The 57,671-nt window shown below is 33.4% G+C and carries 52 protein-coding genes, 1 other RNA gene and 1 other annotated feature (1 of these 54 running past the window's edge); of the genes, 10 read left to right on the plus strand and 43 right to left on the minus strand.

What is annotated here, in order from left to right; all coding sequences use genetic code 11:
* Positions 1–198: 198 nt before the first annotated feature.
* From K357_RS10020 to K357_RS08480, 4 genes are all read left to right on the plus strand, one after another.
* Complete coding sequence (locus K357_RS10020; RefSeq protein WP_280451319.1) at positions 199–321, plus strand: hypothetical protein; 123 nt, start codon at positions 199–201, stop codon at positions 319–321.
* Between the two features lie 784 nt (positions 322–1,105).
* Positions 1,106–1,477 (plus strand): hypothetical protein, encoded by a 372-nt coding sequence (locus K357_RS0100930; protein ID WP_028257034.1) that lies wholly within the window; start codon positions 1,106–1,108, stop codon positions 1,475–1,477.
* Position 1,478: 1 nt separating this feature from the next.
* Complete coding sequence (locus tag K357_RS08475; protein ID WP_051211942.1) at positions 1,479–1,748, plus strand: hypothetical protein; 270 nt, start codon at positions 1,479–1,481, stop codon at positions 1,746–1,748.
* A gap of 826 nt (positions 1,749–2,574) precedes the next feature.
* Positions 2,575–2,886: a LysM peptidoglycan-binding domain-containing protein gene (locus K357_RS08480; RefSeq protein ID WP_051211944.1), complete on the plus strand. Its 312-nt coding sequence runs from the start codon at positions 2,575–2,577 to the stop codon at positions 2,884–2,886.
* 337 nt (positions 2,887–3,223) lie between these two features.
* Here the strand turns inward: K357_RS08480 and K357_RS0100945 are convergent, their stop codons facing one another.
* The 3 genes from K357_RS0100945 to pepD all read right to left on the minus strand — a co-directional run bounded on the left by K357_RS0100945 (position 3,224) and on the right by pepD (position 7,043).
* The gene (locus tag K357_RS0100945; protein ID WP_028257035.1) at positions 3,224–4,234 is read right to left on the minus strand and encodes a site-specific integrase; all 1,011 of its coding nucleotides are present in this window, start codon (positions 4,232–4,234) and stop codon (positions 3,224–3,226) included.
* Positions 4,235–4,641: 407 nt separating this feature from the next.
* Positions 4,642–5,571, minus strand: a complete 930-nt coding sequence (locus tag K357_RS0100950) for a DUF1848 domain-containing protein (protein ID WP_028257036.1) — start codon at positions 5,569–5,571, stop codon at positions 4,642–4,644.
* On the minus strand, positions 5,568–7,043 hold the full coding sequence (gene pepD / locus K357_RS0100955) for a beta-Ala-His dipeptidase (protein WP_051211946.1): 1,476 nt from the start codon (positions 7,041–7,043) through the stop codon (positions 5,568–5,570). The genes K357_RS0100950 and pepD overlap by 4 nt, the downstream gene beginning before the upstream one ends.
* 127 nt (positions 7,044–7,170) lie before the next feature.
* On the opposite strand from pepD, the gene K357_RS0100960 reads away from it, so the two are divergent.
* On the plus strand, positions 7,171–7,917 hold the full coding sequence (locus tag K357_RS0100960) for a class I SAM-dependent methyltransferase (RefSeq protein ID WP_244869361.1): 747 nt from the start codon (positions 7,171–7,173) through the stop codon (positions 7,915–7,917).
* A 43-nt stretch (positions 7,918–7,960) separates the two neighbouring features.
* Here K357_RS0100960 and K357_RS0100965 read toward each other — a convergent pair whose 3' ends face one another.
* From K357_RS0100965 to K357_RS0101000, 8 genes are all read right to left on the minus strand, one after another.
* Positions 7,961–9,214: a chloride channel protein gene (locus K357_RS0100965; protein WP_028257039.1), complete on the minus strand. Its 1,254-nt coding sequence runs from the start codon at positions 9,212–9,214 to the stop codon at positions 7,961–7,963.
* Positions 9,211–9,918 carry a DNA repair protein RecO gene (recO, locus tag K357_RS0100970; RefSeq protein ID WP_028257040.1) on the minus strand — a complete coding sequence of 236 codons (708 nt, stop codon included), beginning with the start codon at positions 9,916–9,918 and terminating at the stop codon, positions 9,211–9,213. Before recO ends, K357_RS0100965 begins: the two co-directional genes overlap by 4 nt.
* A 155-nt stretch (positions 9,919–10,073) precedes the next feature.
* On the minus strand, positions 10,074–11,399 hold the full coding sequence (locus K357_RS0100975; RefSeq protein ID WP_028257041.1) for a CNNM domain-containing protein: 1,326 nt from the start codon (positions 11,397–11,399) through the stop codon (positions 10,074–10,076).
* A 59-nt stretch (positions 11,400–11,458) separates the two neighbouring features.
* The gene (gene era, locus K357_RS0100980) at positions 11,459–12,349 is read right to left on the minus strand and encodes a GTPase Era (protein ID WP_028257042.1); all 891 of its coding nucleotides are present in this window, start codon (positions 12,347–12,349) and stop codon (positions 11,459–11,461) included.
* A complete protein-coding gene (gene ybeY / locus K357_RS0100985) occupies positions 12,342–12,815 on the minus strand; it encodes an rRNA maturation RNase YbeY (RefSeq protein ID WP_028257043.1) in 474 nt (157 codons plus the stop codon). Before ybeY ends, era begins: the two co-directional genes overlap by 8 nt.
* Complete coding sequence (locus K357_RS08485; RefSeq protein WP_038113337.1) at positions 12,816–13,793, minus strand: PhoH family protein; 978 nt, start codon at positions 13,791–13,793, stop codon at positions 12,816–12,818.
* Positions 13,794–13,996: 203 nt separating this feature from the next.
* Positions 13,997–14,989 carry a tRNA modification radical SAM protein MnmL/YtqA gene (mnmL, locus tag K357_RS0100995; protein ID WP_028257044.1) on the minus strand — a complete coding sequence of 331 codons (993 nt, stop codon included), beginning with the start codon at positions 14,987–14,989 and terminating at the stop codon, positions 13,997–13,999.
* Positions 14,979–16,763 carry a B12-binding domain-containing radical SAM protein gene (locus tag K357_RS0101000; protein WP_028257045.1) on the minus strand — a complete coding sequence of 595 codons (1,785 nt, stop codon included), beginning with the start codon at positions 16,761–16,763 and terminating at the stop codon, positions 14,979–14,981. Before K357_RS0101000 ends, mnmL begins: the two co-directional genes overlap by 11 nt.
* A 375-nt stretch (positions 16,764–17,138) precedes the next feature.
* On the opposite strand from K357_RS0101000, the gene rarD reads away from it, so the two are divergent.
* Positions 17,139–18,041, plus strand: a complete 903-nt coding sequence (rarD, locus tag K357_RS0101005; RefSeq protein ID WP_028257046.1) for an EamA family transporter RarD — start codon at positions 17,139–17,141, stop codon at positions 18,039–18,041.
* Between the two features lie 132 nt (positions 18,042–18,173).
* On the opposite strand, the gene glpT is transcribed toward rarD, so the two are convergent.
* From glpT to K357_RS08490, 12 genes are all read right to left on the minus strand, one after another.
* On the minus strand, positions 18,174–19,502 hold the full coding sequence (gene glpT / locus K357_RS0101010) for a glycerol-3-phosphate transporter (RefSeq protein ID WP_028257047.1): 1,329 nt from the start codon (positions 19,500–19,502) through the stop codon (positions 18,174–18,176).
* Between the two features lie 360 nt (positions 19,503–19,862).
* Positions 19,863–20,036: a helix-turn-helix domain-containing protein gene (locus K357_RS09835; protein WP_169712399.1), complete on the minus strand. Its 174-nt coding sequence runs from the start codon at positions 20,034–20,036 to the stop codon at positions 19,863–19,865.
* A 96-nt stretch (positions 20,037–20,132) separates the two neighbouring features.
* Positions 20,133–20,474, minus strand: coding sequence for a hypothetical protein (locus K357_RS0101020; protein ID WP_028257048.1), 342 nt, complete (start codon positions 20,472–20,474; stop codon positions 20,133–20,135).
* Between the two features lie 214 nt (positions 20,475–20,688).
* Complete coding sequence (gatB, locus tag K357_RS0101025) at positions 20,689–22,131, minus strand: Asp-tRNA(Asn)/Glu-tRNA(Gln) amidotransferase subunit GatB (protein ID WP_028257049.1); 1,443 nt, start codon at positions 22,129–22,131, stop codon at positions 20,689–20,691.
* Positions 22,128–23,630 carry an Asp-tRNA(Asn)/Glu-tRNA(Gln) amidotransferase subunit GatA gene (gene gatA / locus K357_RS0101030; protein WP_051211947.1) on the minus strand — a complete coding sequence of 501 codons (1,503 nt, stop codon included), beginning with the start codon at positions 23,628–23,630 and terminating at the stop codon, positions 22,128–22,130. Before gatA ends, gatB begins: the two co-directional genes overlap by 4 nt.
* Positions 23,597–23,887 carry an Asp-tRNA(Asn)/Glu-tRNA(Gln) amidotransferase subunit GatC gene (gatC, locus tag K357_RS0101035; protein ID WP_028257051.1) on the minus strand — a complete coding sequence of 97 codons (291 nt, stop codon included), beginning with the start codon at positions 23,885–23,887 and terminating at the stop codon, positions 23,597–23,599. Before gatC ends, gatA begins: the two co-directional genes overlap by 34 nt.
* 261 nt (positions 23,888–24,148) lie before the next feature.
* Positions 24,149–26,146: an NAD-dependent DNA ligase LigA gene (gene ligA, locus K357_RS0101040; RefSeq protein WP_156004859.1), complete on the minus strand. Its 1,998-nt coding sequence runs from the start codon at positions 26,144–26,146 to the stop codon at positions 24,149–24,151.
* A gap of 11 nt (positions 26,147–26,157) precedes the next feature.
* A complete protein-coding gene (gene pcrA / locus K357_RS0101045) occupies positions 26,158–28,347 on the minus strand; it encodes a DNA helicase PcrA (RefSeq protein WP_028257053.1) in 2,190 nt (729 codons plus the stop codon).
* Positions 28,348–28,422: 75 nt separating this feature from the next.
* Positions 28,423–29,703, minus strand: coding sequence for a manganese-dependent inorganic pyrophosphatase (locus K357_RS0101050; protein ID WP_028257054.1), 1,281 nt, complete (start codon positions 29,701–29,703; stop codon positions 28,423–28,425).
* A 210-nt stretch (positions 29,704–29,913) separates the two neighbouring features.
* Entirely contained in the window at positions 29,914–33,027 is a 3,114-nt protein-coding gene (locus K357_RS0101055) for an efflux RND transporter permease subunit (protein WP_028257055.1), read from the minus strand.
* Positions 33,028–33,038: 11 nt separating this feature from the next.
* Positions 33,039–34,178, minus strand: a complete 1,140-nt coding sequence (locus K357_RS0101060; RefSeq protein ID WP_028257056.1) for an efflux RND transporter periplasmic adaptor subunit — start codon at positions 34,176–34,178, stop codon at positions 33,039–33,041.
* 18 nt (positions 34,179–34,196) lie between these two features.
* On the minus strand, positions 34,197–34,742 hold the full coding sequence (locus K357_RS08490) for a TetR/AcrR family transcriptional regulator (RefSeq protein ID WP_051211949.1): 546 nt from the start codon (positions 34,740–34,742) through the stop codon (positions 34,197–34,199).
* Between the two features lie 318 nt (positions 34,743–35,060).
* Here K357_RS08490 and ssrA point away from each other — a divergent pair.
* Positions 35,061–35,404, plus strand: a transfer-messenger RNA (tmRNA) gene (ssrA, locus tag K357_RS09440).
* 306 nt (positions 35,405–35,710) lie between these two features.
* Here the strand turns inward: ssrA and bioF are convergent.
* The 16 genes from bioF to K357_RS0101145 all read right to left on the minus strand — a co-directional run bounded on the left by bioF (position 35,711) and on the right by K357_RS0101145 (position 52,458).
* Positions 35,711–36,871 carry an 8-amino-7-oxononanoate synthase gene (gene bioF / locus K357_RS0101070; protein WP_028257057.1) on the minus strand — a complete coding sequence of 387 codons (1,161 nt, stop codon included), beginning with the start codon at positions 36,869–36,871 and terminating at the stop codon, positions 35,711–35,713.
* Between the two features lie 190 nt (positions 36,872–37,061).
* A complete protein-coding gene (locus tag K357_RS0101075) occupies positions 37,062–37,808 on the minus strand; it encodes a 6-carboxyhexanoate--CoA ligase (protein WP_028257058.1) in 747 nt (248 codons plus the stop codon).
* 110 nt (positions 37,809–37,918) lie between these two features.
* Positions 37,919–38,413, minus strand: a complete 495-nt coding sequence (locus K357_RS0101080; protein ID WP_028257059.1) for a hypothetical protein — start codon at positions 38,411–38,413, stop codon at positions 37,919–37,921.
* Positions 38,414–38,698: 285 nt separating this feature from the next.
* Positions 38,699–39,169, minus strand: a complete 471-nt coding sequence (smpB, locus tag K357_RS0101085; RefSeq protein ID WP_028257060.1) for an SsrA-binding protein SmpB — start codon at positions 39,167–39,169, stop codon at positions 38,699–38,701.
* A 15-nt stretch (positions 39,170–39,184) separates the two neighbouring features.
* Positions 39,185–41,620: a ribonuclease R gene (rnr, locus tag K357_RS08495; RefSeq protein ID WP_081658369.1), complete on the minus strand. Its 2,436-nt coding sequence runs from the start codon at positions 41,618–41,620 to the stop codon at positions 39,185–39,187.
* Positions 41,621–41,691: 71 nt separating this feature from the next.
* Entirely contained in the window at positions 41,692–41,928 is a 237-nt protein-coding gene (gene secG, locus K357_RS0101095) for a preprotein translocase subunit SecG (protein ID WP_156004851.1), read from the minus strand.
* Positions 41,929–41,949: 21 nt separating this feature from the next.
* Positions 41,950–42,606 carry an RNA polymerase sporulation sigma factor SigH gene (gene sigH, locus K357_RS0101100; protein WP_028257062.1) on the minus strand — a complete coding sequence of 219 codons (657 nt, stop codon included), beginning with the start codon at positions 42,604–42,606 and terminating at the stop codon, positions 41,950–41,952.
* A 220-nt stretch (positions 42,607–42,826) separates the two neighbouring features.
* Positions 42,827–43,363, minus strand: a complete 537-nt coding sequence (locus K357_RS0101105) for an NYN domain-containing protein (protein ID WP_028257063.1) — start codon at positions 43,361–43,363, stop codon at positions 42,827–42,829.
* Positions 43,360–44,091 (minus strand): 23S rRNA (guanosine(2251)-2'-O)-methyltransferase RlmB, encoded by a 732-nt coding sequence (gene rlmB / locus K357_RS0101110; RefSeq protein ID WP_028257064.1) that lies wholly within the window; start codon positions 44,089–44,091, stop codon positions 43,360–43,362. Before rlmB ends, K357_RS0101105 begins: the two co-directional genes overlap by 4 nt.
* Before the next feature lie 17 nt (positions 44,092–44,108).
* The gene (locus K357_RS0101115) at positions 44,109–44,588 is read right to left on the minus strand and encodes a Mini-ribonuclease 3 (RefSeq protein ID WP_028257065.1); all 480 of its coding nucleotides are present in this window, start codon (positions 44,586–44,588) and stop codon (positions 44,109–44,111) included.
* Positions 44,578–46,032, minus strand: coding sequence for a cysteine--tRNA ligase (gene cysS, locus K357_RS0101120; protein WP_028257066.1), 1,455 nt, complete (start codon positions 46,030–46,032; stop codon positions 44,578–44,580). Before cysS ends, K357_RS0101115 begins: the two co-directional genes overlap by 11 nt.
* Before the next feature lie 60 nt (positions 46,033–46,092).
* Positions 46,093–46,293: a binding site (T-box leader), on the minus strand.
* A 368-nt stretch (positions 46,294–46,661) separates the two neighbouring features.
* Positions 46,662–48,131: a glutamate--tRNA ligase gene (gltX, locus tag K357_RS0101125; RefSeq protein ID WP_028257067.1), complete on the minus strand. Its 1,470-nt coding sequence runs from the start codon at positions 48,129–48,131 to the stop codon at positions 46,662–46,664.
* Between the two features lie 18 nt (positions 48,132–48,149).
* Entirely contained in the window at positions 48,150–49,355 is a 1,206-nt protein-coding gene (gene ispD / locus K357_RS0101130; RefSeq protein ID WP_028257068.1) for a 2-C-methyl-D-erythritol 4-phosphate cytidylyltransferase, read from the minus strand.
* Positions 49,356–49,371: 16 nt separating this feature from the next.
* Complete coding sequence (locus K357_RS0101135) at positions 49,372–50,529, minus strand: PIN/TRAM domain-containing protein (protein WP_028257069.1); 1,158 nt, start codon at positions 50,527–50,529, stop codon at positions 49,372–49,374.
* A gap of 42 nt (positions 50,530–50,571) precedes the next feature.
* Positions 50,572–51,954 (minus strand): DNA repair protein RadA, encoded by a 1,383-nt coding sequence (gene radA, locus K357_RS0101140; protein ID WP_028257070.1) that lies wholly within the window; start codon positions 51,952–51,954, stop codon positions 50,572–50,574.
* A 6-nt stretch (positions 51,955–51,960) separates the two neighbouring features.
* The gene (locus K357_RS0101145; protein ID WP_028257071.1) at positions 51,961–52,458 is read right to left on the minus strand and encodes a CtsR family transcriptional regulator; all 498 of its coding nucleotides are present in this window, start codon (positions 52,456–52,458) and stop codon (positions 51,961–51,963) included.
* Between the two features lie 241 nt (positions 52,459–52,699).
* Here K357_RS0101145 and K357_RS0101150 point away from each other — a divergent pair, with 241 nt between their 5' ends.
* A complete protein-coding gene (locus K357_RS0101150; RefSeq protein ID WP_028257072.1) occupies positions 52,700–53,206 on the plus strand; it encodes an S-adenosylmethionine decarboxylase family protein in 507 nt (168 codons plus the stop codon).
* Positions 53,207–53,234: 28 nt separating this feature from the next.
* Here the strand turns inward: K357_RS0101150 and K357_RS0101155 are convergent, their stop codons facing one another.
* Both K357_RS0101155 and msrB read right to left on the minus strand, forming a co-directional pair.
* Positions 53,235–53,906: an HAD hydrolase-like protein gene (locus tag K357_RS0101155; protein WP_028257073.1), complete on the minus strand. Its 672-nt coding sequence runs from the start codon at positions 53,904–53,906 to the stop codon at positions 53,235–53,237.
* 4 nt (positions 53,907–53,910) lie between these two features.
* Positions 53,911–54,897, minus strand: a complete 987-nt coding sequence (gene msrB, locus K357_RS08500; protein ID WP_071838021.1) for a peptide-methionine (R)-S-oxide reductase MsrB — start codon at positions 54,895–54,897, stop codon at positions 53,911–53,913.
* 131 nt (positions 54,898–55,028) lie between these two features.
* Here msrB and K357_RS08505 point away from each other — a divergent pair, with 131 nt between their 5' ends.
* A complete protein-coding gene (locus tag K357_RS08505; protein WP_051211951.1) occupies positions 55,029–55,298 on the plus strand; it encodes a (2Fe-2S)-binding protein in 270 nt (89 codons plus the stop codon).
* Positions 55,299–55,518: 220 nt separating this feature from the next.
* Positions 55,519–55,743 carry a (2Fe-2S)-binding protein gene (locus K357_RS0101170; protein ID WP_028257074.1) on the plus strand — a complete coding sequence of 75 codons (225 nt, stop codon included), beginning with the start codon at positions 55,519–55,521 and terminating at the stop codon, positions 55,741–55,743.
* Between the two features lie 379 nt (positions 55,744–56,122).
* On the opposite strand, the gene sufU is transcribed toward K357_RS0101170, so the two are convergent.
* On the minus strand, positions 56,123–56,548 hold the full coding sequence (gene sufU / locus K357_RS0101175; protein WP_028257075.1) for a Fe-S cluster assembly sulfur transfer protein SufU: 426 nt from the start codon (positions 56,546–56,548) through the stop codon (positions 56,123–56,125).
* Positions 56,549–56,560: 12 nt separating this feature from the next.
* A protein-coding gene (locus K357_RS0101180; protein WP_028257076.1) for a SufS family cysteine desulfurase crosses the window boundary here: on the minus strand, positions 56,561–57,671 show its 3' portion. Its footprint extends 119 nt past the window's final position; 1,111 of the gene's 1,230 nt are visible here — the last part of the coding sequence; its start codon lies beyond the right edge, outside the window; the stop codon is at positions 56,561–56,563.

A 57,671-nucleotide genomic window follows, 5' to 3' on the forward strand; every position in this document is an offset into this window, starting at 1 on the left:
AATCATCATATTTATACTTATTGTGTGTTTGATTCTATATATTTTGTGTGGTAAATAATTTAATAACAAAGCCTTGTACCCAGTGCAGGCTTTTTATATTACATTTTTAGTATTGCAGGCGAAAAGAACAAGACTCTAACGTGAGGTGTGGCTCACGAAAAGTAAGGGTAATGAGAAGTTAATTATAAGGAGGTAACTATGACTAAAGAGAAACTATTAGCATTAGGACTAACTGAGGAGCAAGCTGCTAAAGTTGTCGATGATTATGGTAAAAATTATGTAGCCAAAATACAATTTAATGTAAAATTTAAAGGTGCCTGATTTTAAGAGCGGTAGTAAAACATATAAACTAAAAACGCCTAAAGGTAACGGTAAAAATACAATTTATGACGCAATAAATAAAAATAAAAAGTAATCCAATAGATTTGTTATTTCTCTTGACGAAACAGAAATAGATATTCAATCAGCTGAATTGTAAATTAAAAAGGTATTTAATACAATATATAAAAAATGTAAGAAAAGTTATTTTGATACAAAACAAGAAAGTAATAAAATCATATAAAAAAAAGGCGATTAGTCTCTCTACCAGATATACAAATATATCAACGGGGCAAAGAAACAATCACCTTTTATTACTTAGATTATATCTAACTTTCTTTATTTTTTCAATGGGACTAAGTCTATGAAACTATTATTTCTACAAGTATTATTTTTAATCATTAACAGGATATTTGAGTTGCAGCTGCCATTGTGGTTTTTATGGTTGCCAATGATTATAGTGGGGATAATTATATTTATAATTATTGCGTGTTTGATTCTATATATTGTGTGTGATAAATAATTTAATAACAAAGCTTTGTACCTAGTGCAGGGCTTTTTATATTGTTTTTTAGTATTGCAGGCGAAAAAGAATAAGACTGTAACGTGAGGTGTGGCTCACGAAAATTAAGCGTAACGAGAATTTTAATTATAAGGAGGTAAATAAAAAAAAGAAGTACCTAAAGAACGAATTGAAGAAGGCGGTCTAGAATATTTAAATGGCACTACTAATCATAAGCGTGAACGATTACTTGGCGTACATAGGGATAAAGCTGTAGAGGAAGGGATGTTGTGGACACAAAAGGCTAGAGGATATAGCGGAAAAGTATTAGAAAGTCGCTTGCCTAAGATAGATGTAAATGTTATTCTGAACTCAGAAGTGGCGACAAATAAACGCTTAGCTATTAGTCAATTTAAATTTATTCCTCTAGGTACAATAGTGGAACCAAAACGAATTATTGCAGGGGTGGGTAGTGATAAGGATTTACGAGCCTCTGTTCGATTGGTCGAAAAGTATAATACTAATGCTATTGGATGGAGTAAGTTGATGGGGATAATTCCATCAAATAAATATATTTTTGATATTCATTGGTATTATCATAAAGATACAGGCCCTATAGAGTTTAAAATTAAGTCCGAAAAAGAAAGGAGAAAATAGCATGAAAGTTAGATATAAAGGCGAATCATTTGGAGTTGATGGTTTAACCAATAACAAGATTTATGAGTGCGTTGCTATTGAGCATCCTTTCTTGCGAATTATTGATGATTCAGAAGAGGATTATTTATATGATATTCTTACTCCGAGGGATTTAAACAGTGAGGCACAAGGCGTATGGGAAATCATTGAGGATGACGAGAATAATAGCCTAAAGAAGGCAATTGAAGATTACACTCATGTTGATTTTGGAACGTGGATTACAAAAAAATAACATTCAAACCGCTTACTTAGTAGGTTGTTTTTTAGTAAAAGGTGTGAAAAAGACACCAACGCCTCACCCTAACACATTACGTGTTATCAAGGGGTAAGGATTGATGTCTTTTATTAATTAAATTATAGCGTATTTTCTTTATTTTTTAAAGATGATTAAGTACTATGAAATTACTATTGCTACAAGTATTATTTTTAATTATTAACAGGATATTTGAGTTGCAGCTGCCATTGTGGTTTTTATGGTTGCCAATAATTATAGCGGAAATCATCATATTTATACTTATTGTGTGTTTGATTCTATATATTTTGTGTGGTAAATAATTTAATAACAAAGCCTTGTACCCAGTGCAGGGCTTTTTATATTGCCTTTTTAGTATTGCAGGCGAAAAGAACAAGACTGTAACGTGAGGTGTGGATTACGAAAAGTAAGCGTAACGAGAAGTTTAATTATAAGGAGGTAATACATGGTGTAAATCAAATAAAATATTAATGCATACCTTTGAATCATTGTATGTAATCAAGGATAAGAAGAATGGTATTTTCAGTGATTTAATTGTTCTGAATAGTATGTAGATGTTTTTTCTCTACGATAAGATATATTTTAATCATAGGGAGGGAAAAAGACATAAAGAAAGATAGGGCAGAAAAGATAATCATATATATTTTAGAAAGTAAATATGAAAATTCATTACTAAATTCATTGCATACGTTTTTACCATTGACCGAACATATATTCGCATGGTATAATTTCCATGTAAACAAACAAATGTTCGTAGATTTTATGTTCTATATTATGGTTATAAAATGTATAAGGTGGAGATACAATGAAACGACAAATATATATGATGGTGACATTATGCTTGATGATAATGATTGGTTATCATGTAATGGGAGAAACTGTTGTATTAGATACAAACAATGTACAGCTAGTTACGGTATCTCATGGAGATACTATTTGGAGTATTGCAGAAAAAAATTCGTCAAATGATGTAGACATAAGAGATGTAGTGTATTCGATTAAAGATTTAAATCATATTGAAAAGTCTGGAGAGTTAGTGCCTGGCAGTAAGTTAAAAATACCAACTATTAAAGTAGTTAAACCATTATTTGATACTAGTTATATAGCTAGAAACTAAAATAATGTGTCCAGTGTATAAGTTAACATGACATATAATAGCTCCTAATAGAAACTTTTACAGTATCAGTAGAATTTCTATTAGGAGCTATTTTGTCGATGATAATTTATATAAATTGATATATCACTATTATTTTTATAGCGTACGTTAAGTGTGGTATTTTTAATTTAAGAAATATACTTTCTAATATATAGAACGGTATCTTTTTGTAATTCTCTAATACATAGTAAGCTTATGTGTTTAACATAAAACTTTTACACATGGCAATGCTCATTTAGACCATATAAAATTATGTAAAGAATGTAAATTCTAGATAATAGTATATTTTTTGCGGCTACTATTTTCTTTTGTTAAAGATAGAAGAGATAGGATTATCTACAAATTTATTAGCTTCATTAATATAGCGTCTAACCATGTTAACACTATGATGACGTGTTTGCCGCATGATATTTCTTTCTTCTACACCATATGAGGCAGCAGTTGTAGCAAAACCATGTCGAAGACTATGTGCACCATACATATCAGGTTCTAATCCAATGAGTGATACATATTTTTTTACAATATTGGCAACACTTTTGTCACTTAATGCTGTTTTTCTAAGGGAACCATTTTTTGTAAATCCTCTGAATAATGGACCAGATTTAATATGAGATAAGGCCAACCATTTTTTTACATGTGTTACAGCGCATAATTCTTTCGTGTCGATATATGGTATAGCGACGATTGCTCCTTGACCTTCTTGATCGGCTTTAGAGGAGGCAATAAAAATTTCCATGCCATTAGGAGAAAATGTAATATCTTCTACTGTAATGGCACTTATTTCACTGCGTCGAAATGCACCCATAAATCCTAATAGTAAAATTGCCTTATCTCGTGTGGCAACAATGTCAATGTCAATTGTTGTTTCGTTAATATAGTTGATAATATCCTTGATATCTTCCAATAGTAAGGGGGTTTTCCCTTGTTGGAAAGTACCTTTAAATCTTCTAATGCCTCGGAGCGCACTTTTTACTAGTGGTGAGGTACATGGGTTGCTAGATAATCCAGAAGCATTTAAATTTTCAGAAATAGCACTGATACGTCTTGATATAGTATTAGCTTTTGCATAATCAGCCAAATCATTAATATAATTAACAATTGTTTCTGGTGTGGGTGGAAATGGTTCTACGTGATTATAGTGACACCAATCAACAAAGTCAGACCAATCCGATTCATAGGCATCAATAGTATGTTCAGCTTTAGATAGTAAAATACTTTTCTTGGCTTTTGCTGATAATTTAGTGCTATTTAGCAACTGATCATTATGACGCAAGAAAAAGTGTTGCGTATTAGATTTTATAGTCATCATATCTCCAATTTAATATTTGTATAACAGTATCATATAGTAGTGTACAATTGCATGATACATTATATATAGAATTATAGATATATATGTGTATTATATCATGCATATATTATTATACCACATTACTTCCGATAACGATATATTATCGGAAGTAATGTGGTTGAGTGTAGATACTGCCTAGGTTCTATTATTTGGAGTTGTACCATGAGTTGTACCGTCAGTATACCCGTATTTGTTCTAATACACTCTTACGAGTTCCTATGGATTTACGTGTACTGCATATGCAAGAAATAGATTATCTTAAACTAATTGTATTAGAGAAATTTTTTAATTAATACTAGTATGTAATACATGTGATATATATTGATTATAGACATTGATACATCTTTAATATACTCAATTATCAATGGTTAAAATTCTAATCTCATTTGATTGTCAACCCAACTTGATTCACTAGCATCATATATGATATCTAAAGGTGTAGATGTACCTATTAAAAATGGTGATTTAGGGTTATGTTGCTTCATGTTGTATCTTACTGTGGCTATATCGGTATTGGCATAGCAATACCGACAGAAATGACCACAGGAATTATATATCCCGATATCATCATGGATAAAACAATTACATTGCTTTCTGGCTGGTGGTTTATTAGGCAATATAAGATTTGTTTGAAAAGCACGTTCAAAGGTATTTTTAGTAAAACACCCAGATGTGTCAGCCCCTAGTGATGTATAATCAATCAATTCCCCACAAGTCTTAAGTTTCATTCCATAAGAATTGGCAATAGTTACTAACGCTTCTATAACTTTATAAGTTTCTATTTTTGTTGGTCGACAAAGAGTTGAAAAATTACGACGCACTTTTGGATATAAATCAATAAAACTTACAATAACTGTATCTGTATAATCTTTTAGCTGTTTTGCAATATAGTTAAATGTACGTAGATGATACTCTAACGTATATGTAGACGTGAAAAAAATAGGATCATATCTCCACACTAATTGATAAGGCGATACATAGTTTGATAGTTGTTTGAAAGTCTTAATAACGTTGTCAATTGATGGAACATTGGGCTCTATATCTTTGCCATATCCAGTTATTGTTACATGCCAATACTGTCTGTAAGATGCTAATAATTTCATATATGTCAGCATTGGCTTAGGATTTTTACTACAAAATATAATACCATCAATTATAGTGGGATGGAGTATATATCGCTTTACGGATAACTTATGATAAGGATTACGCACTAACACATATCCATCTTGTATTCGATTAGCAAACCACTCTGCATAAAAAGCAGGTATATCTGTACGTTGTCCTGTTTGTAATATCATTTCATGGCCAACACTTCTATTAATATATGCCACATAGTTACAAAGGATGTAAGCTCCATTCGTTCTTGTGGTGTATGTAAATCATAAATTGTAGGACCTATAGATATGCAATCAATATCTTGCATATATTGGGAAAAATAGCTACATTCTAGACCTGCATGTACCATTTCTAGTTCAGCACGCGTACCTAATAGGTGCATTCTCGCCTTTTGAAATTTATCTCGTAATGAGGATTCCTTTTTAAAAGCCCATCCAGGATATGTCATTAGGCAATGACTTGTTATGGTTGTCATTGAATTTGTGATAGCTTCAATATTTTGAAAAATAAAGCTAGCTTCTTGGGTGTCTACACTTCTAATTTCGCCGTATATGGTTATACTATTTTCTACAGTTTTAATACGTCCGATACTATTGGAGGTATGAATGAAGTCTTGTATAGTATCATCTTTTTTTATAATACCTACCGGAACGCTTAGTAATAGAGAAAGTAATTCATTTTTGCAGATGTGACTCATAGGAAGCTGACTTGTTATCCGTGGAGCTATAGATAATGAAATATGTGGATCACTATGCTGATAGCGTTCTTTTAATTTTTTTTGTTCGAAAGAAAGCCATACATTTATTTTTGATAGTTCATTGTGTGGAATGGCAATAATTGCTTGCGCATTTCGTGGTATTGCATTAGAGGCTGCCCCACCATTTATTGCTATAAGTTCTATTTTATCAGTAGATATATATGTTTTTAAGTTGATAAGACTAGTAGCTAGTTCAATGATAGCATTTGCTCTTTGGCGGTGAATATCTTCTCCGGAATGACCGCCAATGCCACCATCTATTTCTACAGACAATGTTGTATACTCTTGACTGATAGGCATACGGTTAAGAGTTTGAGTAAGCATAAAACTAGCTCCTCCAGCACTACTGACGGTAAGTCGTTGGTCACTAGAACTATCAATATTAATTAGCTCTTTTCCTTTCAATAGCGAATAATCTAAGTTTGCCACACCTGTAAAGTCTGTCTCTTCCGATACAGTAAACACTACTTCCAAGGCCGGATGAGATAATGTGGTATCTGCTAATATGGCTAATCCATAGGCTAATGAGATACCATCATCAGCTCCTAATGTAGTGCCATTCGCCATAAGAAAGTCTTCTTTAATGATTAATTCTAATGGATCCGTGGAAAAATTATGAGTACTTGTGGGAACCTTTTCACATACCATATCCATATGTCCTTGTAATATAACAGGAGCTAGGTTCTCATATCCTGGTGCAGCAGGTTTGTAAATAATAACATTCCCTACTTTATCTTGTATGTATGATAAGCTTTGTTCTTTTGCAAAATCAACTAAAAAGTTACTAATTTTTTCTTCGTGACCTGATTGTCTTGGGACTTGTGAAATTTTCCAAAAATAATAGGCAATATTATTCGGATTGTACTTTTCTGTTAGTAAATCAAGTGTAGTAGGCATAGGCTATATACTCCTTCATGTTTGAAAACAAAGAAAAAACTATATACTAGTATTTTACTTTGTTTTGATATTCATTATATAATATATGTTCATTATAATAAATTATTCAGTAAAATAGGAGAAAACATTGTTACATACATTAAAAGACCTTACTAGTATTGATAAGACAAGAAAAGAATATATTATTTCTTATTGGAATGAACGAGCAGAAGGTTTTACCACTCTTAGAAGTCATGAGCTGCATAGTGAAAAATATTATTTATGGAAAGATGAAATCATTAAGCATATACCGGATCATCCGGTACGGATTTTAGATGTTGGTTGTGGAGCTGGATTTTTTTCGATGTTACTCGCCTCTATGGGACATACTGTCGTCGGTATTGATATGTCCTCTAATATGATAAAGGCGGCTCATAAGCTCGCTAATTCTGAAGGATATAAAATTGATTTTCAACTTATGGATGCAGAAAGATTGCTATTTGACAATAATTTCTTTGATGTTGTTATTGCAAGAAATGTTACATGGAATTTACCTCACCCTTGTCATGCTTATCAAGAGTGGCTTCATGTATTAAAACGCAATGGTATTTTGTTAAATTATGACGCAAATTATGCAAAAAATCATGTTACACAATTATCAGTAAAGAGTCATGCTCATAAGGATATATCCCCTACTCTGTTGGCTAAATGCCAATCCATTTATGAAATGTTACCAATTAGTCATTATACTAGACCAGATTGGGATAAAGAGATACTAGAACAATATCATCCGCAACAATGTATCGTTGATACAACTGTGGGGTCTCGTATATATGAAATAGAGGATGAATTTTATATTACGGCACCCATGTTTTGTATAAAGGCTATCAAGTAATATTACTTGATAGCCTGAGTACTTTCTGTAGTTCTAGATATAACTATAGGGATTTCTTGTTACATAGTTCAACAATAATCATGGAAGTGCCCATGCATATGCAGATGGGAAAAAAATAAGAGGGAGAAAATCTTGATAATTCTAATAAAAATATAATAGCCGTTAAGTGCATTTTTTGAGCACATCCTAGAAACGTAGCAGCGCCGACTACAGTGCATACTTCTAATGGTAATGTGTATAGAGGTAATACACTATTCCAGATAGCTCCACCTATAAAGGCCAATAGGCTACCTAGCATCATGGATGGTGAAATACGACCACCATAAGCGCCTGCTATCGTTGCTAATAGTAAAGCCCCCCATTTTGTAGCAAATAAGCCAACAGCATAGGACCAATCTAGACTAGTAGTGAATGCTAAGTATACACCAGGTTTACCATTTCCTAGAATTTCTGGAAAGTATATACTCATAATTCCGATTATTCCAAATGATACTATGGATACAGGAATCATATACCAACTAGTACGAGGTAGTATAGATAGTTTAGAAAAGGATTTATTGAAATAATGAACACTGATACCAATACATAGGCCCATAAGAGCGGCCCATATGATTAAGTAATCTGTAAAGGATACAGATGATAGTGGATATTGTAAAGTATCCCCTAGTCCCATACGTACTACAAACGTGGCAATAGAACAGGATAATAAGGCAGCGATTATATGATGCATTGACCAAGATAGTAATAGAGTTTCTAAAATAAAAATTGTTGATGATAATGGTGCGTTGTATACTGCAGCGAGGCCAGCACCGGCAGCGCAAGCGAGTAGGACTCTTTTGGTATTGTTATCTAGTGTCGTATCCCAATTGGTCCATTTTAACCACCCTGTTGTTAAGGCTACACTCATTTCACGCGGTGCTACTTCTCTGCCTAATGGAGAACCTAAAGCGACAGTAATAATTTGTAATATAGGATGCAATATCATTGTTCCTATAGGCATTGATATTGCATTATTTTGTATCACTTTTTTTATATCCGTAATGCCAGAACCATATCGATGTAATAATACCCAGCCAAGCCCCGTCAATACACCACATAGTAAGAGTACTAATAGTCTATGTAGTGGAGTGGATGTTTCAACTAAGATTTTAAAGGATGTATGTGTTGTTGAATTTCCTGATCCAAAGGCTAATTGTTGGACTACATGTAATAATTCTGTTAATACAATACCAATCATTCCAGCTAACAATCCAATAACAATAATGGTTATTAATACTCGTATATTTGTGACTTTCATAAGACTATATCCTTTAGAAATTGTACTGATTGTAATTGATCATTGAGTTGATAGGCAGCATAGGCATACAATAGAAACTCTATTTTTTGCCATACTGATTTATTCAAATTAATCGTTTCTTTATGGTTCCATTGATATGTTAAGACTTGCAACAAACCGCTTTGGACTTCACTTGTTATGGGAGATGGTGTTATATGTGCTAATTCTTTCCAAAATTCAGAAAGACCATTATTGCTAAGGATAGCTTCTCTATCTGGTGTGAATCCAGCTAACATTAATAATTGCCACCCCATAATCAATGAGGCCAGTTTAATCGATTTTGTATGTATCATTTGAGAGAATTGATTGACTAACTCATACAATGATGTATCCATATCTTCTTTGGCGGTTAGTTTAAGAATTAATTCACTGATAATTGATGTATAGGCAATGCTTTCCAAATTTCCTTCAATAGTAGAAAAAATGGTAATACCATCAATTTGCTCTATATGGTAATGATCACGAGTAGGATTGATAGTAATATATATCTTACTAAATGGGGTTAAATAACTGGCATTTTTTAATCTCTGTAAGCGTTTATGATCCATGGTGCATGTAATTAAACCGCAGTGATAACTAATTAGAGTAAATTTAGAATAATTTTTAAGTTTTTTTCGCCAAATTACGATAGCTTCTGTTGTTAGGGTGTTTTTAAAATTAATCATACGTTTAACTCTCATATCATAGCCTGTAAAAGTGTACATTATTCATTTACTATATAACTATAATTTTTAGGATATATAGTGGTGAAAATAGATAAAACGCTAGCTAATAGGCACGCTGAATTCTATTACTTGCTTATTAGTTATGGAACATACAGTTACATCTTATTGGATTCTATATCTATAGATTCGTTTAAGGGCTCTGCTTTCAATCGTGTGATGCGGTATCCTTGCAATCCTAGTACTTTAAATAGATACCCGCTTGCTTCAACAGTATCACCAATACAAGGCGTTCGCTCTAATAAACCAAAAATATAGCCACCAATTGTATCTTCTTCCACATTACTAAATTCTACATTCATCAATGACTCTACGTCATCAACTAGCACTTTACCATCAAATTCAAAGGAACCATTATCATATTGGACGGTAGGAGGCACATTTGATTCGTGTTCATCTTGTATATCGCCAACTAATTCTTCAATAATATCTTCTAAACCAACAAGACCTACCATACCTCCGTATTCATCAACCACGATAGCTTGATAAATACGACGCGTGCGCATGTACTGTAATAAAGTTGATAATTTCATAACTTCTGGAATGGTTAAAATATCTCTGCGAATTGTTTTTAAACTGGATTTTGCCTCTGCCTGATGTTCCATTAAATCTTTAATGTGAATTAAACCAATTACATGGTCTTTGTCTTCTACACATAGGGGATATCGAGTATGAACAGTAGAGCGAATTGTATTCATAGTTTCTTCAAAGCTATCTTCTAGAAATACACAATCTACATCTTGACGTGGTATCATAACTTCTTTAGCCATGCGATCTACAAAGTCAAATACATTATCGATTAATTCACTTTCCACATGGTCTAATTCACCTTCCATATGGCTCCGATTAATCATCATTCGTATTTCATCTTCAGTGTGGACGAGATCGAGTTCTGTTCGATAAGGTGTTTCAAAAGGTGTTAATAATAAGTTGCCTATTCGGTTTCCAAACCAAACAAATGGTTTAATTAATTTTCCAATTAATACAACAATTGTAGCACTAGTACTGATGTACTTTTCAGGAAATGATAAGCCGAGTGCTTTAGGAATGATTTCTCCAAAAATAAGAATAATCATGCTAATGATGAGTAGAATAATAGCATCTAATAATAATCCTACCCAAGAATGCATAATATTTAATTTAACTTGACATATATCTATAATACTTCCTATAAAATTACTAGTTAGGACGGCTAATAAAATAATGAAAAAAAGTATTAAAAATTGTGTTGTATTAATGAATTGTTCAGGTTGTTTATATAAGTTTTTTAAAAAATTTTTTTTATCTTCACTTAGTGTTTTCATATCATCTACATGTTCTTCTCGTAGACGTGCAAATGAAAACTTGGCAATTACTAAAAAATTTATAATTAGTAAACAAATAATTGCAATTAACAGTGGTACTACCCCATCTATTATATCCATTATGAAAATAAATTCCTTTCCATGATCCTATTATTATAATAATATTCTATCATTATGTATTATTTATACCCTAGCTCTGACAATATAGCTGATTTATTACGCCAATCCTTTTTTACTTTTACCCATAAATCAAGAAAGACTTTAGTAGCTAATAAACGTTCTATATCTTTTCTTGCACTAGCACCTATTTCTTTAAGTAGAGTGCCGTGCTTTCCTATGATGATACCTTTTTGGGAGTCACGTTCACAGTAAATCGTAGCTCGTACATACATAGTTCCATCAGATCGAGTTTTTATTTCATCAATATCAACGGCAATAGCATGTGGAATTTCATCACGAGTAATCAATAAAATTTTTTCCCGTATAATATCTGAAATAATAAGACGTTCTGGTTGATCAGTTATCATATCGTCTGGAAAATATTGTGGACCTTCTGGTAAATTTTTGGCCAACTCCTCTAATATGACAGGAAGATTACTTTTTTCTTTAGCAGAAATAGGAATAATATCTGCAAAAGGATAGGCAGATTGATAAGTAATAATATTTTTTACTATTTCCTCTTTTGTTAATGTATCAATTTTATTAATTAATAAAAAAACGGGAACAGTCACTTTTTTTAGTTGTTCTATAATAAAATTATCACCAGGTCCACGTTTTTCGTTGCCAGCTACAACAAATAATACAGCTTCTATTTCTTTTAATGATTCCACTGCTGCATTAACCATAAATTCACCTAATTTGTGTTTTGGTTTATGAATACCAGGTGTATCCATAAAGACAATCTGTTTTTCATCATCTGTATACACACAGATGATACGATTGCGTGTCGTTTGTGCTTTGTCGGAAACGATAACGATTTTATCATCTATTAATGCATTAATTAATGTAGATTTTCCTACATTAGGTCTACCTACAACAGCCACAAATCCCGATTTAAATGGTTTATTCATTATATGGAGCATCCTCTCTTACATAGTTTAAATTACTTAGTATAAATTCTTCTTCTTTTCGCATAATAGCTTTGTCTTCATCTGTCATATGGTCATACCCTAAAATATGTAGGCATCCATGGGTAGTTAAATAGGCTAATTCTCGTTCAAAACTATGGCCATAGGTATTGGCTTGTTCAGCAGTTCGCTCTAAAGAAATAATTAAATCACCTAATAAATGCGATTCTTCCTCCCCTTGCCACTCATTTCCCTCATTTAGCGCAAATGATAACACATCAGTAGGTCGATCAATGTGACGATATGTATAATTTAATTTATGAATCGTTTCATTATCGCATAAAAGAACACTCATTTCATCATTTTCTAAGCCATATACACGGGAGACTTCATTGCAGACTAGTTTAATTACTCGTTCTACTTCTTGATTCACAGAGGTCCCGTCGGCATAACTAATGGTAATTTCCATTTACGTATCCAATTCCTTTCTTTCATTATGTAATGCATATACATCATAGGCTTTAATAATCTTACCTACTAAATCATGTCTTACCACATCTTCATCGCTAAAATATATCATACTAATACCTGATATACGGCGTAATACTTTTTCAGCTTCGCTTAATCCAGATATCGTTCTATGAGGTAAATCAATTTGTGTTTTATCACCATTAATCACCATTTTAGATTGATTACCAAGTCGTGTTAAAAACATTTTCATTTGCTCAGGTGTTGTGTTTTGTGCTTCATCTAAAATAATAAAAGCATTTTCTAGTGTTCTACCGCGCATATAAGCAAGTGGTGCTACTTCTATAATACCACGTTCCATATAACGTGTGACTTGTTCTATGCCAAACATATCGTGTAATGCATCATAGAGTGGCCGTAAATAGGGATCTACTTTTTCTTGTAAATCACCTGGCAAATACCCTAATCGCTCACCTGCTTCAACAGCAGGACGGGTTAAAATTATTTTTTCTACATCTCTATTTTTTAAATAAAATGCTGCTAACGCAACGGCTAAAAAGGTCTTTCCTGTACCAGCAGGGCCAATGCCAAACGTAATAGTGTGATTTCTAATACTATCTACGTAAGACTTTTGTCCTTCTGTTTTTGGGGTAATGCTTTTACCACGAATAGATACATTTAAAGTATCTTCAAACATAGTATGCAATAGATGGACTTTATTTTCTTTAACTAATTTAGCTGCAATTTTTGTTTGTTGTTCATTAATTGTACTACCTTGTTGATATAAAAATACTAACTCTTTTAATACAATTATAAATTGATTGACGATTGTGTCATCACCGTTTAGGATAACCATATCGCCACGACTTGTTACGTGACAAGGTAGCTGTGATTCAATAATACTTAAATGTTTATTTTGATGACCTAAGATTTGTGCAGCTAATTCATAGTTAGGAAATGTAAACATTTGTTGACTCATAATAATTTTTAGTATAGTAATAGAGGATATTCCTTAATTTTAATAAATCTCTAACTACTATATTCTCCTTTCTAACCGGATGAAATAAAACGATAGCTATAACAGTGTATTATTTGTAATAAAGCTACTAGTAGAAGAACAAAAGTTTATGGCTATATGAATTACAAAGTAATTAAGATAATCATTAATTAGTAGATGGTATCTTAATGGTTTGAACTGCCTGTATTAGTAGTGTTTATAAATTTCCTTATAGCAGAACCGTTTAGATAGTTACATAAATCGCCTTGATAGGCATTTTTTTCTTCTAATGCATGATCGATTAAGTCTTGAATGCGCCACCATCCCATAGACCAATTCGTAAATAAAGTATTATCTTCAGGGGCCCTGCCCACTAATCGTTGAAGGACAATAGTAGGAGATAGATAGCGAATAAATGTGACAACTCGTTCAACATACTCCTCTACACTAATGAGATTTAATTCACCAGCTTCATACCAGTTAGCCATTAGCGTATTTTTAACAATATATAATGCATGAAGTTTTACTTGATCAACATCTAATGCGGATAGAATCTTAGCACCTTCTATGACGTCTTCCATAGTATCCCATGGAAGATTTAATATCATATGTACACATACATTAAAGCCAAAGCGCTTAATACGTAATACTGCATCAATGAGCTCTGCCATAGAATGCCCACGATTGATTTTTTTTAAGGTGTGATAATTTACAGTTTGTAATCCTAATTCAATATATATATCAATGTTTTTTTCTTCTGAAATTTTTTTTAGAACCGACAAATATTCATCGGAAATGCAATCTGGTCGAGTGGCAATTGCTATTCCAACAGCTGTATCAATACAACCTGCAGTCATATAATTTTTAAAATCTTCTAATGGTAGATAGGTATTACTAAAATTTTGATAATAAGGAATATATTTATACGCTTTATATTTAGGCGCTATATGGGCAATGTTTTCCTCTAATTGTTGTTTCACTGTCATCCAAGCAGGGCGATTTTCATAACCCGCACCAATTTCTCCACAAAACACACAACCACCTACACCAGCAGAACCATCACGATTTGGGCATGTGAGTGGTAAGGCAACTGGTAATTTATAGACTTTCTCCCCATATTTAGCTCGAAGCCACTGAGAATATACATTATAACGTTTCGTTTTTTGATTAGCTTCCATAAGACTCCTCTTTCATAGCAGGACGAATAAAAGGCTTGACAGTATTCATTACATCAATAATAATAGGTGTTTTTTCATTGACACGCATGTAATCATCATTAGTATTTTGATTAATACCTAAATAGTCTACTGTTGCAGCAGATAGATTGACTTCAAAGTAATTTTGACGAATACGACGCCATTCTTTAAAGGAATATTCTGGTATATAACGGCGGACTAATTGTTCATCTTTCCAAAAATATTCGCTGGATTGTAGCAATTTTTTTGACTGCACAGGCAATCCGATTGTTTCAGTGCGAATTTTTCCTTTATAGCTAATAATTACATCATATTGCAATAATTCTATGGCCACTATATCGTTATGTTTTTTAAAAAAAGAATATAAAAATTCTATTTTATCTTTATCATTCAGATTGCGCTTATGATTATCGGCTGCAAGCCATGCTTTGGTCATGTTAGAAAAATAATCAAATGCACTTTCTCGATTATCAATCAGTTGTTTTCCTATATAGGTGAATACAGTTCGATACCGTTCACTGTTATAAAATCGTTCAAATACATCTTCAAAATACTTTAAAAATCGTACATCTTCATAAGGTAGTACATGGGATCCTAATACTTCATAAGGTGCTAATGGATCAAATATATAGTGATAGTCATCCATAGCGCGAATACCAGACCCTTTTAATAGCTTTAAAAAGCCGATTTGTAAAGCGTGCGGTTGTAAACTAAATAAGTCGTCAAAAGAAAGGCCGAATCGTTTTTTGGTTTCATGCGGCAATCCTACTATTAAATCCATATGTACATGGGTATTCCCACTTTCTATAATAGGATGAATTACTTTTTTTATATGTTGCCAATTATTGTAGCGATGTATGGCCTTTAATGTTTTTGGATAGGTGCTTTGAACACCCACTTCAATTTGGATACGTCCTTTGGGGGCGTTGCATAAATAGGAAACTTCCCGTTCCCCCATTAGTTCAGCTTCCATTTCTAGATGAAAGTTAGTACGTGTATCAGCTTGACTTATAAATTCCATAAGGGGAAGATGATGCATAGGCGCACAGTTGAATGTGCGATCGACAAATTTTACTTGTTTTACATGATGGTCAATGAACCATTGTAATTCAGAAATTGTACGTTTTTGTGGGAAAAATCTTACTGTGTTTTTATTACCTGATAAACAATACTGACATGAAAAAGGACATCCACGGGAGGATTCGTAATAGATGATTTTGTGTGCTAAGTCGCTCATGTCTTCTTCTGTATAGGGAAATGGAATTACGGATAAATCTTTTACTTCTACAACGCTAGATGAGCCGCAAGGTTGTCCATGTACATCTCGACCACGAATTCCATCAATAGTGTAATTTTCTAATGTTTTATAGGTAGATAAATGTTGAATCAGTGCGGTAAAAACCTCTTCTCCTTCACCTTGTACAATATAGTCTACGGAAGGTGCACGATGTAAAATTTCATCGGCTACATAGGATACTTCTGGACCGCCTAAAACGATAATAATATCTGGTTTTACTGTTTTTAATAAGGCTACTACATGAAGCGTCATTTCAATATTCCAAATATAACAGGCAAAGCCAATAACATCAATATCTCGTTCTGTAATATCACTAAGGATATTCAAAACAGGCATATTAATAGTATATTCTACTATATCATATGCCTGTCCTTGACTTTTACCATACGCTTTTAAATAGCGCAATGCTAATGAAGAATGTATAAATTTAGAATTTAAAGTCGTTAATACTACGTTCATGTATACCTCGTCGTAATTCATCGAATGAGTTGGTCTCACCGTCTATCATCATAATACTATTATTATATCATAGATTACCTAAAGGATAACAGTACACATTGCTAGATACGGATCTGTCTTGAATTCGTATAATGATCTACTGATAAAACTATTCATTGTATTACACAATCAATATGGCAAAATTACTATTATAAAGTTAATTATAAAATTTACAGATCATGTGTGCAGTTACTGAAATTTAGTAGTTAGTATAGCCTTTTGTTGTCAGTCGAATTGATTACATCTACATAGTGCTATATATTTTACTTGTTCCTATCGTTAATAATCAGTATAATAGACAATGCTAATATAAAAATTATGTATGTGAGGTATGGTATGAATTCTGAAAATTATAAAAATTACACGCTTGGTTTGGGTACATCGTTAGCAGCTTATGTTTTATGGGGGTTATTACCTCTATACTGGGCTATGTTATCGAAGCTTGATTCTAATAGCATACTAGCACAAAGAGTCATTTGGACAGCTCTATTTGTGCTTGTATTAGTATTAATCACACAATCTAAAAAATTCATTAATGATATATTTCAGTTGTGGAAAGAGAAAAAACGAATTCTTTTGTTAGTCATTGCTTCACTGTTAATTAGTATTAATTGGCTCGTATATATATGGGCAGTTAATTCCAATCATGTATTAGACACTAGCATCGGTTACTATATGACACCGTTATTAAATGTTGTGTTAGGACGTGTCATATTTAAAGAATACATTATTACAGCTAAAAAAATTAGTGTATGTATAGCAGCCATAGGCATTATTATATTGACGATTCAATTGGGAACGTTTCCGTGGATTTCTATAGCACTAGCAGCAAGCTTTGCTTTATATGGTGCTGCAAAAAAACAGTTACAACTTAACCCTTTTTCTAGTATTGCCTTAGAATCTATTTTGATTTCTCCTTTAGCGATATATTATTTACTATGTGTTAATCCTCTATCATGGACATACTATTCAAGTAGTACTATTGATATCGCCTTATTATTAATTGGTACGGGACTTATTACAGCAGCACCTATGATTTTGTTTTCCTTTGGAGCGAATCATTTACCATTAAATTTATTAGGATTCCTACAATATATTTCTCCATCAATAGCATTAATATTGGCAGTATTTTATTTTCAGGAATCTTTTGATTGGCCACAATTATTAGCCATTAGTTGTATATGGATTTCTTTAGTCATATTTAGTATGTCTGAAAGATTTATCATTACAAAAAAATAATAAGGGTAAGCATATTATAACCATTATATATGATAAAGTAGTAAGCCTCAGTATGATAATCTATTGTATTGATTATCATACTGAGGCTTTACTGTGTAATCATAGAAATTCATATGGTCTATAGGGTATAGACTAATTAATATATTGTGATTTTTTATCGCCTAATGTTAAAAGCAAGAAAATAATTGCTAAAATACATGCACCTACGAGAGCTACGAATCCCCCGTCCCATCCATATAAGTCCACCATAAGTCCCATGAAGGCACCGGCACCAGCAGAACCAACGAGATAACCAAGTAATCCAGTTAAACCGGTAGCTCCACCAGTAGCTTCACGAGGAACCATATCAGCTGCTTGTAAACCAATCATCATAACTGGTCCATAAATTAAGAAGCCAATAGCGATTAAAGCTAAATTATCGATAAGTAAATTACCTGCTGGATTGAACCAGTACACGAGAATTGCTAAAATAACAAATACCATAAATAAAATTGTAGCTGGTGCACGTCTGCCACGGAATAATTTATCGCTTAAATAACCACTTACTAGCATGCCTGGGATTCCTGCCCATTCGTATAAGAAATATGCCCAACGCGAGCCTTCTTTAGAAAAACCTTTTATGGCAGTCAAATAAGTTGGAGCCCAACTGACAACACCATATCGGATAAAATAAACGAAAATATTAGCAATTGCTAGATACCATAAAAATTTGTTATGAAGAATATATTTGCTAAATACTTCTTTAAATGATTTTTTATTTTCTTCTACATGTTTGTCGGGATAATCATTTTTATATTCTTCAATAGGTGGCAATCCACAAGATTGAGGTGTATCTTGCAATAAGAAGAAGGTAATTATGGCAAGGATTATAGAAATTAATGCAGGAAAGAAAAAGATACTATGCCATGTACCAAATAAGAAAATACCTAATGTAGCTAATGGCGCGATAATACCGCCACCTAAATTATGTGATACATTCCACCATGACCACCAGGCTCCGCGTTCTGTTTTAGAAAACCACGTTACCATATTTTTAGCATATGGAGGATATCCCATCCCTTGGAACCAACCATTTAGAAAGGCTAGTACGCACATGATTGGAATACTACTTAATATACCAGGCACTGTACCAAATAATAGCATTACAAATGCACTTAATAATAAACCAGCAGTAGCAAAGAATTTAGGATTTGATCGGTCCGATACATTCCCCATTACAAATTTACTAATGCCATAGGCAACAGATAACATGGTCATGACAATGCCAAGATCAGCTTTTGTATACCCATATTCAGCAATCATATATGGAACAGCTAAACTAAAATTTTGGCGAATTAAATAAAATGTAGCATATCCAAGAAATGTGCCAGCAAATACTTCTTTACGCAATCGATTATAGGTTGCATCAATTTGACTTTCTGGTAAGCGTTCCTTGAATGGAGCTGGTGAAAATATTGACATACAAACCAATCCTCCCTAAAATATAACTTTATAAAAATTATGTTATTATATTCATTCTTGCTATGAGTGTTGTAATGAACTAATAACTACTCCCCATGATAGCATGATTTACAGGTGCTAGCAATTATGATGAATATACATCGATTAATTGCTTACAACCATAGAATTAAGTGACACTTTCGATTTATTATTGAGTTGTATATATGCATACATATCTTAATGTATAAAATTATTTTATTAAAATGCAATAAAACTATATAAAATGGCTTGTTCTTAATCATTCAAGTTATAAAATTAACCTACTAACTATCAATACATTATAATTAGTTTTGCCATTTTCACTAGTTCTTATTGGAATCATTATTTTATTTTCTCATATAATCGTTCCAGTCCCTGACGTGTAACAAGCCAATTCTTTCCTGATTTTATAGCTTCATCATGTGTAAACTGTTTATTTGTATACCTCTTTAAGCAACATTGCTTGATTGAGTCCGCTGGAATATCCCAACGTTCCCCTGCCTCTTGCGTTGTCATTACATCCTATAGTTTCATAATACTCCTAATATGATTAATAAATTATATACTGATAATATATAATAAAAGCGCTAAAAATTTGAAATATAAGATTTATTAGAAGAATAATCCTGTTAATAAGGAAATAATCAAACCAATAACGGCAATTATTCCAAAGCCGATTAAGTAGATTCCTCCAAAGATGATAATACTTATAATCACTGCTATTAGAATAGCGGCAATAGCAAGTTTTAGTAATAATGATTTTGGAGTCACTGTATATACTTTAAAATTTTGGTATTCATAGTGAGTGCGCTTTGAATTAGCATGTTGTGAGGTTATAGGTTCATCATGAATCTCTTCGCCTTTTTCATCAAGCGTTATACCATCAAAAGTTTGATGATCTTCATCAGTCAAGATAGTTGTATTAGATGTATTGTGTATAGTTTCCTTATTCATCGTATCTCCCATAAGCATACACTATTTATGAGAAGAAACAGAATTATGTGTCTTCTCATAATTCTGTTTCTTCTACTCATATATAGGAAGAGTATTAATGTAATATATTGTTTATATAATATAGTCAAACATATAGATAGATTGAAGGTCTACAAATATAAGATGATACTGAATTATATATAGTTATATAGATAGATACGAACTACTATATAGGTTATGCATGTAACAGTTTCTGTAATAATTGATTTACAAGACCTGGATTTGCACGACCTTTACTTTCTTTCATAACTTGACCGACTAAGAAACCAATCGCCTTATTATTTCCTGATTTTACATCTTCTACTGGCTTTGGATTGTTAGCGATTACTTGCTTTACAATTTCTTCAATAGCACTCGTATCCGTAATTTGTACTAATCCTTCTTCTTTTACAATTGTATCGGCATCTTTTCCTGTATTCCACATAGAAACGATTACTTTTTTAGCAATTTTCCCAGAGATAGTACCTTTTTCAATCAATGCAATCATAGCGGATAATTGTTGAGGTGTTACTTTCGCTTTGTCAAAAGTTAGATTATTTTCGTTCACCATTTTAGATAAATCACCTAACATCCAATTTGCTACAGTTTTAGGATCAGAGCCAGCTGCAATAGCAGATTCAAAGTATTCAGCAGATTGTCGAGTAGATGTTAAAATAGTTGCATCTTCACGAGATAATTTAAGCTCTTCTATAAAACGTGCTAACTTTTGATCAGGTAATTCAGGTAATGATTGGCGTGCGGCTTCAATTTGTTCATCAGAGATAATAATAGGTACTAAATCTGGTTCTGGGAAATAACGATAGTCATTTTCTTTTTCCTTCTTACGCATCGATAATGTAATACCTTGTGCATCATCCCATGTACGTGTTTCTTGTACAACACTGCCACCATCTTCTATTAATTGGGCTTGGCGCAGTGCTTCATACTCAATGCCTTTTTGAATACCTGTTAAGGTATTCATATTTTTTATTTCTGACTTAGTACCTAACTTTGTATCTCCCATTAATCGAATCGAAATATTGGCATCACACCGTAAACTGCCTTCTTCCATACGACAGTCAGATACATCTAAATATTGCAGAATGGAACGTAGTTTTTCTACATATGCTTTAGCTTCTGCCCCAGAACGAATATCTGGTTCTGATACAATTTCTAATAAAGGCACACCAGTACGATTATAATCAACATTTGATGAATTGGAGTCAGAAATAGTATTACCACTATGTACGAGTTTACCAGCATCCTCTTCCATATGGATACGAGTGATGCCGATACGACGAGTATTACCATCTACTTCGATATCTAAATATCCATTTAAGCAAATTGGTAAATCATATTGTGAGGTTTGAAAATTTTTAGGCAAATCAGGGTAATAATATTGTTTTCTATCGAATTTATTAAATTGTAATATATCACAATGCAATGCTAATCCTACTTTTATAGCGTAGTCGACTACTTTTTTATTAATCACAGGTAAAACACCTGGTAAGCCTAAACAAACTGGACATACGTGGGTGTTAGGGGCTCCACCAAATTCAGTAGTACAACCACAGAAAATTTTAGATTTAGTTTTTAGCTCTGTATGAACTTCTAAACCAACGACTGTTTCATATTTCATAGAATAACCTCCCCAGTTGGTGCGACGCTACTACATTCAGGACAAGCTTGCTCGAATGTATAGGCAGTACGAAGTAATACTTCTTCTCCCATAGCCGGTGCTAATAATTGCATACCAATTGGTAAACCATTTGATGATATACCAGCAGGAATACTTATGCCAGGAATACCAGCTAAATTAACTGGGACTGTACAAATATCTTCTAAATACATAGCTAATGGATCATTAATTTTTTCACCAAATTTAAATGCTGTATGTGGTGCTGTTGGCGTTAATAATATATCGCATTTAGCAAAAGCATTATCAAATTCATTTTTGATCAAACGACGAGTTTTTAGTGCTTTTAAATAATAGGCATCATAATATCCAGAGCTAAGTACATAAGTACCTAACAAAATACGACGTTGTACTTCTGGACCAAAGCCTATAGTTCTCGTTTTAGTCGACATTTCTACTAAATTATCAGCGTCAACACGTAGTCCATAGCTAACACCATCATAACGGGCTAAATTTGAACTCGCTTCCGCTAAGGCTACGATATAATAGGCAGACAAACCATATTTAATAGTCGGTAAACTAACTTCAATAATATTAGCCCCTAGTCGTTTATAGGTTTCAACAGCGTTATCTAATGCATTACGCACATCTGCATCTAATGCATCGGTATAAAATTCTTTTGGTAGTCCAATTGTTACATCTTTTACATTTTGTATTAATGCTTTTGTATAATCAGGTCGATCGCCAGGGATAGATGTGGAATCCTTTTCATCGTGTCCAGAAATAGCGTTTAGCACAATAGCAGCATCGGTTACATCACGAGTAACAGGGCCAATTTGATCTAAGGAAGAGGCAAACGCAATTAATCCAAATCTGGAAACATTGCCATAAGTAGGCTTTAAGCCGACAACGCCACAATAGGATGCGGGTTGACGAATGGACCCCCCTGTATCAGATCCTAAACTCCAAATAGCAGAACCAGAGCTAACAGCAGCGGCACTACCACCTGAAGATCCACCAGGTACATAGTTAGTATTCCATGGATTCGTTGTTTTTTTTAAGGCAGAGTTTTCTGTAGAGCCACCCATAGCAAATTCGTCCATGTTGACTTTGCCTAAGCTAATGTAATTATTTTTTTCTAATTTTTCAATAACTGAAGCATTATATGGAGGAATAAAGTTTTCTAGCATTTTAGAAGCACAGGTAGCAGGTTGTCCTTGAATACAGATATTATCTTTTATAGCGCCGGGAATACCTGCTAACATAGGAATTGATTCACCAGCAGCAATTTTCTTGTCAATCGTTTTTGCTGTAGCTAAGGCTTCTTCGTGCGAATCTGATAAGTATGCGTTAACAGTCGGTTCTACCTTTTCTTTATGTGCAATCATGGCTTGGGTTAATTCAACTGCAGATATGTCTTTGTTGACTAATTTATTATGTAAATCGTGAATTGTCACTGCTATGCCTCCTATTCTTGAACAACACGAGGTACTCGGAAACATCCGTCATCCTCTTCTGGTGCATTGGATAGTGCTAAATCATGATCTAATGATGGTTTCATTACATCCTCACGTAAAACATTGTGCAATTCTACTGCATGAGGCATAGGAGTCACACCTTCTAAATTTAGTTCATTTAATTGATCTACATATGTTAAGATATCACTTAAGGCTTTTTCGGTTTCATCCATTTTTTCATCAGGAATGCTTAAACGAGAAAGAAGCGCAATATTTTTAATTTCTTCCTTAGTAATTTTCATGAATACACATCCTTTCAAACAAGTATACGCCTATCATTATACTACAAAATATAGTGAAATAAAAAGAATTATAAGGGAATAAATAGTAGTCTAATCACCGTTTCAGTATATGCATTAGGTTTCTAGATTTATGAAATGGTAGTTTTGGATATATATTTTATGGACCCTAGTAATATGCATCTATCATCATTAGTAGCATAATATATGACGTAGAAGTAATAAAAATCAATAATACGTTAAAGGATAGATTTGCTGGATGCTTTACGTACTCTTTAATTGATTAGTTAATTGTATAAATTCATCTTCTCCTATGATACGAATGCCTAATTCTTGTGCTTTCGATAATTTACTACCACTATCTTCCCCAGCAATTACTAATGTTGTTTTTTTACTAACTGAATTAGTTACTTTAGCACCATGAGCTTCTAGTAATTTAGCTGCTTCACTGCGCCCCATGATAGCAAGTTTGCCTGTCAATACTATGATTTCACCTTTTAGTTCTTCACTACTAGCTTGTGGCGTATGCATCGTTAAGACGACACCAGCTTGTCGTAAACCTTCGATAATATGGCGATGGTAATCATCATTTCGGTAGTTAATGATACTTTCTGCCATAGTTGGACCAATTTCTTCAACGGCTATTAAATCGTCTTTACTAATGGTTAATAATTTATCAATGGAATGTACATAGGTGGCAATTGTATTAGCTGCCTTTGCACCTATAAAGCGAATCCCTAATCCAAATAATACTTTATCTAATCCTCTATTTTTAGAAGAGGCAATAGCATTGATTAAGTTTTCTGCCGATTTTTGACCAAAACGTTCCATGGTTATTAACTCTTCGGTAGTAAGATGATATAAGTCAACTACTGTTTCTACCAAATGATTTTTAATTAAGCTATCGACAATACTAGGACCTAACCCATCAATATTCATAGCATCGCGCGAAGCAAAGTGAATAATACTTTCTTTTTCAACAGCTGGACAGTGGGCATTACTGCAACGGACAGCAGCCTCACCTTCTTTTCGGATTGTTTGTGAATGACATACAGGGCAATGTGTTGGCATAGTAAATAGTATTTCTTGACCAGTACGCTTTTCTGGTACTACACGAATGATTTCAGGGATTATTTCTGCCGCTTTATGTACTAAGACGTGATCTCCAATTCTGATATCTTTTTCTTTAATAAAATCAATATTGTGCAATGTGACACGGCTAACGTTAGTTCCTGATATGAAAACTGGCTCTAATTCACCGGTTGGTGTTAAAACGCCAGTTCTGCCAATATTGATAGAAATTGATTTGAGAACAGTTTCGATTTCTTCTGGAGGATATTTGTAAGCAGTTGCCCATTTTGGATCTTTGATTGTGGACCCTAATATTTCTTGGTCTTTAAAAGAATTGACTTTAATAACAATACCATCTGTATCGTAAGGTAATGTATGCCGTTTATCGCTCCATTCATGAATCATGTCTAAGACTTCATCTATGTTTTTACATACACGATAATTAGTGTTAACAGAAAATTTATAGTGATGAAGTGTTTCCAATAATTCTTGTTGAGAGCTAATCGTTGCTCCATCAGATTCACCAATGGCATAGGCAAAAAAAGCTAATTCCCTATCGGCTGTAATTGCTGGATCTTGTTGACGTAATGATCCAGCAGCAGCATTTCTAGGGTTAATAAAGGGAGAAAGCCCTTCTTCATCGCGCGCTATATTGATACGTTTAAAGGCTTTATGCGGCATATAGGCTTCTCCACGAATTTCTATATATGAGGGAGCATTTTCGATATATAAAGGAATTGATTTTATCGTTCTCGCGTTGAGTGTAATATCCTCTCCTATCTTACCATCTCCGCGGGTCACAGCTTTTACAAAAAGCCCATTTTTATAGTGTAAATTGACTGCTAGTCCATCAATTTTTAGTTCTACCACATAGGTGGGGGCATGTCCTAATTCTTTTTGTATGCGATTATCAAAGGCACGTACTTCATCATCGTTGAATACATTGCTTAAACTAAGCATAGGACGACCATGAACAACTTTATTAAAGCCACCCTCTACTTTGGAACCCACTCGCTGTGTAGGCGAATAGGGTGTAATATATTCTGGATATTTTGATTCTAATGTTACTAATTCACGATATAACATATCATATTCATAGTCAGAAATAGCTGGCGCATCATTTACATAATATAAGTATGCATAATGATTTAAATCTTTCTGAAGTTTTTCAATTCGTTCTTTGATTTCTATCATAATATGAATTACCCTTTCTTCACTGGTGCAAACTTGGCCATTACCATACGAATACCCATAGTAGGAAATTCAATTTTTAATTTCATTGCAGCACCATTACCAACTACATCAATGATTGTGCCATTTCCCCATTTAGCATGGATAGCCGTATCGCCTACTTGCCAATTTTCAATTTCTGTATTTCTAATAATTGGCTTAATCTTAGGTTTAGTAGATACGGACATATGTGGTGGTACAACTCGTTTTATATCATTGGAAACTTTTTGCTTATTCTGTAATTGATCCATTAAATTTTCAGGAATCTCTCCTAAAAAACGTGATGGTAAATAGTTAGACGTGCGACCAAATACAGTTCGCGTAATAGAATTTGAAATATAAAGTTCTTTTTCTGCTCTTGTAATACCTACATAGCATAAACGACGTTCTTCTTCAATTTCTTCTGGATTCATTAATGTGCGACTATGTGGAAATAGACCTTCTTCTAAACCAGCTAAAAATACAATGGGAAATTCTAGGCCTTTCGCTGCATGAAGTGTCATTAATGTAACCTTAGAGTCTTCTTGTTCAAAGGAATCAACATCATTGACTAATGCGACTTGTTCAAGAAAATCTTCTACCGTGCCTGATTCATGACTATCAATAAAATCTTTAGCTACAGATAATAACTCACCAATATTTTCTGCACGTACTTCATCCTGTGGATCATCACTATCTTCTAGATTTTTTAAATACTTTGTTTCTTCTAATATACTTTCTAATAATTCTAGTACATTTTTTTCATTCATCGTGGCCACAAGATTAAAAATGAGAATTCCAAATTCTTCCAGTTTCTCTCTTGTCTTACCTTTGATGGTAGAAATTGACTGCAATTGGGTTAAGGCCATAAAAATAGAATTGCCAGTAGCCTTTGCATACTCTTGCAGTTTAGTAACCGTTGTAGTACCAATACTTCGCTTAGGTACATTAATGATACGCAATAAACTTAAATCATCAAATGGATTATATAAAACACGTAAATAGGCTAGTACATCTTTAATTTCTTTTCTGTCATAGAATTTCGTGCCTCCCACCATAGTATACGGAATACCACGTTTTATTAAATTTTCTTCCAGTATACGTGATTGTGCATTAGTGCGGTATAAAATAGCCATATCCCCATAAGGAATTGAATGAATACTATATTTTTTATAAATAGTATCGCCAATAAAAGCAGCCTCTTCATGTTCTGATTGAGCTGTAAAATGTTGTATATTAGTGCCATCTACTTTATCGGTCCATAAATTTTTAGCAGGTCGGCCTTGATTATTATCAATTACTGCATTGGCTGCATCTAAAATAATTTTAGTAGACCGATAGTTTTGTTCTAGTTTAATTAGAACGGTTTCTGGATAATCTGTCTTAAAATCTAAAATATTTTGAATATCTGCACCACGCCATGCATAAATACTCTGATCCACATCCCCCACTACACATATATTTTTCCAGTGGGAGGCTAATAATTGAGATAATATATATTGGGCGTGATTAGTATCTTGATATTCATCAATCATAATATAGTGAAAACGATGACTGTATTTATCGAGTAGGGCTGCATTAGATTGTAATAATTTTACTGTAACCAATAATAGATCATCAAAATCAAGGGCATTATTTTTTCTCAGCTCCCCTTCATAAAACTCATAGACATCGGCTACTTTTTGACTGTAAAAATCACTTGCATATTTCCTATACTCAGAAGAAAATAGTAGTTTATTTTTGGCTGATGATATAGCTGTTAGCATGGAACCTACCGGAAAGTAGGTGTCATCTAAATTTAAAGATTTTAATGCATGCTTGATGACAGCTTGCGAGTCAGAAGTATCATAGATTGTGAAATTACGGGTATATCCCATATATCCATCAATTTCAAAACGCAAGAGTTTAGCACAAAAGCTATGGAACGTACTTAACCAGATATTTTTAGCTTGCTCTCCTACCAAATTTTCTACACGTTCTTTCATTTCTTTGGCAGCTTTATTAGTAAACGTAATAGCTAAAATTTCATATGGACTAATACCTTGTGATAATAGATAGGCTACACGTGATGTTAATACTTTTGTCTTTCCAGATCCAGCACCGGCCAATATGAGTAATGGGCCTTCTGTGTGTTTTACTGCTTCTTGTTGTTCTTTATTTAATTCTAGTAAGAGTGGATTCATAGTACTTCCTTTCATCCATTCACACACATAATAAAAACGTTGCAAAATGCAACGTTTTTATTATGTACTACTCTTTTATTTCATTGCACCTAAAATTGGAGGGACAATTTGCTTTTTACGAGACATTGTTTTTTCTAAGAAGATGGCGTTGTCTGACACTTCTTTGCCGAAGGCTTTCTTGACTGTATCAGTTATATCACCACTAAATATTAAATCAGTACTTTCTTCTAAAATATTAGTAATCATTAAGTAGGAACCTATATATCCATTACTTTGACGCAATTCTTCTAATGCTTTTATGATAGATGACTTGCGATTTAAAATATCTGTCGTATCCATTACAGATATTTGTCCGATAGAAATAGTGTCGTTACCAGCGGAAAATTCTTTCATATCAGTGCGCACAAGTTGTTCATCAGATAAATCAGATACATCGGCACCAGCTTTTAATAACTCCATACCATAGGTCTCTAAATCTACACCAGCAATAGTAGCTAGTCGTGTAGCTGCGTCTTTATCTTTTGGGGTACAAGTTGGAGAACGGAATAAAACTGTGTCTGAAATAATAGCAGATAACATTAATCCCGCAATATTTTTAGGAATATCTTGATTCATTTGCCAATACATATTAGAAATAATAGTAGAAGAACACCCTACAGGTTCATAATGAATAAAAATAGGATTTTCTGTAACTAATCCACCTATTCTGTGGTGATCAATATTTTCGATGATTTCTGCTTCATCAATATCATCAATAATTTGTTTAGCTTCATTGTGATCAACTAAAATAACTTTTTGTTTTTCTTTAGGTGGTTCTGCATTAGCCCATACCATACCTAAATAAACACCATCTTCTACAACAGGAAATGCACCGCTATGACCACGATTAAAATCACTTAATTTTAGAGATGGTGAAATTACTTGACACGCAGTTGTTTTTGCAATTTCTCCAGCAGTAATAGTAAGATTTTTTCCATTTAATGCATCGCTCATAGCATCTAATAAATGTTTTGGGGTAATGACACCTATGTACGAAGAACCGTTAACTACAGGAATACGATTCATCCCTGTTTCTTTGCGCCAAGCATCAATAGCTTTTAAATCAGCGTTTGTATCTATCCCATCGATTGAAACTAATACATCTTTCACTCGTACAGCAAAACTTGTATAAATTTCAGGTTGTTTGAATCCAAAATAGTTGAGAGCAAATGAAGTTTCTTTATTTGCTTTTCCAGCACAAATTGCTTTTGCATTAACACCTAATTGTTGCTTTAAATTAGCATAAGCAATAGCCGAACATATGGAGTCGGTATCAGGATTTTTATGTCCTGTTACTAAAATTGTTGATTTACTCATATATATCACCTCATACATTGATACTTATTGGTATTTATCTTACTTTTAACTCTATAATTATAGCATATTTTATAAATTTTCTTCAATTAGTCACCTTGAGAATACATAAGGAATATGACAAACGAGAAATGAGTTATGATATTACGTATAGCACGATTGCTTATTATTAGTCTATTAGATAGGTCATAAATGGAAATTAACCTATACGCTTTAATCATTACGTTGGCCTAATTTTTCAATTAGAATGAATAACATGGGAATGATAAAGATACCAAATATAGTTGCTGTAGTCATACCTGCTACAACGGTTATCCCCATGGATATACGTGAAGCAGCACCAGCGCCACTTGAAAGTGCTAATGGTATAGTACCAAGAATAAACGCTAACGATGTCATAAGAATAGGTCGTAAGCGAATTTTAGAAGCCTCAATAGCAGCGGATACAAAGTCCATTCCATGATCGACACGAATTTTAGCATATTCTATGATGAGAATTGCATTTTTAGCAGCTAATCCTACTAATGTTAATAATCCTATTTGAAAGTATAAATTATTTGATAATAGGAAAAATCCGGTAAAGTTTAATAACATAGGGACTACTACGGCTCCAAAAATACCAGAAGGAACGGAGAAAAGTACAGCAAATGGTACTTTCCAAGATTCATATAAAGCGGCTAAGATTAAGAATACAAATATTAAACCGAGTCCCAGTATAATAGCCGATTGTGTACTAGCCTTGCTCTCTTCTCGAGATTGATCCGCCCATGAAATAGAATATCCTGAAGGTAATGGAATTGCTTTTAATGCGGCCATTGCATCGCCAGAGCTTCCAGTTGGAGTTACATTGATTCGTATTGCTAAGGCATTATCAAATCGTGTTAATGTAGCAGCGGATCCAGATTGTTTTTTAGTAATATAATTAGCTATTGGTACTGATTTACCTGAGGAATTTTTAACGTAAATCATATGTAATGCATCTGTATTTTGCCTAAATTCTTGGTCGGCTTGGAGCATTACTTTATAATTTTTACCAAATTCTGTAAAGTCATTCACTTGCAAACTTCCGTAGAATCCTTGTAAAGCTGTATAAATATCTGTTAATGCAACTCCATCATGTGCCGCTTTATCACGATCAATCGCAAAATCTAATGTCGGTGTTGTATTACTAAATGTCGTAAATGCACGTGCAATGGATGGATCTTGATTAGCTGCTGCTACAAATTCTTTAGCAACATTTGCCATAGAATCAGTGCTATCTCCGGCCTTATTGATTAAGTACATAGTTATACCTCCAGTTGCACCAAGTCCTGGTATAGATGGTGGGTTGAGGGCTAATACAGTAGCTTCTGGTACTTCTTTTCCTGCAAAGCCAAAGGTTTTTCTGATTTTGGTATTTAATTGTTGTTCCATTCGAGTTCGTTGATCCCAATCATGTAGTGCTGCAAAGATAGCACCTGCACTTGATTTTTGACTTCCTCCTAATAAGTCAAATCCTGATACAGCAAACACAGTTCGTATATCTGAATCGCTTCGTAAAAAATTAGCTATTTTTTCTAGGGTCATATTAGTTCTTGAATTAGTTGCTCCGTCAGGAAGATTGACAGCTACGATATAAAAACCATTATCTTCACTTGGTACAAATGTAGTCGGTGTAAGTTTTAATGCGCCTAAAGAAGTAACTACAAATATTACTAATACAAGAATCGATAACCATAACTTTTTGCTTAGTTTAACAAGAGCAAATCCATACCAATTCGTGAACTTATCAATCCAAGCATTAAAACGCTGCAGCCCACGATGAATAATATCCTCTTTTTCCTTTAATTTGTGTGGTCTCAACATTGTGCCACATAAGGCTGGAGTTACTATAAGGGCTACCATAGCCGATATAATGACTGATACGGCTATGGTTAAAGCAAATTGTTTATATAATATACCTGTCATCCCGCCCATAAATGATACAGGCACGAAAACGGATACTAATACAAAAGCAATGGCTATAACTGGGCCTTGTACATTTTTCATAGCCGCTAAAGCAGCTTCTTTAGGCCGTAATCCATTATATTTCAATTCATATTCTACAGCTTCTACTACTACAATGGCATCATCTACGACAAGACCGATGGCTAATACCATAGCAAATAATGTTAATGTATTAATTGAAAAGTTTAATACTTGGAATGCTGCAAATGTACCTAATAAAGATACTGGTACAGCAATCATAGGGATAATTGTAGAACGCCAAGATTGTAAAAAGATATACACAATTAATAAAACTAATAATAAAGCTTCTACAAATGTATGTAGTACTTCCTCAATGGAAGCGGTTACAAACTCCGTATTGTCAACAACGATATTGTATTCCAAATCTGGTGGAAAGTTTTTAGATTCTTCTTCTAACACCTTACGTACTTCTTTAATTGTTTCTAATGCATTGGCATCATTGGTTAAAGAAATAGCAAAACCTGCAACTGGTTTGTTATTAACTTGTGCTACAAAGTCATAGCTTTTACTAGCTAATTCAATTCGTGCAACATCTCGTAAATGCAATACATTACCATTTATATTAGACAATGAAATATTGCCAAATTCTTCGACAGATTGTAATTTACCATTTACTTTAATAGGGTATTCAAATTGTTGATCCCCGTTAGTAGGATTAGAACCAATCGTACCAGCAGCGGCCTGCTTGTTTTGCATTTGTAGTGCTTTAGTAATGTCAGCAATAGTAATATTATAGAGAGCCATTTTGGATGGATTTAACCAAACACGCATAGCGTAATCTGCTCCAAATTCTTGGACTGACCCTACCCCATTGATAGACTTTATGGCATTCATTAAGTAGTTACTACCATAATTTTTTAAGAATACATCATTATAGGTCCCATTGGGGGAATTAAGACTAAATATAAATGCCATATCCCCCGTTGATTTTACTGTAGTAACACCTATGTTTTTTACTTCACTTGGTAATGCAGCTTCTGCTGCTGCCACACGATTTTGTACATTTACTGTATCCATATCTGCATCAGTCCCCTGATCAAATTGGATAGATAATGAATAAAAACCATTATTAGAGCTATTAGATACCATATAATCCATATTTTGTACACCAATAACTTGGTTTTCGATAACAGAGGCAACAGTGTTATTAACTATTTCTGCTGTTGCTCCAGGATATATGGCTCTCACTTGTACAGTGGGTGGTGTAATTTGTGGATATTTAGCTACTGGTAAATTTACCATAGATAGGACACCAATCAATGTAATAGCAATAGCAATAACAATAGAAAATATAGGTCGGTTAATAAAAAATTTGGACACGTTATTACCTCCTATTTACCAGTAGATTCTAATTCATTTTTGCTAATACATTTGGCCTTTACGATAGCACCATTTTTTATTTTAGTAATACCATCTACAACAATTTCGTCGCCAGTAGCAACTCCAGATTTTACAATCGTATAAATTCCCTGTGTTCCTGCTATTTCAATTGGTTTTTGAGTGACTTTTCCGTTTTCATCAAGAATATAGATAAAATTCTTATCCAATACTTGGACAATTGCTCTGGATGGTACTAATATGGCATTGTTAACAACCTGTCCAGGAACCATTACAGTAGCAAACATATTAGGTATTAACAAGCCGTCAGGATTAGGGAAAGAAGCTTTTATAATTAATTTACCCGTACCAGGATCTAATGTCTTAGCAGATTGCATGATGGTTCCCATATATGGATATAAAGAACCATCGCCAAGTTTAAGTTGTAATTTGTTATTTGCTCCAAGTCCGAATTCTTTCATAAGGCTCAAATACTCAGCTTCTGTAAGACTGAATTGAACAAAGATAGGATCAATAGAATCGATGGTAACTAATGTTGTTTGTCCTGCTGTTACATAGGTTCCTAAGTCGACATCATTCATTTCAAGGGTTCCAGTGAATGGTGCATATACGATAGTATCTGAAACATTATTTTCTGCAATTTGCATAGCTGCTTCATCGGCATGTACTGCAGCCATAGATTGTTCTGTTGTAGCAGCTTGTGTATCTACTGTTTGTTGAGCAATTGCATTGTCATTAGCTAGTCGTTGATACCGTTCTAAATCACGACGGGCATTTTCATAGGCAGCATTTGATCTGGCTACTCTAGCTTGAGCACTAGCTAAATCAGCTTCATATTGACGAGAGTCTAATTTATATAGTGGTTGTCCAGCCACTACATGATCGCCACCTTTTACATATTTTTCGATAACATAGCCTGTTACACGTGCATGAATAGCAGTTTTGTTTTGTGCAATAATCGTGCCAGTATAAGAAGAATTAGTTTGTACATCTGAACTAGAAAGTTTATAGGAGTTGACGATAATATCTCCTTTTGGTGGTGCCTGATGTCCACATCCTGTAGTACCTATCATGACTATAGACAGACTTATAGCTGATAGTAATACTACTAATTTAGTGTTAAATAATTTCATTACTGTAACTCCTCTCATTTAACGGATTATCCCTTTTAGTATAATATCAGTCCCTTTTAGACAGTATTGATAACATTCATCTAAGCTTTTAGAATTATCATAAAATATAAGCTGCATAAGACCTTTCATCAATAAAATAGTTGTATCAATATCTAGGTTACGAATTTTCCCTTTTTTTTGTGCTTCCCATAAAAACTCTTTTAGCTCTTGCCAATCTTTTTCTGTACGCTTTGTACAAAATTCTAATACATCAGGCATTTTAATATATAACTCACGATAATACTCTCCTTGTAATGAGCTAAAAATAGGCGAACGATAGGAAAAATACTTTATCAATTTTTCTTCTACCGTTAATGTAGTATCGATTAGTATAGCATGATGTACTTTATGAAAGTCGTTTACTAAGTTATTTATAATTGTTTCTATAATTTCTTGTTTTGATGAAAAGTGCTCATATAAAGTACGTTTACTGATGTTCAAATTTTTAGCTAAATCATCCATTTTAAACATAACACCTTGTGTTTCAATGGCAATTTTAGCAGCTTCTAAAATTTTATCTTTCATATGGTCCTCGATATATAAGTAGAATTAGTAAAAACTTAAAAAGGCTAATTCAGTACCACATTTAATTTTACTGAAAAAAAAGAGGTGTGTCAAACATCCCCCATCTATTGTAATATAGATATATTGTGGCATATTGCTTATAAAGCTTTCTAAAACATGTAAGTATTAATATCTTCTCATAGAATTTTTATATCATGTGTTAAAGCATTTTTTATATCATTATGGAGAGGTAGTGCTGCGGGCGCTTCTGTTCTCATATGATAGGATTTGATATTGACAATAGTAGGTATGACTTTTATAATGAAATAACACATACCTGGGGATGTAAAGGTTTCGACAGGGGCGAGTGTGGTATAAATAGCGAGTCGGCGTTCCATTAGGCCGATAAACGGTGGAAAACATTTAAACGCAGAAGAAAATTTTGCATTAGCTGCATAAGCTACGTTCTTCTATCTCTGGCCCGTAGGGATAGAAAGAACGTCAAACAACGGGCTAGCTTAATTTAAAGACTCATATAAATTAAGTAAAATTACATGAGTTAGAAATAGTCTAGTTTGTTAATGTACAAAAACTATTTTGAAATCATCAAACATTAACTGCACTCGGAGAAGTTTATATGGCAACGCTTTTGGACACGGGTTCGACTCCCGTCATCTCCACCATCTATATAGTATTAACAGTAATAAGAGATAGTTTTTATTACTGTTTTTTAGTAGAAAACAGCAACATCTTATGCATGATTTGTTAGGCGTAATATTCTATAATTTTACGGACTAGTTCTTGCTTAGATGTTGCTGTTTATATGTATAATAAAATTAATTTTACTGCTTATATACGATAATACAGACATACTCTGTTGTTTTTATAGTATAATTCTCTTCTTATGTATAGAGGAGTTTCATGGAGTGTGGTCATGCAGTAATAATTGTACATATACTTTACTGGAAGTGAGTTGTATATCCTATTTATCATGTATCATTAAAAATAGATATAAATGCATCCACTACTTGATTCAATTGTTCTTCTGTATGGGAGGCAGTAACTGTTAAACGTAATCTTGACTCCCCTTTTGGTACAGTGGGCGGTCTAATCGCAGTTACTATAATACCATTTTCTTTCAATATATCTGATAAGCGTAATGCTTTTTCTGCATTACCTACAATAATCGGGAAAATAGGTGTATGTGAGGTAGCTAAAAGACCTATTCGTTGTAATCGGTTGGATAAATATTTTACATTATTATATAATTTATCAATCAAAGTGGTATCTGATTCGATTAGTTCTAATGCCGCTAAGGCAGTGCCTATATTAGCAGGCGCCAAGGCAGTAGAAAAAATAAAAGGACGGCTAGTATTTATTAGATAATCAGAAATAATAGAGTTTGTTGCAACAAATCCACCAACAGAGCCGAGTGCTTTACTTAGTGTACCAAGTTGTATATCTACTTTATGAGCTAGATGATAATGATGGGCACTTCCTTTACCATTTCCTATAACACCAGTGGCATGGGCATCATCTACCATTAATAAGGCATTATATTTTTCTTTTAGCCAAACTAATTTATCCAGTGGTGCTATGTCCCCATCCATACTAAATACGCCATCTGTTACAATTAATTTATTTTGACTTTGATTGCCATAAGATTGTAATTTTTTCTCTAAATCGTTCATATTACAATGTTCATACGTAATAATATTAGCTTTACTCATGCGACAACCATCGATAATAGAAGCGTGATTTAAGGCATCGCTAAAGATGAGATCATCTTTTCCCATTAGGGCACTAATAGTTCCTACGTTTGCCATATAGCCTGTGTTAAATACTAGAGCCTTTTCCGTCTCTTTATAGGTGGCCAATTCTTTTTCTAATGTAGTAAATAATTTATGCGTACCATTAATTAGTCTAGAACCACCAGAACCTGTACCGTATGTTTCTAGTGCACGTATAGCCGCTTGTATAACTTTAGGATGATGTGTGAGGCCTAAATAGTTATTAGAGGCCATCATTACATACTCTTTCCCTTCTAATACAACTGTTGAGGGAGACTTAGGGTAATATTCTGTACAATGACGATATAATTTTTCTATTCTTTTATTTTCTAATAACGTTATATATTTAATTAAATTCATAGCATATTCCTTATCAATATAGTGATATAGTTGTTATTTCTAAAAATTACTTATAAAAATGAGCGCTATTCACTATGAATACTAACATATCTACTATTTTGTAATTAATTTTTACATATATTAGATTGTATATATGTTAGCACTACTTCAATAAATTACTACTTTGTGTAGTAGATTGTACGAATAACTTTTATTTTATACATGCATGATTTATATCAACTAGTACATCAGTATTTTCTAAGTAATCTATAATAGGTTCTACTGGCATATGAGGTTGAATAAAAAATACGCGTCCTCCCATAGGTGATGAAGGAACTTTCATTTTACTAATTCTATGATACGTATGATTACAACTGACATAGCCAATTACGTATTCTGGATCATCTGACCAACATAGTTCTCCTAATACACCGTTACAAGATGATACCTTACTAGCCAATGTGAGTGCTTCATACATATGGTGTTTACCTGAAAGAACTGTATTAGATTGTATAGCATCCATATGACTTACTCGAATACCACGATCATTAGTAGAATCTAATCGTTTGCCTGTTACGGCATCCAGTAATATGGCACCACGCATATTGGTTGTTAATGTAAGCAATAATTGGATAGCACGATTACAGGCAGTTGGAGTGATACCACTTTTTACTAATAAATCTGTAGCAGTTGCATGTCCTTCCTCTACAGAATTGACAGTATGAGTTTCTATCGGTAAGCTGTTAATATAGATGACGTTGTCTTTATTAACGGTATCAATAGTAAGATTAATATAGTCTGCTTGTCCCTTGGCATGATGTAAAGCCCTAGTGATTAATTCTGATGCAATGGTAGATAACTCGTTATCTGCTACAATCCGTTCTGCACCTGAAATATGTGTACCTCCTGTTTCATGCGATCCACCTTTGGCTGCTCTCATTCGAATACTGTATAACATAATATAATCCTTTATCAATTTACTTATCATTCATTATTACTTTATAATACAAGTGATGACGAGTTAGTATCATCTTTCACTTGATAGGAAATTAAAAAATTTCTTCTTAATTAGGATAGGCAACTTGTTGTGGCAGACAGTGCTTTACTGCGCTTTACGACTAGTACCATGACTTTTGATAAAATAGGGGCCATTATTGCAGTGAATATCATGCCTGGAACGGCTGCAGCTACCAATGCAATACTTAGTTTTCCAAAGAATATACCTAGGGAAATTCGGGATAATGTAGAAGCGATTGGGCCAGCAATTATAATTGATAGTATATGACGTTGGCCAAGATATATGATTAGTCCTACGATTAATCTAAATTGTAGGGCAATCATAACATTGACTATTGTTTGCGTACCGAGTAATAATCCCAACAGACTTGAAATACATCCTGCAATAATGTATTTTTTAAATCCAAAAGATACACATATTACAATCGCTAACGGCGCAGATAATTGAAATTCTAATCCAGGTATAAGATTAGGAATTTTGATAGCCCCTACAATACTAATTAAAGCAGCAAGAATAGCAATTTTGATAATAGATTTTGTTTTCATCACAGCACCTCGATAAACAAAATTGTTAACTAAAATAATAAAATAAGGTTTACATTTGATTTAATTATAAATAAAGTTGTTTTAATTATCAATAAGAAATTTAAAATATAAAAGAGAATGCCCTACAGTCAATACTTAATAGACTATAGGGCATTCTCTTTTAGAGATATATAATTTTATAGGACCATACAATGCTAGTTTCACTTATTTATGTATCAAAGCTCAGATGAGTACATAAATAGATGCAAGCATAGCTATGATACTAGTAATTTAATGATAAGAGGATTAATATTTTTCTTGTTCTCGTAAGCGACGTTGAATGTCACGCTTTGCATCACGATCTGCTATATCATGACGTTTATCATAATTTTTTTTACCAGTTACTAATCCTAATGTAACCTTTACATAACCATGTGCATAGTGAAAGTTAAGAGGAATTAAAGAGTATCCTTTTTCCTTAATCTGTCCTAATAATTTATGAATTTCAGACTTATGCATAAGTAATTTTCGTGTTCGTTCAGGGTCATGATTAAATCGATTACCTTGATCATAAGGGCTAATATGAACTTGATATAGTAAGATTTCCCCATTTTCAATACGACAAAAACTATCTTTTAAATTTATTTTTCCTTGACGAATTGATTTTATTTCTGTACCAGTTAATGCAATTCCTGCTTCAAATGTATCATGAATATTAAAATCATGTCGAGCTTTACGATTATCTGTAATTAAAGAATTGCTCGTTTTTTTAGACATAGCTATCTCCTTTTGTTATATATGCTTCTTCTTAGCACAGCGAGTTTTATGTTTTTTCTTTCTCGGGTTTTTTTCATTATTTTTATCTTTGTAGTGTAATTTTTTTATATAGTATTCTTCCGTGTCATTGTAGAGCTCACTATTTTCTAGATTGCTAGAAATATTTGATATTGATTTATACTTATTACTAGTTTTGTGATGATGAGAGGCGGATGTGCGATCTATTTTTCTCTTGTCTTTAGTATGGTGTGTTTTATGAATTTCTTTTTTCTTACGGGAATAATCAGTTTTTTTAGAATTACTATTCGCATTTTTCTCTAGTTGATTTTGTAAGCTCCGTAGATTATCAACCTTGCCAAGTACAAAGTCGATTTGTTTTTTCTCTATGTCCGCTTTAATTAAGGTTACTTCAACCTCTTGACCTAATCGATATATTTTACCAGTCCGTTTTCCAACTAATACAAAGTGCTCTTCTTCATAAAAATAATAATCATCATTCATCATATTAATATGGACAAGACCATCAATGCCATTTTCTAGTTCTACAAACATTCCAAACGATGTAATACTACTAACTTTTCCTATAAAAGTATCACCTATAAATGGCACCATATATTCTGTTTTTTTCAAATCTTCTGCATCTCGCTCAGCTGCTACAGCTATCTGTTCTTGTTTTGATGCATGCTCAGCAGCTTTCATTAAAAACTGTTCACTATAATCACGTTTTATATATCCAGATGACCAATGTAAGTTAGCCTTTAACAATCTGTGCACCATTAAGTCAGGATAGCGACGAATGGGGGAAGTAAAATGTGTATAACAGGATGAGGCTAATCCAAAATGACCTTTGTTTTCAGTACTATATTTAGCTTGTTGCATGGAGCGTAATGTCATTATTTGTGTCACTGCTTCAAAATCAGTACCGTTGCTATAGTTTAAAAATTCTTGTATGGCTTTAGGTGTGATTGTGTTTGCATCAAATGTAGTAGAAGAGCCTAGATAATGAGTAACGGTTTGTAACTGATTTAATTTCTCTTCACTAGGCTTTTCATGAATACGGTAGATAGAGGTGTGTTGCGTTTTTTCTAAATGGGAAGCTACGGTTTCGTTAGCTAGTAACATACATTGTTCAATTAACTCTTCGGCTAATGTACGTTCCCTTTTTACAATTCTAAGTGGAGTTCCATCAGTATCTAATAGTACTTTATATTCGGGAAAATTAAAATCTAAGGCTCCTGATTTTTTCCTCATAGCTTTTAGAATCTTAGATATTTCATATAATAATCGAATCATATCCATGAAAGGCGCTAAATCATCAGGTATAATCTGTTGGGTAATCGCTTTATAAACTTCTTTATAGTTACAGCGACGCCCCACATTGATAATAGAAGGTGCTATTTTATAATTTACCACTTTCCCATGAGCATTAATCTCCATGATACATGTCATAGTATTTCTGTCTTCATGAGCATTTAAACTACAAATGTCATTAGATAATATTTCTGGTAACATGGGCACTACACGATCTACTAAATATACACTAGTTCCGCGATTATAGGCTTCTTGATCAATAGCACTACGAGATGTTACATAATGACTTACATCAGCGATATGCACGCTTAATTCAAAATGACCATTATCTAATCGTTTAGCGCTAACAGCATCGTCTAGGTCTTTTGCATCTTCCCCATCGATAGTGATAACCAACTCATCGCGTAAATTCATGCGTGATTGATTATAGTCAACAGATTTCGATATAGCACTACTTTCATCGATAACTTCTGCGGGAAAGGAACATGGTATATGGTGGTTAGCCATGATTAGACTAATATCTAATCCGGTATCTCCCTTATAGCCTAAAATCTCAATGATTTTACCTTCTGCTTTTTTTGTTTCTGTTGGCCACTGTGTAATTTTTACTAGAACTTTAGCACCAGAACGAGCATCTAGTGCATTAGATAAGTCTATATAAATATCATCACCTAGTCGTTCGTCAATCGGTGTAACAAAGCCAAATTTTAATAATCGATCATACGTACCTACAATTGTTTCGTTAGCATGTTCTAAAATTTTGACAATCATTCCTTCGCGATGATGATTTGTACTTGGCGAATCAGACAATAAACGCACTAGTACTTTGTCATTATGCATAGCTTTATAACGATTACTTTCACTGATATAAATATCTTCGACGCCATTTGGCATTAGTACAAAGCCATATGTTGATCGATATGCTTTATAAATACCTTCAAATTCTTCATAGGCGGTACCAAAAGAATATACTTGGTAATTAGTTGTACATAAAATACCTTCGTTCGCTAATTGCCGAGCTATTTTGATACAATTGTTTAATGTATCTGCGCCCTTTATATGAAGAATATAAGCAGCATCTTCAATATGATAGGATTCAGGTGCAATTTCTTTAAAAAAAGAAATTAACTGTGTTCGTATAGAATTCATAGACTCTCACTTTTGTTGATAATTAGTTATATAGAAAAAAGCCTGCATAGCAGGCTTTTTGATTAATATTGATTAAGATAGGCACCAAGTATAAGACTTAAGACCGCAAAAATAATGCCTAATATAATCGTACACTTTGATAAAAAGCCATCTAATCCAGTTTCTCTTCCACCAAATGATTGGTCAGCGGCACCAGAAACACCACTTCCCATTCCTGCTGTTTTAGAAGATTGAAAAATTACTGATAAAATTAATAGAATAGATACAATTACTTCGACTACCATTAAAAATGTTCTCACAATAATCACCCTTCTTAATTACTATACATTCTGTTCTTTAGCTAAGCGCTCTTCTAAATACTTATCTAATTTACGTTTTACACGTTGTAATGCATTATCGATTGATTTTATACTACGACCTGTTTCTTCAGCGATGGTTTGGTAAGGTTTACCATCTAAATATGCTAATAAGACTTCCCATTCTAGGTTGCTTAACATTTTTCCCATCATTAATTCAGTATCTTTGAACTGTTCTTGACTAATTAACAATTCTTCTGGATCAGTAATCGCCCTTTCTGAAAGCATATCCATCAAGGTTCGTTCAGATTCCTCTGTATAGATAGGCTTGTTTAAAGATACATATGAGTTAAGCGGCATGTGTTTTTGTCTAGTGGCAGCCTTAACAGCTGTAATCATTTGTCTAACAATACAGATTTCAGCAAAACCATGGAATGAAGCTTGTTTTTCTGGCTTAAAGTCGCGGATAGCTTTATACAATCCAATCATTCCTTCTTGAATAATATCTTCATAATCAGCTCCCATCAGAAAATAGGATCTTGCTTTAGCACGAACAAAATTTTTATACTTGTTTACAATGAAATCAATAGCAGAGTCATCATCTTTTGTTTGTGCAAGTTTAATAAGAGTTTCATCTGTCATAGTCCTATAGTCAGATGTTTCCTTATGTATCGTATCCATAGTATCCTTGTCCTATTAATAAAACAAATATACATACCATTATACTTGATAGTTATTAATTCTGCAACTTTCTATCAAATACATAAAAATATCTCTACGAAGTATCTGTATAGATAAGGTGCTATGAAATATATAGCGTATTCTGCAACATATGATTCGTATCTAAAAAAGAGTAACCAATAATGATAGATACACATCATAAAAATCAAACTGCAATAGATTATTTTAATCCACGACGTATTTTTTCTAATTTTTCTGATATGGAAGTATCTAGTAAAGACCCTAGTTCATTACGTTTGATTTGTATAGCATCTCTTGTATGGTCATTTTTATAATGGTTCCGTTCTTCTTCTTTTGAAAGTTGAACCATTCTCCATAATTCGTGAGCAGGAATACGTAATCCTCCGGAACCTAAGATTTGCGTTTGTTCAGCTCCGTCTGAGGTTACTACATAAATATGTTTATATTGCCCTTTTTCATCAAATACTTTCTTTTCAATATACGAGTCTGCTGTTAATCCCGGTGAAGTATATACTTCAATAAAATCATCTGTAATATATTCTTCTTTAGGCATTGTATGAGCATATTGTCCGTCGTACACTAATATGATAAAGTAACCTTTATACTTTCCATAATTTAGTAATATATCACGTAATTGTAGACGTGCATGCTCCAATGATTCATTGGCTAGTGATTGTAAGTCTATCCAGGAAAAAATGACATTATATCCATCTATAATTAAAATATCCTTATTCATACTAACCTCTGGCGCAACGCTTCATACATGAGAACTGCAGCAGCCACTGATGCATTTAGAGAGTTAATAACACCATTCATGGGAATTCTAATTAGAAAATCACAGGATTCTTTAACAAGACGACTAATTCCTTTTCCCTCATTACCTATAACTAGTACAGTAGGTACTGTCATATCGGCTTCATATAAAGTTTTATCTCCATCCATATGAGCCCCCATCACCCAAAAGCCTTGCTTTTTTAACATGGTAATGGTTTGTACCACATTGCCTACTTGTATGAGAGGGATAGATTCAATGGCACCAGCCGATGTTTTGGCAACCGTAGCATTGATAGGTGCATTATGTCGCTTAGGAATTAGTACCGCTGTGGCACCAACACATTCAGCTGTACGAATAATAGCTCCCATATTGTGAGGATCTTCAATACCATCTGTCAAAATTAGTAGTGGTGCTGTACTTTTAGAGAAACGCTGTAATATATCGCCTAAATCTTGAAATTTGATACTACTAACGAGCGCCACAATTCCTTGATGGGGGATAGTATCAGCATATTTTTGAAGGTGTTTAGCTTTAATTGTTCTAATTTCCACACCTTGTTCTCTAGCTAAGCCTAGTATATCTCTAAAAGCAGAAGAATCTTTGCTGTCATCAATTAATATACGTTGTATAGAACGATTGGCACGCAATGCTTCTCGTATAGCATTTTTTCCTACAATATAATTGTCCACACCTATCTCCTCTCTAACTACAGCGTTTCTAATGTAATGGAAAATGCTGTATCCATGAATGAATTGAGCCGTTCTTTTTGTTTTGTAATGTATAGAAAACCTAATATAGCCTCAAACGCAGTACTAGCTCTATACTCTTGAACGCTACTGCTCTTGGGTACATTAACATGACTATTCCTAGCACGTCTAGCTATGAGTGCTTCAGATTCGTTTAATAAATTAGAAATAGTCGCAAATGATGTAGCTTGTGCTTTGGCATTAATAAAATCAGTAACTAATGCATGTAAAATTTGTACTTTGCTAATAGAAATGCTACATAATTCTACTCGTACATACATGGAATATACTGCATCGCCAATATAGGCTAACATAATAGGATCTACAGTTTTAGCTATATCAATAGGGAGTGATATTTTTTCATACGCACTACGTATTTCTTTTGCTTTTAGGCGTTTAATTGCTTCTTGCCGTAAAAATTGATACTGTTTAAATTTCACGTTTTTTCCACCGTGCTCCTTGTGGAGAATCTTCAATAGTAATGCCTATATCTGACAAGCTATCGCGAATTGTATCGGCTAACTCCCATTGTTTTTTCTCTCTACATGTTTGGCGTATATGCAAGATAACATTCATTAGTTCATCATATTCTTTAGCACCATTACTGTTTTCAGATCCATTCCATGCAGATGATAAGATACCAATGATATCTGTCATGAATTTAAAAATTTCTTTTACAGTAGCTAATGTTTCTTTACATACAGTTCCGTTACTGCTTTGTACAATTTGGTAATAAATATTAATTTCTTTGGCTAAGCCAAACATAGAAGAACTGGCAAGTGCTGTATTAAAGTCATCGCACATAGCTTTTTCAAATTCCTCTTTATAATCGTTAGCTTTATCTAACAATGTAGCTGCTTCTTCAGCACATGGTCCTTCAGGGCAAGATTCTAGATACAGTACATTTTCAATAGCCGTAGTAAATCGTTCTAAGGATTTAATAGCTTCGTCTAGTCGTTCATCACTGAAATCTAAAGGACTTCTATAATGGGTGCTTAATAAGAAATATCGTAATACATCGGGTGTATATTGTTCTAATATATCTTTAACTAGGAAAAAATTATTTAAGGATTTACTCATTTTTTCCTGATTAATTGTAATAAATCCATTATGTAACCAATAACGAACTGATGGATGATGATGAGAACAGCCTTCTGATTGAGCAATTTCATTTTCATGATGTGGGAAAATAAGGTCACTACCACCACCATGGAAATCAAATTCTTCACCTAAGTATTTTTTACTCATAGCAGAACATTCAATATGCCAGCCAGGTCGTCCTTCGCCCCAAGGACTTGTCCAAGAGGGCTCGCCAGGCTTAGCACTTTTCCAAAGCGAAAAATCCATAGGATTATGTTTTCTATCATCAACGTCAATACGGGCACCAGCTTGCATATCTTCCAATGTGCGACCAGATAAATTTCCGTAGTTTTCAAATTTTTCTACACTGTAATATACATCACCATCTAGTTCATAGGCATAGCCATTATCAATTAATGATCTAATCATAGTAATAATATCTTCCATATGTTCTGATACACGTGGATATATGTCAGCTCGTTTTACATGAAGTGCATCCATTACATCAAAATAACTATCAATATAACGATTGGCAATTACACTCCAAGCTACGCCTTCCCCATTCGATGTATTAATAATTTTGTCATCAATATCGGTAAAATTTTGTACCAATGTAACTTTATAGCCTACATGCGTTAAATATCTTCTAATCACATCCCATGTAACAAAGGGGCGAGCATTACCAATGTGAGGGTGGTTATAAGGTGTTACACCACAGACATAAATTTTTGCTTCTCCCTCATGAACAGGTTTAAATAATTCTTTACTTCTTGTCATGGTATTAAATACAGTAATATCTCTCATCGTTACCGATGCCTCCAATTTCTTAACGTATCTATACATAAAAAAAGACCTATCATCTCATACAGAGACGATGGCCCGCGGTTCCACTCTGTTAATTGTAGTACACAATCACTCAAACGCATAACGGACGATACCGTACAATCCTACATATCGGAATGTCAGCTCCTGAAGGCATTTCCTTTATCTATCCGCAAACCCTCTCACCATCAGTTCTCGCTCAGACGTTAGTTTTAAAGTACTTCTTTCAATCATAGCCTTTATGTTTATCAATATACAATAATTATATATTGATAGATATGAGTTGTCAAATTATTTCACTTTTATGTAGATTCATTGGCGGTGTATGTTGATTGCTATGTCTATATAAACCTAAATACTTAGTTACTGTATATGTCATAGAAAGCTCTTTTTTACTAAATGATCCTAATTGTTTTCGTCATTTTAGAGAAGCTGTAGACTTGTATAAATGCATTAGGTGTTGTATTCATTTTATAGACTAGAGAGAATTTTTCCCATGATTCGTTTCTATAGAGAAAAATCAATAGTGTATACAATCATGAACCATATCTACACAAATAAAAATAGTACACCTTATATGTAAGATGTACTATTTTTATAGATACCTATTGCTAGTTTAATAAATCGCTAACATGAGTTAAGCGATTTAGACATGTGTCTTTACCGAGTAATGTGATGATATTATTTAGATCAGGCCCATGCATTTGTCCAGTTAATGCAACACGAATTGGCATAAATACAAATTTACCTTTTAGTTTTGTTTCTTTCATAACCGCTTTAATAGCTGCTTTAACTTCATCTGGTGATAGAATTTCCATAGCGGATAATTTATCATGAAAACTAGTTAATACTGTATTGGCACTTTCTTCTGCTAGTACAGCTAGTAACTCATCTTTGTGCTCTTTTTCAAGTGTTACTGTATTAGTAAAGAAAAGAGCGACGTGTTCGACAATTTGTGCACCAAAACTAATATGATCACGTACAGTAGCACATAACATTGTAAACCAGTCTCGTTGTTCTTCTGTGAGTGTACTAGGCGCATAGCCAGCTTGTTGTAAATGTGGCAAGCATAATTCTAATAATTCGCTATTAGTGAGTTTTTTCATATAGTTAAAGTTAATCCAGTTTAATTTATCAATATCGAATACAGCAGGATTTTTGGCTACATGATCCATAGAAAAAGCCTGTATCAATTCATCTTTGGTGAATAACTCTTGTTCGCCTTCTGGTGACCATCCTAATAGTGCTAAAAAATTTATGAGTGCATCTGGTAAATATCCTAATTGACGATACTGGTCTACTGAGGTTGCACCATGACGTTTAGACATTTTTTTATAATCTTTTCCTAAAATTAATGAAATATGTCCAAATTTAGGTATAGACCAGCCTAATGCTTTATAGATAGCAATTTGACGTGGTGTATTTGACAAGTGTTCTTCTGCACGAATAACATGTGTGATTCCCATTGTATGGTCATCTACTACAACGGCAAAATTATATACAGGCATGCCATCTGATTTTACAATGACAAAATCTCCAATGCCATTAGATTCAAAGGATACGTTACCACGTACCATATCCTCTACAACATAAGTTTCATTTAATGGTACTCGTAAGCGAATAGTAGGTTTACGGCCTTCTTTTTTATACGTTTCAATTTGTTCTTCTGTTAATTGATGACAATGACCATTATATTTAGGAGTTTCCCCCTTGTTCATTTGTTTAGTACGTTCTGCATCTAATTCTTCTTGTGTACAGTAACAATAATATGCTTTTCCTTCAGCTAGTAAACGGTCTACAACGTTTTTGTAGATATCTAATCGTTCTGTTTGACGATAAGGTCCAGCATCACCCCCTACGTCAATTCCTTCATCCCAATCCATTCCTAGCCAACGCAAAGCAGCTTTAATATTTTCTTCACTTTCTTTACTGGAACGTGCTAAATCTGTATCTTCGATGCGGACGAGGAAAGTACCTTGTTCTTTTCTAGCTAAAAGCCAGTTAAATAAGGCAGAACGAGCTCCTCCGATATGAAAAGGGCCTGTAGGGCTGGGAGCAAAACGAACTTTCATTGTACTCATTATAATAATCTCTCCTTGTTATTTTATTTCGTAAATAGAAACTACTGCTTGCGCAGCAATTCCTTCATGACGACCAATAGCACCAAGTTGCTCATTGGTAGTTGCTTTGATACTGATTCGATCTACTGGAATATTCATTATAGTGTGTATATTCAGTTTCATGGCCTCAATATGTGGTTTCAACTTTGGCGCTTCTGCAATTACCATAATATCTATATTATAAGCTTGAAAGCTATGTTCTTTCAATAAAGAAATTACTTTTTTTAGTAGTTTCATACTAGAAATATCTTTAAAGATTTCATCATTGGGTGGGAAATAATAACCAATATCACGTAAACCAGCAGCACCTAATAAAGCATCCATTAATGCATGGATAAGAACATCAGCATCAGAATGACCGTCTGGTCCTATTGGAGAATCAATCAAAACGCCTCCCAATATACAGGGACGACCTTTTTTTAAACGATGTATGTCATAGCCGAATCCAACTCGCATCATAGAGTTTTTCTCACTTTCAAAAATACCTAAATGACTTTTTATAACAGGGATATCATTGGGAGTCGTTAATTTAACATTACGGTAATCACCTGTAATGACTTTAACAGGTGCTCCTAATAATTCAATTAATGATACGTCATCTGTTCCTATATAGTTATGTATTTTGGCATTTCGATGAGCTTTTTTAAACAGATCTTTTTTAAATCCTTGTGGTGTTTGCATATGATATAATTCGTTTCGATTTAATGTTTCTTGTATAAATCCTTTTTCATCGATCCGTTTAATTGTATCAATAGCAGGAATAGCTGCTACAGCAGCACCATATTGTCTGGCAGATATAGCAACATCATTAAATAATTTTGTCTTTGCAACTGGTCTGGCACCATCATGGACAAGAACGATATCAGTAGTATCCATTACTTTAGAAAGTCCTGCTCGTACTGAATCTTGACGTTCCGTTCCGCCTGCAACATACTCTATTATGTAAGGAACTTTTCGATGCAATGTATGCGTTACATAATTTTGAAAATTATGTGACTCACGTTTTAACCGATCTAACTCATGAGTAGCCCCGACAATAATTACTTGTGCTATATCATCTACATCTAACAGATGAAATAAGTCCCATTGTAATACTGATAAAGGCCCCAAGGAAAGAAACACTTTATTCTCTTTTGCTTTCATACGGCGGGCTGACCCTGCCGCTAATAGAATACAACTTATCATAATTATCCTTCATATTTTAATTATTACTATCTTTTTGTCCATCAACACGAGCAAATATCATTTTTCCCGCATTAGTCTGTAAAATAGAGGTTACCATTACATCGATGCTCTGGTGAATATAGGGACCACCATCTTCAATGACAATCATAGTTCCGTCATCTAAATAAGCAATACCTTGATTATCTTCTTTCCCAGCCTTAATAATATCAACGCGAATCCATTCACCAGATACTAAGCTTGATTTCATTGCATTAGCTAGTTCATTTAGATTTAATACGTGTATCCCTTGTAGACTAGCAACTTTATTCAAGTTAAAATCCGTTGTCAATAATTTTAAGTGTTTATCCAAGGCAAGACGCATTAATTTGGTATCTACTTCCTGAATTTCTGGATAATCATCATTAATAATTATAATATCTATGATATTTAATTCCTGCATTTCTCGAAGCATATCTAACCCACGACGTCCTCTTGTGCGCTTTAGAGAATCTGAAGAATCAGCAATCAGTTGTAACTCTTCTAAAACAAATACAGGAATTACTAATGGACCTTCTATAAATCCAGTCTTACATAATTCTTTAATGCGTCCATCAATGATAACAGATGTATCTATTAATTTTGCTACTGTTTGTGCAGTAAATCGTTTTTTGGCACTACCTTTCAGTAATTCATCTGTTACTGTAAGTTCTCTTGTTTTGTGGGCATTTTTGTTTTCAATCCATGTTGAATATAGAGTTGGCCCTTTTTGTACCATTAATTTTACACCTAAATATCCTAAAATAGCACTTAGCACTATAGGTATATAAGGTCCTACAAATGGAACGCGATAAAAAGCGACACCAATTAAGTTAGCAATAATAAGTCCAAATAATAATCCAATGGCGCCGGCAATAAGGTCTTTACTAGGAATACGTGATAAGATTCGTTCTAGTATTTTCGATATATGTAAGCCTTGTAATAAAATAGAAGCTGATACTATATAGCCGATAATACCCCCAATAACACCGCCTAATAGGATAGCGATAATTTTAACAGCGGAAACGCCTAAAATGCCAAAATTTAAAAATTTCATAGCAATTATAGGTGATAACATAGGCATAACACTATCAACAACCATAAATCCCATAATGCCAATTAAAATGGCAATTACATATCGTAATAAGTTGAATAACATAACCTCACCCCCTTTCATGGATACTATATTTTATATTATACTCTACGAAGTAAATACTAAGTGCATTGCTTCTTGAATCGTTTTTACGCCACGAATGGCAATGCCAGAAGTATCTGTTACTTGCGCCATATTACCATTTGGTATAATGAATCGTTTAAATCCTAATTTTTTTGCTTCCCCTATGCGTTGTTCAATGCGAGGAATACTTCTTACATTACCAGTTAGTCCAACTTCACCTAAAATAATCATATCTGATGGAACTGAACGATTTTTTAAATTGGATACGATAGCAACAGCAATTGACAAATCACAGGCAGGTTCATTTACTTTAAGACCGCCAATAACATTGACATATACGTCTTTATTACTGAGTGTACAGCCACACCGTTTTTCTAATACAGCTAGTAGTACAATGAGACGATTTAAATCATAGCCGATAGAAGTGCGACGAGGCATTCCAAATGCAGTAGCTACTACTAAACTTTGTACCTCTACTAATAAAGGCCTAAGACCCTCTAAATAGATCATAACTGCAGAGCCATTTTCTTCGTCAGATCGTTCGGCTAATAAAGAAATGGATGGATCTTTTAGTTCTTCAAGACCTGATTCTTTCATGGCAAAAATACCTGTTTCAGAGGTAGACCCAAAACGATTTTTTATAGACCGTAAAATTCTAAATTGATAAGAGCGCTCGCCTTCAAAATAAAGAACTACATCCACCATATGTTCTAACATGCGTGGCCCTGCAATATTACCATCTTTGGTTACATGACCAATGATGATAATAGGTATATTCTCTTCCTTAGCAAATCGTAGTAATCGTGCGGTGCATTCGCGCACTTGGCTAACGCTTCCAGGTGCTGCATCAATGGTATCGCAAAACATAGTTTGAATAGAGTCAATAATAATGCAGGCTGGGTGCACCACTAGTGCTTGTGATAAAATATAGTCTAAATTAATATCCGCTAATACATGTAACGTAGTATTATTAATTCCTAGCCGCTCAGCACGTACCTTTAATTGTAGCTGCGACTCCTCTCCAGAAGCATATAGAACAATACCTTTCGTGGAGGCTATATGTGCAGACACTTGTAATAATAAAGTAGATTTTCCAATACCTGGATCTCCTCCGAGTAATATAAGTGAGCCTGGTACAATGCCACCACCTAGTACGCGATCTACTTCTATGAGCGTTGTTGAAATACGTTTTATATCCGTTACTTCAATTGTATTGATCGGTGTAGGTTTATTATTAGATTCGCTTACAGTAGAATTTTTTTGATTTTTTAGTGGCGTATCATACATTACTTCTTCCACTAGTGTATTCCACTGTCCACATTGTGGGCATCGCCCCATCCATTTAGGACTTTCTGCACCACATTCATTACAAAAGAATACAGTCTTTTTCTTTCCTAATTTTGCCATATGGCCTTACACAACCTCCTGTAAAGTAGAAAGCATTGTTTTGTATAATGCACGTACTGCTTGATTTCTTCGATCAGAACGCGTTGTTTCAATAAGACTAGTAAATGCGTCATGCATAAGCATTGCTTCTCGATGCGTCATACCTTTTGATTGTATCAATGTATATAATTCTTTATCAATATCATCTATTTCAATAAGTCGTTCCTGGTATAATTGTGTTTGTAAATCTTGTTGATACACTTCCTGGTTATTCATAGGTGCAGGAAGGTTTTTGTCAAGTTCAATAGGAATACGAGTAATACGAATATACCCTCCTAAGCCACGTCTTGATTCTACAATAAATCCTTTTTCATTAGAAAATCGAGTGCTCAATACATAACTAATCTGTGAAGGAGCACATTCTAATTTATCAGCCAATTCATTGCGTCGTAATATATTTTGTTCAGGATCTTCTGTTATTTTATCGAGTATAAATTGTTCAATTTTATCTGCCAAAATACTCATATCTATCACCTAACCTTAGAAAAAACTATTTTTGACTTTTTGTCTTTTATACTTAAAGTATAGGTAACTTAGTAATAAATGTCAACTCTATACAATCTTAAGACTATATATTTTACTTTTACCCAATATATGGTATGATAATGAGTACCAATATACTATGTATATAGTTTATATAATTAAAGTATGTTACGATATGTCAATTATTATAGTTATAAAATCTATTTGAAAGGATGATATATCCGTGTCAGAAGCATTAGGACAGCACTTATTGATTGATTTTTATGCCTGTTTAGGCGAATCCGTATCATCTCCTATTTTATTACAAGAGAGCTTAGCTACCGCTATGGAAGTTGCTAATCAACATATTGATGAAATAAGTTGTCAAGTAATGGATGATGAAATTGTATTGATTGCTATTGCACCTCATTTTCACGTTTGTCTTCATACCTATCCAGAATTAGGGTATGTAGCAGTAGATATTTATGAATTTAATAACACCGTACCTGCTACGCTATTAATGAAAGAATTAAAACGTGCATTTCATGCAGAAAAAGTAAAAGCTACTAGCATTCGTCGAGCTGATTTCGGTTCAGAACGAGATATGAAGCCTCGTCGTCGTACTACATTGACTGCATTAGGACGAGTTAATCGCACACGCATTCAAATTAAACAAACAGGGACAAAATTAAAATCAACCGGTACGAAAGTATTTAAAGCCATTACAAAGCAAAATAAAAAAAGACAGTAGATTATTTCATCTACTGTCTTTTTTTATTTTAGGTGTAATCATTTTCCAAAATAACATCTAATACATCTAACGGTGTATCACATAGATATGTAGCATTTGCTTTTTTTAATTCTTCTAATGTACCATATCCATATAATACACCAATCCCTTTGCAGTCGTATTCTTTAGCTGCATGCATATCATACATACGATCACCAACCATATATTGAACGGTATAATTAGAATTAGATGGTAATAACTGATATGAGGCCTCTAATGCTGCATGCAAAATTCCATCTTTTCGAATAATACCTGTGTTATAATTAGCACCTTTAATCACATGAAAATATGATGCTAATTGAAAATGTTCTAATATTTCTCTGGCTTGTTCTTCTGGCTTAGCCGTTGCAACAGCCAGTATATAATTTTTCTTTCGTAAGGTAGATAACACATAAGGAATATCTTGATACACTTTATTTTCAAATTTTCCAATTGATACATATCGTTTTCTAAATGCTTGATAATATATATGTGCTTCTGTATCATCCATATGACAATGCTCTTTAAATGAATCGACAATAGGAGGTCCAATAAATAAATTTAAAATGTCATTAGTAGGAATTGGTAAATCTCCACTTTCTAGAGCTGATTTTATAGAGTTCTTTATGCCCTCTGCGGAATCAGTTAATGTGCCATCTAAATCAAATACAACTAACTTCATGTCCTTACTCCTTACTAGTAAATAAAGGTAATAAATAACCATAGCCTTCTTCTTCTAACTTATCCAAAGGAATAAATCGTAAAGCAGCCCCATTAATACAATATCGTTTACCACCTAATTCAGAGGGACCATCATCAAATACATGACCTAAATGTGCATTACCTACTCTGCTTTTTACTTCTGTACGAACCATGTTATGTGATGTATCACGTGAATAAATAACTACATCATTACTAATGCTTTTAGAAAAACTAGGCCAGCCACAATGACTATCAAATTTATCATTTGAAGAAAATAGAGGTTCTCCTGTTGTAATATCTACATAGATGCCTGGTAACATATTTTGATAATATTCACTAGAAAATGGTGGTTCGGTTCCATTTTCTTGTGTTACATAATAGGACCAATTAGGTAAAGTGTCTTTCAGTGTAGTTATATCAGGACATGTATATTCATCTTTGATAATCAATGGTTCATTCATAATAGTTTGTGGAATATGGCAATAGCCATGAGGGTTTGCTGCCAAGTATGATTGATGATAGTCTTCTGCCTTATAAAAGTTTTCTAGGGGAGCCACTTCGACAACAATAGGATCTTTATATAGAGAACTTATATGTGAACACATGGCTGTAATTGTATCAACATCCTTTTGATCTATATAATAAATACCTGTTCTATATTGACTTCCTATATCATTACCTTGTCGATTTATACTAGTGGGATCAATAATTCGAAAGTAATAATGTAATAAACGATATAAACTAATATGGGATGGGTTATAGATTACCTTTACAGTTTCTGCAAATCCCGTTGTATCTGTGCAAACTTCCTCATACGTAGGATGATTAGTTATGCCATTTGCATAGCCAACCTCGGTTTCTATAACACCATATATACGTTGTATATATGCTTCTACACCCCAAAAGCATCCTCCAGCTAAATAGATGATACGATTATCATTTGCTGTATCTATTTTTTTCATTCTACTCATGGTATCCTCCTAATTTATATGATGTTACTATTATACTGGTTTTAATTGGGTTAGCATAGACTCTAAGTAATAACTATGATACACTATATATAGATAAATTTAGAAATAATAAAAAATATGAAAGAAATATTATGAAATCTACTACAACTATAAATTACTGTCTTAGAGATACTCATACTAAAATATGCACTTGTCGTGGCATCACTACGTATACGATAAAAAAAGCTATCAATCAAGGCGCATGTACAATGAAACAAATTCAATCACAAACTGGTGCTACGTTAGGAATGTGTAAAGGTAAATATTGTGCCGCTAAGATTGTAGCGTTACTAAAAGAAGCTAATGTACTTCCCTATCAAATAAAAGACAGTGAGGAATATGATTCAAATAATACACCATAGTGAGTTCTTAGATGTATATGAAAGCAGACTCTAATTATTTAATCTACAATCGTATATTTTTAGATTTTTTAGTTTTCGTATAGATTACTCTTTGTGAGGGGAAATTTCTTATACAAACATCACCCACCTTATCTATACTAGATGTACTTAATTGTATGATAGAAATAAGGAAGGAAATTAGAATAATAAGTATTTATTTAATATAATATAGGAGACTATAATGGATTTTGAAACACAAACTATTCCAGACAGTATTTTAGACAAGTATACAAAAGTTTGTACTTGTCGGAGTATTAGTCGTAAAACATTAAAAGAAGCCATTCATAATGGTTGCACATCAATTCCACAAATTAAAGAACAAACACGTGCTATGACGGGTTCTTGCAAAGGTAAAAATTGTGCTAGTAAAATTGTTGCTTTGCTGAAAGAAATGGATGCATTATAACTATATTTTTATTTATTAAGCAATAAACCTGTAAAAATTTATTTTATCATATATGATATACTGCTCTAAAAATAGTACCTCTCTGTATCAATACAGAAAGGTACTATTTTTTATCCATATCATAATTTCATAGAAATCTATTACTATATTTCGCCAATTTGATTACATACATGGAGTGATATTCGTATTCTTAATGGTTATAAAATACCAATGAAAATAATCTTCTATCTCCCGTTTATTAGATAGTCAGCGAGAATGGTACATATTATTTTGAATCTTTTTTATGTATATTATAAAAATAGAGAAAAGTCGAACGAATAGCCTTAACTTTTCTCTATTGTATGAAAGTCACATTTTTTGATAATGCTTTATACCCTTATTATTTTATCAATGCTTCTTTTAATGTATGCCATGCAAGTACAGCACATTTAACCCTGGCTGGCATATTAGAAATATTTTTTAATGCGATTGCATCTTCTAATTCTTCTAATTTTTCATCATCAGTTACGTCTTTTTTTATCATTCCTAAGAATAACTCAACTAAACGTAATGCTTCTTCTACGGATTTACCTTTGATAATATCAATCATCATAGAGGCAGAAGCTTGGCTAATAGCACATCCAGAGCCTGTATAAGCGGCATCTTTTATCATGCCATCTTCTATTTTCACTTGTAATGTTAAATCATCACCACAACTTGGATTATGGCCATGTTCAGATACGGTAAATTCATTTAATTCATGCTTATTACGTTTATCTTGATTATGTTCCAAAATTAGTTCAGTATATAATTGATCCATTTCCATATGGCATAACTCCTAATCCTTAAATCCCATAGTAGATCTAACTTTAGTCAAGGCTAATAAAAAGGCATCTAAATCTTCTTTCCTAGTATAAATATACATACTAAGTCGACTAGAAGCAGGTATATGATAAAAGGCCCCTAATGGTTGTGCACAGTGATGACCAGAACGAATAGCAATGCCAAAACTATCCATAATAGTAGCTACATCATGAGGATGTACATCATCAACTGTAAAGGCAATAACGCCATGTTTTTCTTTAGGATTTTTTGAGCCTAATACATTAATATGCGGTATTTCTAACATTTTAGGTAATACATAGGCTACTAATGACTCTTCATACGCCTCGATTGCATCCATACCAAAACTTTCTAAGTAATCGATAGCCGCATGTAATGTTACTGCCCCATGGGCATTGGGTGTACCAGCTTCAAATTTATAGGGTAATTCATTGAATGTAGTCGATTGTTCTTTTACATATTCAATCATATCCCCACCTAATAAAAATGGTGGCATCGATTCTAATAAATGGCGTTTTCCATATAAAACACCAATCCCTTGAGAGGCACACATTTTATGTCCAGAGAATACAAAAAAGTCACAATCTAAATTTTGTACATCAATTTTCATATGTGGCGTTGATTGAGCACCATCAAGAACAACAACAGCGCCTACTTCATGGGCACGTTTTATTAAATCTCTATAAGGAAACTCCATGCCTAATACATTACTTACGTGAGCAAAGGCAACAATTTTAGTGTGACTATCAATTTTATTAATTTCTCCATCACCTAGATGACCAGATTCATCTAAATACATATATTCTAAAATTGCACCAGTCTGATGTGCTACGTATTGCCAAGTTACTAGATTCGCATGATGTTCTGCTATAGTGATGACGATTTTATCGCCTTTTGTTAAATTATTTACGCCATAACTATGAGCAATAAGATTCATGCTTTCTGTGCTATTGCGAGTAAATATAATTTCTTCACGGTGTTTAGCATTAATAAATTGTTGTACGCGGTTTCGTGCATTCTCGTAGGCTTCGGAAGCTTCCACTGCTAATATGTGAGATCCACGATGAGGATTCCCGTTATGCATCGACATATGTTCGATTAAGGCA

This window comes from Veillonella montpellierensis DSM 17217 (assembly GCF_000426745.1).
GTDB classification, from domain to species: Bacteria; Bacillota; Negativicutes; order Veillonellales; family Veillonellaceae; genus Veillonella; species Veillonella montpellierensis.

Excerpts from the sequence above, each read along its gene's own strand:
- K357_RS10020 (WP_280451319.1), top strand. The coding sequence starts at position 199 with ATGACTAAAGAGAAACTATTAGCATTAGGACTAACTGAGGAGCAAGCT.
- K357_RS0100930 (WP_028257034.1), top strand. The coding sequence starts at position 1,106 with ATGTTGTGGACACAAAAGGCTAGAGGATATAGCGGAAAAGTATTAGAA.
- K357_RS08475 (WP_051211942.1), top strand. The coding sequence starts at position 1,479 with ATGAAAGTTAGATATAAAGGCGAATCATTTGGAGTTGATGGTTTAACC.
- K357_RS08480 (WP_051211944.1), top strand. The coding sequence starts at position 2,575 with ATGAAACGACAAATATATATGATGGTGACATTATGCTTGATGATAATG.
- K357_RS0100945 (WP_028257035.1), bottom strand. The coding sequence starts at position 4,234 with ATGATGACTATAAAATCTAATACGCAACACTTTTTCTTGCGTCATAAT.
- K357_RS0100950 (WP_028257036.1), bottom strand. The coding sequence starts at position 5,571 with ATGATATTACAAACAGGACAACGTACAGATATACCTGCTTTTTATGCA.
- pepD (WP_051211946.1), bottom strand. The coding sequence starts at position 7,043 with ATGCCTACTACACTTGATTTACTAACAGAAAAGTACAATCCGAATAAT.
- K357_RS0100965 (WP_028257039.1), bottom strand. The coding sequence starts at position 9,214 with ATGAAAGTCACAAATATACGAGTATTAATAACCATTATTGTTATTGGA.
- recO (WP_028257040.1), bottom strand. The coding sequence starts at position 9,918 with ATGATTAATTTTAAAAACACCCTAACAACAGAAGCTATCGTAATTTGG.
- K357_RS0100975 (WP_028257041.1), bottom strand. The coding sequence starts at position 11,399 with ATGGATATAATAGATGGGGTAGTACCACTGTTAATTGCAATTATTTGT.
- era (WP_028257042.1), bottom strand. The coding sequence starts at position 12,349 with ATGAATAAACCATTTAAATCGGGATTTGTGGCTGTTGTAGGTAGACCT.
- ybeY (WP_028257043.1), bottom strand. The coding sequence starts at position 12,815 with ATGGAAATTACCATTAGTTATGCCGACGGGACCTCTGTGAATCAAGAA.
- K357_RS08485 (WP_038113337.1), bottom strand. The coding sequence starts at position 13,793 with ATGAGTCAACAAATGTTTACATTTCCTAACTATGAATTAGCTGCACAA.
- mnmL (WP_028257044.1), bottom strand. The coding sequence starts at position 14,989 with ATGGAAGCTAATCAAAAAACGAAACGTTATAATGTATATTCTCAGTGG.
- K357_RS0101000 (WP_028257045.1), bottom strand. The coding sequence starts at position 16,763 with ATGAACGTAGTATTAACGACTTTAAATTCTAAATTTATACATTCTTCA.
- rarD (WP_028257046.1), top strand. The coding sequence starts at position 17,139 with ATGAATTCTGAAAATTATAAAAATTACACGCTTGGTTTGGGTACATCG.
- glpT (WP_028257047.1), bottom strand. The coding sequence starts at position 19,502 with ATGTCAATATTTTCACCAGCTCCATTCAAGGAACGCTTACCAGAAAGT.
- K357_RS09835 (WP_169712399.1), bottom strand. The coding sequence starts at position 20,036 with ATGACAACGCAAGAGGCAGGGGAACGTTGGGATATTCCAGCGGACTCA.
- K357_RS0101020 (WP_028257048.1), bottom strand. The coding sequence starts at position 20,474 with ATGAATAAGGAAACTATACACAATACATCTAATACAACTATCTTGACT.
- gatB (WP_028257049.1), bottom strand. The coding sequence starts at position 22,131 with ATGAAATATGAAACAGTCGTTGGTTTAGAAGTTCATACAGAGCTAAAA.
- gatA (WP_051211947.1), bottom strand. The coding sequence starts at position 23,630 with ATGTTTCCGAGTACCTCGTGTTGTTCAAGAATAGGAGGCATAGCAGTG.
- gatC (WP_028257051.1), bottom strand. The coding sequence starts at position 23,887 with ATGAAAATTACTAAGGAAGAAATTAAAAATATTGCGCTTCTTTCTCGT.
- pcrA (WP_028257053.1), bottom strand. The coding sequence starts at position 28,347 with ATGAATCCACTCTTACTAGAATTAAATAAAGAACAACAAGAAGCAGTA.
- K357_RS0101050 (WP_028257054.1), bottom strand. The coding sequence starts at position 29,703 with ATGAGTAAATCAACAATTTTAGTAACAGGACATAAAAATCCTGATACC.
- K357_RS0101060 (WP_028257056.1), bottom strand. The coding sequence starts at position 34,178 with ATGAAATTATTTAACACTAAATTAGTAGTATTACTATCAGCTATAAGT.
- K357_RS08490 (WP_051211949.1), bottom strand. The coding sequence starts at position 34,742 with ATGAAAGATAAAATTTTAGAAGCTGCTAAAATTGCCATTGAAACACAA.
- bioF (WP_028257057.1), bottom strand. The coding sequence starts at position 36,871 with ATGAATTTAATTAAATATATAACGTTATTAGAAAATAAAAGAATAGAA.
- K357_RS0101075 (WP_028257058.1), bottom strand. The coding sequence starts at position 37,808 with ATGTTATACAGTATTCGAATGAGAGCAGCCAAAGGTGGATCGCATGAA.
- K357_RS0101080 (WP_028257059.1), bottom strand. The coding sequence starts at position 38,413 with ATGAAAACAAAATCTATTATCAAAATTGCTATTCTTGCTGCTTTAATT.
- smpB (WP_028257060.1), bottom strand. The coding sequence starts at position 39,169 with ATGTCTAAAAAAACGAGCAATTCTTTAATTACAGATAATCGTAAAGCT.
- sigH (WP_028257062.1), bottom strand. The coding sequence starts at position 42,606 with ATGGATACGATACATAAGGAAACATCTGACTATAGGACTATGACAGAT.
- K357_RS0101105 (WP_028257063.1), bottom strand. The coding sequence starts at position 43,363 with ATGAATAAGGATATTTTAATTATAGATGGATATAATGTCATTTTTTCC.
- cysS (WP_028257066.1), bottom strand. The coding sequence starts at position 46,032 with ATGAGAGATATTACTGTATTTAATACCATGACAAGAAGTAAAGAATTA.
- gltX (WP_028257067.1), bottom strand. The coding sequence starts at position 48,131 with ATGAGTACAATGAAAGTTCGTTTTGCTCCCAGCCCTACAGGCCCTTTT.
- ispD (WP_028257068.1), bottom strand. The coding sequence starts at position 49,355 with ATGATAAGTTGTATTCTATTAGCGGCAGGGTCAGCCCGCCGTATGAAA.
- K357_RS0101135 (WP_028257069.1), bottom strand. The coding sequence starts at position 50,529 with ATGTTATTCAACTTATTACGATATGTAATTGCCATTTTAATTGGCATT.
- radA (WP_028257070.1), bottom strand. The coding sequence starts at position 51,954 with ATGGCAAAATTAGGAAAGAAAAAGACTGTATTCTTTTGTAATGAATGT.
- K357_RS0101145 (WP_028257071.1), bottom strand. The coding sequence starts at position 52,458 with ATGAGTATTTTGGCAGATAAAATTGAACAATTTATACTCGATAAAATA.
- K357_RS0101155 (WP_028257073.1), bottom strand. The coding sequence starts at position 53,906 with ATGAAGTTAGTTGTATTTGATTTAGATGGCACATTAACTGATTCCGCA.
- msrB (WP_071838021.1), bottom strand. The coding sequence starts at position 54,897 with ATGAGTAGAATGAAAAAAATAGATACAGCAAATGATAATCGTATCATC.
- K357_RS08505 (WP_051211951.1), top strand. The coding sequence starts at position 55,029 with ATGAAATCTACTACAACTATAAATTACTGTCTTAGAGATACTCATACT.
- K357_RS0101170 (WP_028257074.1), top strand. The coding sequence starts at position 55,519 with ATGGATTTTGAAACACAAACTATTCCAGACAGTATTTTAGACAAGTAT.
- sufU (WP_028257075.1), bottom strand. The coding sequence starts at position 56,548 with ATGGAAATGGATCAATTATATACTGAACTAATTTTGGAACATAATCAA.